Origin of the sequence: Nocardiopsis sp. NPDC006832 (genome assembly GCF_040635885.1) — a bacterium.
Classification (GTDB): Bacteria; Actinomycetota; Actinomycetes; order Streptosporangiales; family Streptosporangiaceae; genus Nocardiopsis.
In genome coordinates, this window is record NZ_JBEYLC010000029.1 from 1 (window position 1) to 57,671 (window position 57,671).

General features: G+C 69.3%; 49 protein-coding genes (1 of these 49 running past the window's edge). 26 read left to right on the plus strand and 23 right to left on the minus strand.

All coding sequences use genetic code 11. The features are described from left to right. Positions 1–18 precede the first annotated feature (18 nt). Positions 19–168, plus strand: coding sequence for a hypothetical protein (locus ABZ717_RS15320; RefSeq protein ID WP_358510256.1), 150 nt, complete (start codon positions 19–21; stop codon positions 166–168). Positions 169–220: 52 nt separating this feature from the next. On the opposite strand, the gene ABZ717_RS15325 is transcribed toward ABZ717_RS15320, so the two are convergent. The 4 genes from ABZ717_RS15325 to ABZ717_RS15340 form a co-directional block, all read right to left on the minus strand. Then, a complete protein-coding gene (locus ABZ717_RS15325) occupies positions 221–1,888 on the minus strand; it encodes an ABC transporter ATP-binding protein (protein WP_358510106.1) in 1,668 nt (555 codons plus the stop codon). Then, entirely contained in the window at positions 1,885–2,751 is an 867-nt protein-coding gene (locus tag ABZ717_RS15330) for an ABC transporter permease (RefSeq protein WP_358510109.1), read from the minus strand. The genes ABZ717_RS15325 and ABZ717_RS15330 overlap by 4 nt, the downstream gene beginning before the upstream one ends. Before the next feature lie 11 nt (positions 2,752–2,762). Continuing rightward, complete coding sequence (locus ABZ717_RS15335; RefSeq protein ID WP_358510112.1) at positions 2,763–3,698, minus strand: ABC transporter permease; 936 nt, start codon at positions 3,696–3,698, stop codon at positions 2,763–2,765. Between the two features lie 93 nt (positions 3,699–3,791). Beyond that, entirely contained in the window at positions 3,792–5,396 is a 1,605-nt protein-coding gene (locus ABZ717_RS15340; protein ID WP_358510115.1) for an ABC transporter substrate-binding protein, read from the minus strand. A 683-nt stretch (positions 5,397–6,079) separates the two neighbouring features. Here ABZ717_RS15340 and ABZ717_RS15345 point away from each other — a divergent pair. After that, entirely contained in the window at positions 6,080–6,604 is a 525-nt protein-coding gene (locus tag ABZ717_RS15345) for an ATP-binding protein (RefSeq protein WP_358510118.1), read from the plus strand. A 5-nt stretch (positions 6,605–6,609) separates the two neighbouring features. On the opposite strand, the gene ABZ717_RS15350 is transcribed toward ABZ717_RS15345, so the two are convergent. The 4 genes from ABZ717_RS15350 to hisS all read right to left on the minus strand — a co-directional run bounded on the left by ABZ717_RS15350 (position 6,610) and on the right by hisS (position 14,599). Beyond that, positions 6,610–7,452: an AMP-binding protein gene (locus ABZ717_RS15350; protein ID WP_358510121.1), complete on the minus strand. Its 843-nt coding sequence runs from the start codon at positions 7,450–7,452 to the stop codon at positions 6,610–6,612. 414 nt (positions 7,453–7,866) lie between these two features. Continuing rightward, complete coding sequence (locus ABZ717_RS15355; protein WP_358510259.1) at positions 7,867–10,431, minus strand: LuxR C-terminal-related transcriptional regulator; 2,565 nt, start codon at positions 10,429–10,431, stop codon at positions 7,867–7,869. Between the two features lie 153 nt (positions 10,432–10,584). Further along, positions 10,585–13,041, minus strand: coding sequence for a tetratricopeptide repeat protein (locus tag ABZ717_RS15360; protein ID WP_358510124.1), 2,457 nt, complete (start codon positions 13,039–13,041; stop codon positions 10,585–10,587). 238 nt (positions 13,042–13,279) lie between these two features. Next, complete coding sequence (gene hisS / locus ABZ717_RS15365) at positions 13,280–14,599, minus strand: histidine--tRNA ligase (RefSeq protein WP_358510126.1); 1,320 nt, start codon at positions 14,597–14,599, stop codon at positions 13,280–13,282. Positions 14,600–15,360: 761 nt separating this feature from the next. On the opposite strand from hisS, the gene ABZ717_RS15370 reads away from it, so the two are divergent. The 4 genes from ABZ717_RS15370 to ABZ717_RS15385 all read left to right on the plus strand — a co-directional run bounded on the left by ABZ717_RS15370 (position 15,361) and on the right by ABZ717_RS15385 (position 19,659). Continuing rightward, on the plus strand, positions 15,361–15,996 hold the full coding sequence (locus ABZ717_RS15370) for an ATP/GTP-binding protein (protein WP_358510129.1): 636 nt from the start codon (positions 15,361–15,363) through the stop codon (positions 15,994–15,996). Between the two features lie 145 nt (positions 15,997–16,141). Beyond that, positions 16,142–18,442, plus strand: a complete 2,301-nt coding sequence (gene secA2, locus ABZ717_RS15375) for an accessory Sec system translocase SecA2 (protein ID WP_358510132.1) — start codon at positions 16,142–16,144, stop codon at positions 18,440–18,442. Between the two features lie 182 nt (positions 18,443–18,624). Next, positions 18,625–18,894 carry a DUF6406 domain-containing protein gene (locus ABZ717_RS15380; RefSeq protein WP_067606468.1) on the plus strand — a complete coding sequence of 90 codons (270 nt, stop codon included), beginning with the start codon at positions 18,625–18,627 and terminating at the stop codon, positions 18,892–18,894. 471 nt (positions 18,895–19,365) lie between these two features. Continuing rightward, positions 19,366–19,659 (plus strand): Dabb family protein, encoded by a 294-nt coding sequence (locus ABZ717_RS15385; protein ID WP_358510135.1) that lies wholly within the window; start codon positions 19,366–19,368, stop codon positions 19,657–19,659. A 254-nt stretch (positions 19,660–19,913) separates the two neighbouring features. Here ABZ717_RS15385 and ABZ717_RS15390 read toward each other — a convergent pair whose 3' ends face one another. From ABZ717_RS15390 to ABZ717_RS15420, 7 genes are all read right to left on the minus strand, one after another. After that, the gene (locus ABZ717_RS15390; RefSeq protein ID WP_358510138.1) at positions 19,914–20,186 is read right to left on the minus strand and encodes a hypothetical protein; all 273 of its coding nucleotides are present in this window, start codon (positions 20,184–20,186) and stop codon (positions 19,914–19,916) included. Positions 20,187–20,747: 561 nt separating this feature from the next. Continuing rightward, on the minus strand, positions 20,748–21,686 hold the full coding sequence (locus tag ABZ717_RS15395) for a cytochrome d ubiquinol oxidase subunit II (RefSeq protein ID WP_358510262.1): 939 nt from the start codon (positions 21,684–21,686) through the stop codon (positions 20,748–20,750). Positions 21,687–21,709: 23 nt separating this feature from the next. Next, a complete protein-coding gene (locus tag ABZ717_RS15400) occupies positions 21,710–23,026 on the minus strand; it encodes a cytochrome ubiquinol oxidase subunit I (RefSeq protein ID WP_358510141.1) in 1,317 nt (438 codons plus the stop codon). Positions 23,027–23,187: 161 nt separating this feature from the next. Beyond that, positions 23,188–23,862: a response regulator transcription factor gene (locus tag ABZ717_RS15405; protein ID WP_358510144.1), complete on the minus strand. Its 675-nt coding sequence runs from the start codon at positions 23,860–23,862 to the stop codon at positions 23,188–23,190. Next, the gene (locus ABZ717_RS15410) at positions 23,859–25,040 is read right to left on the minus strand and encodes a sensor histidine kinase (RefSeq protein WP_358510147.1); all 1,182 of its coding nucleotides are present in this window, start codon (positions 25,038–25,040) and stop codon (positions 23,859–23,861) included. Before ABZ717_RS15410 ends, ABZ717_RS15405 begins: the two co-directional genes overlap by 4 nt. 287 nt (positions 25,041–25,327) lie before the next feature. Further along, positions 25,328–26,491 (minus strand): pentapeptide repeat-containing protein, encoded by a 1,164-nt coding sequence (locus ABZ717_RS15415; protein WP_358510150.1) that lies wholly within the window; start codon positions 26,489–26,491, stop codon positions 25,328–25,330. Between the two features lie 63 nt (positions 26,492–26,554). After that, entirely contained in the window at positions 26,555–27,406 is an 852-nt protein-coding gene (locus ABZ717_RS15420; RefSeq protein ID WP_358510265.1) for a fused MFS/spermidine synthase, read from the minus strand. A 177-nt stretch (positions 27,407–27,583) separates the two neighbouring features. Here ABZ717_RS15420 and ABZ717_RS15425 point away from each other — a divergent pair, with 177 nt between their 5' ends. Beyond that, a complete protein-coding gene (locus ABZ717_RS15425; protein WP_358510268.1) occupies positions 27,584–29,317 on the plus strand; it encodes a proline--tRNA ligase in 1,734 nt (577 codons plus the stop codon). Positions 29,318–29,399: 82 nt separating this feature from the next. Here ABZ717_RS15425 and ABZ717_RS15430 read toward each other — a convergent pair whose 3' ends face one another. Next, on the minus strand, positions 29,400–29,846 hold the full coding sequence (locus ABZ717_RS15430) for a ferritin-like domain-containing protein (RefSeq protein ID WP_358510153.1): 447 nt from the start codon (positions 29,844–29,846) through the stop codon (positions 29,400–29,402). A 29-nt stretch (positions 29,847–29,875) separates the two neighbouring features. Beyond that, the gene (locus tag ABZ717_RS15435) at positions 29,876–30,385 is read right to left on the minus strand and encodes a hypothetical protein (protein WP_358510156.1); all 510 of its coding nucleotides are present in this window, start codon (positions 30,383–30,385) and stop codon (positions 29,876–29,878) included. Positions 30,386–30,740: 355 nt separating this feature from the next. Here ABZ717_RS15435 and rimP point away from each other — a divergent pair, with 355 nt between their 5' ends. The 7 genes from rimP to truB all read left to right on the plus strand — a co-directional run bounded on the left by rimP (position 30,741) and on the right by truB (position 37,664). Beyond that, positions 30,741–31,223, plus strand: coding sequence for a ribosome maturation factor RimP (gene rimP, locus ABZ717_RS15440; protein WP_358510159.1), 483 nt, complete (start codon positions 30,741–30,743; stop codon positions 31,221–31,223). Between the two features lie 24 nt (positions 31,224–31,247). Beyond that, the gene (gene nusA, locus ABZ717_RS15445) at positions 31,248–32,270 is read left to right on the plus strand and encodes a transcription termination factor NusA (protein ID WP_358510162.1); all 1,023 of its coding nucleotides are present in this window, start codon (positions 31,248–31,250) and stop codon (positions 32,268–32,270) included. Between the two features lie 28 nt (positions 32,271–32,298). After that, entirely contained in the window at positions 32,299–32,592 is a 294-nt protein-coding gene (locus ABZ717_RS15450) for a YlxR family protein (RefSeq protein WP_358510271.1), read from the plus strand. 232 nt (positions 32,593–32,824) lie between these two features. Next, on the plus strand, positions 32,825–35,893 hold the full coding sequence (gene infB / locus ABZ717_RS15455; RefSeq protein WP_358510165.1) for a translation initiation factor IF-2: 3,069 nt from the start codon (positions 32,825–32,827) through the stop codon (positions 35,891–35,893). An 86-nt stretch (positions 35,894–35,979) separates the two neighbouring features. After that, positions 35,980–36,276 (plus strand): DUF503 domain-containing protein, encoded by a 297-nt coding sequence (locus ABZ717_RS15460; protein ID WP_358510168.1) that lies wholly within the window; start codon positions 35,980–35,982, stop codon positions 36,274–36,276. A gap of 2 nt (positions 36,277–36,278) precedes the next feature. Further along, the gene (rbfA, locus tag ABZ717_RS15465; RefSeq protein ID WP_358510170.1) at positions 36,279–36,716 is read left to right on the plus strand and encodes a 30S ribosome-binding factor RbfA; all 438 of its coding nucleotides are present in this window, start codon (positions 36,279–36,281) and stop codon (positions 36,714–36,716) included. A gap of 60 nt (positions 36,717–36,776) precedes the next feature. Beyond that, positions 36,777–37,664 (plus strand): tRNA pseudouridine(55) synthase TruB, encoded by an 888-nt coding sequence (truB, locus tag ABZ717_RS15470; RefSeq protein WP_358510173.1) that lies wholly within the window; start codon positions 36,777–36,779, stop codon positions 37,662–37,664. 18 nt (positions 37,665–37,682) lie between these two features. On the opposite strand, the gene ABZ717_RS15475 is transcribed toward truB, so the two are convergent. Beyond that, positions 37,683–37,949, minus strand: a complete 267-nt coding sequence (locus tag ABZ717_RS15475) for a hypothetical protein (RefSeq protein ID WP_358510176.1) — start codon at positions 37,947–37,949, stop codon at positions 37,683–37,685. A 275-nt stretch (positions 37,950–38,224) separates the two neighbouring features. Here ABZ717_RS15475 and ABZ717_RS15480 point away from each other — a divergent pair, with 275 nt between their 5' ends. From ABZ717_RS15480 to ABZ717_RS15495, 4 genes are all read left to right on the plus strand, one after another. Beyond that, positions 38,225–39,187: a bifunctional riboflavin kinase/FAD synthetase gene (locus ABZ717_RS15480; protein ID WP_358510178.1), complete on the plus strand. Its 963-nt coding sequence runs from the start codon at positions 38,225–38,227 to the stop codon at positions 39,185–39,187. A 276-nt stretch (positions 39,188–39,463) separates the two neighbouring features. Next, positions 39,464–39,733: a 30S ribosomal protein S15 gene (rpsO, locus tag ABZ717_RS15485; RefSeq protein WP_358510181.1), complete on the plus strand. Its 270-nt coding sequence runs from the start codon at positions 39,464–39,466 to the stop codon at positions 39,731–39,733. A 296-nt stretch (positions 39,734–40,029) separates the two neighbouring features. Next, positions 40,030–42,330 (plus strand): polyribonucleotide nucleotidyltransferase, encoded by a 2,301-nt coding sequence (locus ABZ717_RS15490; RefSeq protein WP_358510184.1) that lies wholly within the window; start codon positions 40,030–40,032, stop codon positions 42,328–42,330. A gap of 104 nt (positions 42,331–42,434) precedes the next feature. After that, the gene (locus ABZ717_RS15495) at positions 42,435–43,769 is read left to right on the plus strand and encodes a pitrilysin family protein (protein ID WP_358510187.1); all 1,335 of its coding nucleotides are present in this window, start codon (positions 42,435–42,437) and stop codon (positions 43,767–43,769) included. A gap of 82 nt (positions 43,770–43,851) precedes the next feature. Here the strand turns inward: ABZ717_RS15495 and ABZ717_RS15500 are convergent, their stop codons facing one another. The 3 genes from ABZ717_RS15500 to ABZ717_RS15510 form a co-directional block, all read right to left on the minus strand. Further along, complete coding sequence (locus tag ABZ717_RS15500) at positions 43,852–44,319, minus strand: Hsp20/alpha crystallin family protein (RefSeq protein WP_358510190.1); 468 nt, start codon at positions 44,317–44,319, stop codon at positions 43,852–43,854. After that, on the minus strand, positions 44,316–46,004 hold the full coding sequence (locus ABZ717_RS15505; RefSeq protein ID WP_358510274.1) for a BCCT family transporter: 1,689 nt from the start codon (positions 46,002–46,004) through the stop codon (positions 44,316–44,318). The genes ABZ717_RS15500 and ABZ717_RS15505 overlap by 4 nt, the downstream gene beginning before the upstream one ends. Before the next feature lie 249 nt (positions 46,005–46,253). Then, entirely contained in the window at positions 46,254–46,733 is a 480-nt protein-coding gene (locus tag ABZ717_RS15510) for a MarR family transcriptional regulator (RefSeq protein WP_358510277.1), read from the minus strand. Between the two features lie 288 nt (positions 46,734–47,021). On the opposite strand from ABZ717_RS15510, the gene ABZ717_RS15515 reads away from it, so the two are divergent. The 4 genes from ABZ717_RS15515 (at position 47,022) to ABZ717_RS15530 (ending at position 51,597) form a co-directional block, all read left to right on the plus strand. Then, the gene (locus ABZ717_RS15515; RefSeq protein WP_358510280.1) at positions 47,022–48,083 is read left to right on the plus strand and encodes a polyprenyl synthetase family protein; all 1,062 of its coding nucleotides are present in this window, start codon (positions 47,022–47,024) and stop codon (positions 48,081–48,083) included. Between the two features lie 93 nt (positions 48,084–48,176). Beyond that, positions 48,177–49,643: a phytoene desaturase family protein gene (gene crtI / locus ABZ717_RS15520; protein ID WP_358510283.1), complete on the plus strand. Its 1,467-nt coding sequence runs from the start codon at positions 48,177–48,179 to the stop codon at positions 49,641–49,643. Then, a complete protein-coding gene (locus tag ABZ717_RS15525; RefSeq protein ID WP_358510193.1) occupies positions 49,640–50,578 on the plus strand; it encodes a phytoene/squalene synthase family protein in 939 nt (312 codons plus the stop codon). The genes crtI and ABZ717_RS15525 overlap by 4 nt, the downstream gene beginning before the upstream one ends. A gap of 11 nt (positions 50,579–50,589) precedes the next feature. Next, the gene (locus ABZ717_RS15530) at positions 50,590–51,597 is read left to right on the plus strand and encodes a DUF5914 domain-containing protein (protein WP_358510196.1); all 1,008 of its coding nucleotides are present in this window, start codon (positions 50,590–50,592) and stop codon (positions 51,595–51,597) included. Here the strand turns inward: ABZ717_RS15530 and ABZ717_RS15535 are convergent. Next, positions 51,561–53,081 carry an FAD-dependent oxidoreductase gene (locus ABZ717_RS15535; RefSeq protein WP_358510286.1) on the minus strand — a complete coding sequence of 507 codons (1,521 nt, stop codon included), beginning with the start codon at positions 53,079–53,081 and terminating at the stop codon, positions 51,561–51,563. The two genes, ABZ717_RS15530 and ABZ717_RS15535, sit on opposite strands and share 37 nt — an antisense overlap. A 50-nt stretch (positions 53,082–53,131) precedes the next feature. After that, positions 53,132–53,878, minus strand: a complete 747-nt coding sequence (locus ABZ717_RS15540; RefSeq protein WP_358510199.1) for a class I SAM-dependent methyltransferase — start codon at positions 53,876–53,878, stop codon at positions 53,132–53,134. A gap of 64 nt (positions 53,879–53,942) precedes the next feature. Between ABZ717_RS15540 and ABZ717_RS15545 the strand changes: the two genes are divergently transcribed. The 4 genes from ABZ717_RS15545 to ABZ717_RS15560 form a co-directional block, all read left to right on the plus strand. Beyond that, positions 53,943–55,160: a lycopene cyclase family protein gene (locus ABZ717_RS15545; RefSeq protein ID WP_358510202.1), complete on the plus strand. Its 1,218-nt coding sequence runs from the start codon at positions 53,943–53,945 to the stop codon at positions 55,158–55,160. A gap of 187 nt (positions 55,161–55,347) precedes the next feature. Then, positions 55,348–56,046 (plus strand): DUF4383 domain-containing protein, encoded by a 699-nt coding sequence (locus ABZ717_RS15550; protein ID WP_358510205.1) that lies wholly within the window; start codon positions 55,348–55,350, stop codon positions 56,044–56,046. Positions 56,047–56,051: 5 nt separating this feature from the next. Then, on the plus strand, positions 56,052–57,524 hold the full coding sequence (locus ABZ717_RS15555; RefSeq protein ID WP_358510208.1) for an SDR family oxidoreductase: 1,473 nt from the start codon (positions 56,052–56,054) through the stop codon (positions 57,522–57,524). Between the two features lie 121 nt (positions 57,525–57,645). Next, on the plus strand, positions 57,646–57,671 hold the 5' end (the start) of the coding sequence (locus tag ABZ717_RS15560) for an MMPL family transporter (RefSeq protein ID WP_358510211.1). The gene runs 2,134 nt beyond the window's last position; only the first 26 of its 2,160 coding nucleotides appear in the window; it begins with the start codon at positions 57,646–57,648; its stop codon lies off the right edge, out of view.

The window sequence follows — 57,671 nt, forward strand, 5'->3', positions numbered from 1 at the left end:
GCCCTGGACGTCCCGGTACTGGCCGAGGGGCGCGTCCACCGGCCCGAACAGGTCACCGAGGCCTTGCGTCGCGGCGCCTTCGCCGTGGTCGTGGGCACGGCCATCACCCACCCGAGCACGCTGACGAGCTGGTTCGTGGCCGCCGCGCACGCCGACGGCGGCGAATGAACGGTGAGGGGCCGAGGACACGTCACGTGTCCCCGGCCCCTCACCGTTGCGTTCAGCCGTCGGTGACCCGGCCCTCGGATTCCATGCCCAGGCGCTCCGGAGCGCCCGGGAACGACAGTTCGAAGTCGGGGGTGTCGGCGATCAACGCCCGCGTGTACTCGTGTTCGGGGGTCGACATCACCTGTCCCACCGGCCCGTACTCCACGATCTTCCCTCCGTTGAGGATCGCGACCCGGTCGGCGATGTTGGACACCAGCGCGATGTTGTGCGTGACGAACAGCAGCGCCATCCCGTCGTCCTGCAACGACCGCAGGAGCTTCACGATCTCCGCCTGCACCGACACGTCCAGGGCCGACGTGATCTCGTCGCACACCAGCAGGTCCGGCCGGGTCGCCACCGCGCGGGCGATGCACACCCGCTGACGCTCACCACCACTGAGCTGCTCGGGGAACCGCTCCCCGTAGGAGGCGGGCAGCGCCGCCCGTTCCAAGGCCTGGGCCACCACCGAATCCGCGTCGGCGGGACGACCCACCAGGTGCCGGTAGGGGCCCAGGATCTGGTCGCGCACCCGCTTGCGCGGGTTCAGCGCCTCGTACGGGTTCTGGAACACGTACTGGATCCGGCGACGCTGCTCGGCGGTGCGCCGATAGCCGTTCGTGGCCAGGGCCTGCCCGTCGAAGGACATCTCGCCGGAGAACTGGTGGTGCAATCCCACCACCGAACGCGACAGGGTCGTCTTGCCCGATCCCGACTCGCCCAGCAGGGCCACGCACTCGCCGGGGGAGACCGACAGATCGATCCCCTCCAACACCCGCGTGCGCCCGTACCCGGCGGACAGCCCGGAGATCCGCAGCAGCGGCTCCTCGTCCCGCTCCGGAGGGTCCTCGTGCCCGGAGGTGCGCAGCAGCGGCACCGCCATCAGCAGCCGCCGTGTGTACTCGTGCCGGGGGTTGGACAGCACCTCGTCGGCGCGCCCGTGCTCGACCAACTCACCGCGGTACATGACCGCGATGTCGTCGGCCAGGTCCGCGACGACCGCCATGTCGTGGCTGATGTACACACCCGCGGTCCCGTACTCGCGGGTCATCGACCGGATGGTCCCCAACACGTGCGCCTGGGTGGTCACGTCCAGACCGGTGGTCGGCTCGTCCAGCACGATCAGGTCGGGGCGTCCCACGAACGCCATCGCGATCGCGACCCGCTGCTGCTGGCCACCGGACAACTGGTGCGGGTATCGGCGTAGGAACGCGGGGTCGTCGGGCAGCGCCACCTCGCGTAGGACCTCGCTCACCCGCTCCGCGACCTGCCCTGGCGTCGCGTCCGTGTCGTGCACGGCCTCGGTCAGCTGGGTGCCCAGACGCAACGCCGGATTGAGCGCCGACGCGGGCGACTGCGGGATGTAGGCCACCGCGCGGCCGCGCAGCTCCCGTACCTGCCGCTCGTTCAGTGACGCGAGTTCGCGTTCGCCGACCCACACCCGACCGTCGGTGATCTCCGTGGCCCGCTTGAGGTGGCGCAGCAGCGAGAGCCCCAGTGTGGTCTTGCCGGAGCCGGACTCGCCGACCAGGCCGAGGATCTCTCCTCGGTTCACGGTCACGGACACGTCGCTGATGATCTCGACGTCCGAGGGACGACCGATCACCGTCAGGCCGTCGACCCTCAACACGGTCTCGTCGCCGGTGGGCTCGTCGGCCCCCGTCGGTTCCGGATGCTCGGTCACTTCTCGACCCCCCGATCGATACCGATCGCCGCGCGGGACAGCCCGTCGGTGATGAGGTTGGCGCCCACCGTCAGGATCGCGATCGCCGTCACGGGGAGGGCCACCGCCCACGGCTGCACGGCCATCCCCTGTCGGTTCTCGTTGATCATCAGGCCCCAATCGGCGGTGGGCGGCTGCATACCCATGCCGAGGAAGCCCAGCACGGCCACCACCCCGATCGAGTAGGTCAGGCGCAGGCCCAGTTCGACCAACAGCGGGCTGGTCACGTTCGGCAGGATCTCCACCGCCATGATCCGCCAACGAGGCAGCCCGATCGCCTCGGCGGCCTTCACGTAGTCCTGTTCGATCACCTTGCGGGTGGCCTCACGGATCACCCGGGCCACGCGTGGCATGTGCGACACCGCGATCACGGTGACGATCAGCCACACCTTCGGGCCGATGATCGACATCACCAGCAGCGCCGCGATGAGCTGTGGGAACGCCAGTAGGACGTCGTTGACCCGCATGAGGACGTCGTCCACCCAGCCTCGGCGGTAACCGGCGATGATGCCGATCACGGTGCCCGCGGCCACGCCGATACCGGCGGCGGAGCCGGCCAGCAGCAACAGCGTCCATCCGCCCCACAGGAACCGGGTGAGCACGTCGCGGCCTCGGTTGTCACCGCCGAACAGCACATCGTCCACACCCGATTCGAACGGCTTGGCCACGAACTCGGTGGGTGTGTAGGGGGCCACGAAGGGGCCCACCACGGCGACCAGTACGACGAGGCCGGTCAGGGCCACACCGATCCTGGTACGCCCGAACCGCCACGCGGTCCGGAACAGCCCCGGACGCCGGACCGGCGTCTTGGGGGTGGTGCTCATCGAAGGTCCACTCATCGGTTCGCGACCCTCACCTTCGGGTTGGCCGCCAGCCCGACCACGTCGGCGATCAGGTTGACCAGGATGTAGATCCCCGCGATGAGCAGGACCACGGCCTGGATCAACGGCACGTCACGGTCTTCGATGGCGTCCATGAGGACCTTGCCGACGCCGGGGAAGTTGAACAGGAACTCGATGGCCACCACACCGCCGGCCAACCAGGCCAACTGCAGGGCGACCACCTGGGCCACGGGGCCGATCGCGTTGGGCGCGGCGTGCCGCCACAACACAACGCGTTCGGACACGCCCTTGAGGCGTGCCTGTTGCACGTACTCGCTCTCCAGGACCTCGATCATCGTCGCCCGCATCATGCGGACGATCGGTGGGGCGACGGCCAGGGAGAGCGTGAGCACCGGCAGCACCCACTGTTCCGGTCCACCCTCACGGGCGTAGACCGACGGGAACAGATCGAGACCGCCCGGGCCCAGGAGCAGGATCAACAGGATGCCGACCACGAACTCCGGGACGGAGGCCAGGACCAGGGTGCCCATGGAGGCGGAGTGGTCGAAGCCGCGGTCCCGGCGCAGCGCGCTGAACGCGCCGACGAACAGCGCGATGGGGGTGGCGACCAGCGCGGACAGACCCATGAGGGTCATCGAGTTCTGGACGGGGGAGGCCAGGTACTCGGAGACGGGTTGCCGATTGGAGAAGGAGGTGCCGAGGTCGCCTTGGACGATCCCCTGCAGCCACTGCGCGTACTGGACGGCCACCGGCTCGTGCAGGTCGAGCTGGTCGCGCAGTGCCGCCAAACGCTCCGGGGTGGCGTCGCGGCCCAGGATGAGTTGGGCCGCGTCGCCCGGTAGCGCCTGCGTGGCCGCGAAGACCACGAGGGACACCGCCCAGAGCGTCAGCGCGCCGAAGAAGAGGCGTACGACGATGAGTCGAGTCATGGTGAGCTTTCGATAGCGGGACTACGGAAATCCGGGGAGGTCCGGTGGCGCCAGGGGTCTGCTCCGTGAACCACGGGGGCGCCAGAACACCGCTTAGTCCTGCTCCATCCACATGGTGTGGAAGGCGTACGAGCCCAAGGGGTGGCCGGAGACGGCGGGCTCCAGCCCGTGCACCCGGTTGGAGTGGGCGTCGATCAGGTTCACGAAGCCCCACACGATGTAGCCGCCCTCCTCGTACTCGATCTCCTGCGCCTTGCGGATGAGCTCGTTGCGCTCGTCGTCGTCGGCGGTCTGGCGCGCCTGCGTCAGGTGGTCGAGCCACTCCTCGTGCTCGCCCCACATGGTCTCGTTGTAGGGGGCGCCCACGACGGAGCCCTGCGCGGTCTGGGTGATGTAGTTGCGGGCGCTCCAGAAGTCCTGGCCCAGGGGGTAGGGGAAACCCTCCTCGGGGTTCCAGTAGTCGCTGGGGTTGACCCGGCGCAGGCTCACGTTCACCCCGGCCTCACGGGCCTGCTCCTGGAAGACCTCGGCGGCGGCGACCACACCGGCGCTGATGTCGGAGGTGACCAGCTCGACGTCCAGGCCGTCCTCGTACCCGGCGTCGTCCAGCAGCCGCTTGGCCTCGTCGATGTCCTGCTCACGCTGCGGGAAGTCCTCGGGGTAGGAGGGGTCCATCCGCGCGTACATGTCGTTGCCGACCTGACCGTAGCCGGCGAGGGCCTGGTCGATCATCTCCTGGCGGTCCACGATGAGCCGGAAGGCCTGACGGACGCGTACGTCGTCGAACGGCTTCTCCTCGATGTTCATCGTGAACGGCAGCCACATGCCGGTCTCGGACTCCATGAGTTCCAGGTTCGGGTCGGCCTCGATGATGGTGACCTGGGCGTGCGGCACCTGGCTGATGATCTCGACGCTGCCGCTGTTGAGCGCGTTGACGCGGGCGTCGTCGTCGGGGAAGTCGATGATCTCCAGTTCGTCCACGTACGGCTGTCCCTCGACGTGGAAGCCCTCATGGCGTTCGAAGAGGCTGTACTCGCCCACGACGAACTCGGAGTACTTGAACGGTCCGGCGCCGATCGGGTTCTCCGGGTCGTAGTCGACCGGGACGACGCAGTTGTAGTACTCGGCGAGTGCCTCGGGCAGGGTCACCAGCGGTTCGTCGACGGGGATGAGGACGGTCAGGTCGTCGACGATCTCCAGCTTCTCGGGGTCGACTCCGGGCATGTCGCCCGCGCCGCGCATGGGGTTCTCAGGGTCGAGGATGCGCCGCAGCGAGTAGACGACCGCCTCGGCGTCGACGGGGGAGTCGTCGTGGAAGGTCAGTCCTTCCTTGAGGACCAGGGTCCATTCGGTCCCGTCCTCGTTGGCCTCCAGCGACTCGGCCAGGTACGGCTCGATGGTGCCGTCGTTGGCGAAGCGCATCAACGCCGCGTAGAGCGCGTAGTTGCGCGCGATGTCGACGTTGTCGGTGGGGTCGTGCGCGTCGAGGGTGTCACCGGAGCCACCGCCGGCCACCCCGACCCGCAGTCGGCCACCCCGCTGGGGGTCCCCTTCGGCCCCACCGCCGGAATCGGAGTCACCACCGCCGCACGCGGCGAGTACCGGGGCGACGGCTGCGCCGGCGGCGGAGACCTTGAGGAGGCTGCGGCGACTGGTGAGGCGCTGAACGGGGGTGGAGTCTTCGGGCAGGGTCGGCACGTGACACCTCGGTTGGGGATACGGACGGGGTTCGACCGACAGGGCACCGGCACTCGGAGAGTGGGGGCGTGTCCCCGGGTGACGTGGAAGAGTCGGTCCCAAAGATCCTTGTTGTCCCTGCATAGGGCGTCAAGCGGGGTAGAAACCGGGGCGGGTGTGAACCATCGGTTTCCAGCGAGTGACGGAGAGGGAGGTCTCTGGACCGGCGGAAACCCCACGTGGAGCGGGCCGTTCCGTGCGAAACCGTGGTGGTGTGACATGTGCGCTTTCGTGTGACCCGTGAGTGCCGGCGGGGCGTTTCCACGCTCGGTGTTGTGTCCCCATCGTTGTCACCGGGACGCGAAACCGTGGTGTTTAGGCGAGACTTTTCTCGCTTTACCGGATGCCCGGTGACGCACGGTGACCGATATCTTGGTGGAGGTGGGCCCGCGGCAGGTGGTCGCGGATCGCCCCCGATGCCGGTTTCGGCAGGGTATTGCCAACGTGTTGCACCTCACATGGGCGCCGCTGGGGTCCCGAGCTGTTTCCTTTGTCCATATTGGGGAGGACACGGGAAGGGGTTTTGTGGCCAATCGCCGGCGCCACGAACGTGGGTGTGCTGTTCTGTACCCGGTGCACCCTTGTCTAAGGTGAGTGCAGGCGGCGCGACCCGCGCGCCCGACGCGGGTGATTGGAGTGACCGGATGGCTGAGGCGAGGCAACTCCGGGACTACGTGCCCCCGCGGGCCCCGGACGCCGCGACGTCGGCCGCGCCGGCGATCGACGTGGCGGATATGACCGGTGGGGTCACCGACCACACCGTGTGGAGCTGCGCGGGGAACCTGACCGCGGTGCGTTCCATCCGTGCCCGAGTGCGCGAGTTCCTTTCCCGGACCGGTCACTCCGAGGGGGCCTTGGACGACGCCGAACTCTCCGTCAGCGAACTGGCCACCAACGCCCTGCTGCACTCCCGCTCCGGTCAGAGCGGCGGGGTCATGACACTGTTCATCCGCTCGGACGAGGGACGCCTGCGGGTGGCCGTCGCCGACCAGGGAGAACGCGAACCCGAGGGCTCCGCGGACGAGCACAGCCGCGAGGACGGCGGCGACTTCGGCCGCGGGAAGTTCATCGTGGAGAACTGCGCGACGCGCAGCGGTGAGTACTGCAGCGAGGCCACCCACGTCGCCTGGTTCGAGATCGACGACGAGGCGGCCTCCAGCGGGTCCTGAGCGGTTCAGTCGGCTCCGGGCGGGGTGCCGACCCGGATCGGGTCGGGTGCGCACTCCACCGTTGTCCCACGCCCTTCCGGGGGCGGGCATCCCTCTCCGGCGACCACGCACGCGCCCGTCCACAGTGCGAGCGCCACCAACGCCAGCCGGGTGGCCTCGTCCCCTCGTCGATCCACCGCCACGACGTCGTCGGGCGTCAGGTTCAGGGTCTGACGCAGCTCCGCGAACCTCGCTAACAGGTCGTGGTGGGTGTGCAGCGTGGTCAGGATGCCGTCGCCGGTGCTCTCGTATCCCAGCAGCCCGTTGTCGAAGAGCCCGCGAGCGGGGCTGTAACCGTTGCCGTCGGGGCTGGGCAGGAGCAGTTCGTCGAAGGGCGTGGTGCCCGGAGCCGAACCGAAGGTGATGATCTGGCGGACCCGCGATCGTTCGGCCAGTTCCAGGCCGCGCGCGGCGAGGTCCTCGCTGACCAACAACAGTCGGGCGTCGGTCTCGGCGAGCGCCGCGCACTGGGTGTCGGCGTCGGACTCGGGCAGGACGGTCAGGGCACGGCCGCCGACCGCCATCACCGTGTAGGAGGCCAGGAACCGGTTGGGTGAGACGGGCGCGAGAACGCCCACCACGTCACCCAGACACAGGCCGCGCCGGCTCAGCCCGGCCGCCGCCTGTTCGACCGTGGCCGCGAAGGTGAGTCCGTCGGTGCGACCGGATCTACCCCTGATCGATCCGCCGAGCCCGGGACGCAGCCGAAGCCGCTCGCGCAGGCCGCCGGTGAGCGAGCCGATCGGATCGTCCCGACGCGGCAGATGCCTACCTGGTCGTCCGGTTCCAGAAGACAGCCCTACCCCCATACGTTCCCCCAGTCGACCGAAGCGGTGGTGGGTTCGCCTTCCGGTCTCGTCACGCCCCCTCCACGTGACGAGACCGAAAGGCGCCGTGTCGGCTACTCGTCGCGAGCGGGTCCCTCCCCGGTTCCCCACTCGCACCGACACGGGTGCCCACCGGTCCCGAGGGCCACCTCGGGACCGAAGGCGCGACGGGCGACCGGTGCTCGACCAGGCCCCCCGACGGCCATTTCCGGGACGTGATCGGGCTCGGATCCATGGCGTCGCGAGCCTGATGTCCCATGGCTTGAAGCCTAGCTTGTTCACAGCCAAATGCACATGCATCTTGCCATGCATGTGCATATGTAGATTCGGGGCATGGTATTTCTACACAGCCCCCGAACAGGGACGCACGCGACCCGGGGGGTGTCTCCCGGGCCCTCAACCGGCCCTGTGGTGCTCCACCCACGCGGTGATCTGTGCGCGCGAGTGGAAACCCATCTTGCGGTTGATGTTGGCGACGTGTCGGGCGGCCGTCGACGGGCTGATGAACAGGTCCCGCGCGATCTCCGGGTTGCTCAGACCGGTGCTGACCAGGAGGGCGATCTCCAACTCACGCTTGGTCAGACCGTCCTGTGGCCTGGTGGCGTCGGGGGAGTACGTCGCGGCGGGGGCGCGTCGACGCCCCGTTCCGTGGCGTTCCGACGAGCGGGCCCGCTTCTTCTCCGGTGCCTTCCCTCCCTCCCCGACCGGGGAGGAGGCCCGGGAGCGCTTCTCCGGGGGGCGGCGCGCCTCGGCCACCACCCACTCGGCCTCCTGGACCGCCTCGGCCTGCCCCATGCGGTACCCCCGCTCCCACCAGGCCACCAGATGGCGGCGGCGCCGGCGGACCGGTTCCACGTCCACGAACGGCCACGGGGCGCCTTGGGTGGGAAGTCCGACCCGTTCGCGCAGGGCGACGGCCGCTCCGGCCAACCGGCAGGCGGGTTCGCGCAGGTCGTCCTCGAAGGCGGCCCGGGCGATCGACGTCAGGATCCGGGCGGCCTCGGCGCGCTGTCCGCTCTGGTGACTGAGCAGCAGCCCCTCGCTCAGGTAGTCGTAGGCCTGCCCGGGTGAGCCCTGGGCGTGGGCCACCCGACCGATGCCGGCCAGGCAACGAGCCTCCTCGGCCGTCGTCCCGATCATCCGCTGGGTGTCCAGGGCCTCCCGATAGCAACGGTCGGCGGTCATCAGGTCCCCACCGATCTCCGCGGCGCGGGCCTGACCGATGAGGACCACACCCACGCCCCAACGGTGGTCGATCCCGCGGAGCAGGGTCAACGCCGCGTTGTAGTGGTGGTCGGCGGTGGGGTGGTCCCCCTGCTGGGCCACCAGGGCCGCTCGGGTGCTCAGGGCGATCGCCTCACCCCACATGTCCCCGGCGTCACGGCACAGCCGCAGCGCCTCCTCCACCAGCATCGAGGCGCGTTCGACGCAGCGGTCGCGCACCTCCACCAGGGCCAACAGGTTGAAGGCGGTGCGCACGAAGAGGTCGTCCCCGGCATCCCGGCACAGCCGCAACCCCTCTTCGCCCGCGCTGCGGGCCAGGTCGTGGTCGCGTCGGACACGTGCCAACTGGGCGCGGCCGACCAGGGCCCGGGCCCTGGAGGGAGCCTTGGCGGCCTCCTCCAGGTCGAGCAGCCGGTCCATCCAGTGGGCACCCTCGGAATAGTTGTGGTGACTCACCCAGTGCGCGGAGAGGCTCACACACAGTCGAAGCCCCGATTCGGCCGCGGCCCTGTGGTGGGACCTGCGCAGCAGCGAGCGGAGCGTGTCGTACTCGGCGAGCACCCGACGCCGTCCGGCGTCTCGCTCGGACCAGGGCATCGAACGAGATGACTCCAGCTTGCCGCTGAGGTCCTCCACCAGCACGAGCATCCGGTCCAGGAGGCGGTCCTGGAAGAGGAGGTCCTCGCCCTCGGCGACCAGACGATCCTCGGCGAACCTGCGCACGGCCTCGGGCAGCCGGTAACGCACACGTCCCTCGAACTCGCCGGTCACCGTGGCCAGGGAACGGTTCAGCAGGGAGGTGAGCAGGTCCAGGATGGAGGACTCGGGTAGACCCTCGTCGGAGCACACCTGTTCGGCCAGTTCCAGGTCCCACCCCCGGAACACCGACAGCCGGCGCAACAGCACCCGCTCGGGTTCGGGCAGGTTCCGGTACACGTAGTCCAGCACCACGGGCAGTACCTGGCTGCGCGAGACCGCCTGCCCCGGGCCGGGCCGCAGCTCGGGGGAGGCCAGGTGGTCGCGCAACCCCTGGAGCAGGGGCCGCACACCGGACTCCGGGGCCTCCGCGCCGAGCAGTTCGATACCGAGCGGCATGCCGCCGGCCAGGTCGCACAGGGCCGAGATCGCGTCCAGTTCCTCGGGGGAGGCCTCGAAGCGGGGGTCACGAGTACGCGCGCGGTCGAGGAACAACCGCACCGGTTCGGTGCCCGAGGGGTCGGGCGGCGGGGCGTTGCGCGCCACCACCGGCTGGGACATCGGCGGGACCATCCACACCGTGCCGCCGGACAGCCGCACCGCCTGCTCGCTGGTGAGCATCAACGACACCGAGGGGCAGGACGCCAACAGGGCGTCGCCGATCTCGGTGACCTCCTCGGCAACGTGCTCACACGAGTCCAGGACCAGCAGCAGCCGACGGTCGCGCAGTGCCTCGGTCACGGTGGTGGCCAGGGGTTGCCCGGCCTCCTCGACCACGCCGACGGCCTCGGCGATCCGCGCGTACACCTCCAAGCGGGTGCACACGTCGGTGAGATCGGCGAACCACACCCCGTCCGGAAAGGACACGGTGGACTGTTCGGCCACGTGGAGGGCCAGTCGCGTCTTGCCGATCCCATCGGCGCCACGAATGGTCACCGACCGGCTGGAGCCGAGCAGACGGAGCAGATCGCTCAGATCCGGCTCCCGGCCCACGAAGCTGGTGCCCGGCCGGGGGAGGTTGTGCCGCGCGGGCGCGGTCAAAGGTGCCATGGCCTTCACAATTAGGGGCTGGTCGGGGGTGTGTTCACCGCCGCGAGGCAGGGGTCACAGGGGTTCGGGGTGGTCGAGGGCGGACTTCCTGGTTTAGCGGGTGCACGCGCACTGTGCAAGTGTCGTCGCGCGTACGGGGGACGTTCAGCCAGGTTCTCGGGGAGAGGTCCAGCCGGTCAACTGCGTCCGGGACGAAATCGAGAGTTTTCTGAAGATGTTCGCGATATGACGCGCGGCTGTGGCCTGACTGATGATCAACTCCTCGGCGATCTCACGATTGGACAAACCCTTCTCGGCCAGTATGGCGATCTCCCGCTCACGAGGGGTGAGCGAGTCGGGGCCACCGGCGCGGGCTCCCTGAGGTCTGGGAAAGGCCAGGGCGCGGTCACGTACCTGCTCCAACGGCAGCGAGCGCCACGCGTTCCACGCCTGGGCGGCCTGGGCCGCGCCCACCCTACGCTCCACCGCCGAGCGTAGCCGGACGGTCTCGGCCGACGGTTGTTCCAGGGATTTGCGAAGGTCGGTGGCGACACCGGCCAACGCGGCGGCCCGGGTGGCCTCCTCCTCGGCCAGAGCCAGCTCCGCCAGGGCCTCCAACGCCCGGGCAACCGAGATCCTGCGACCCGAGGTGAAGCTCACCTGCAGGCAGCGGGCCAGGGGAGCGCGTGCCGACAGGGGGTCGCGCCAGGCCAGGTGCAACCGGCCCAGGTCGGCGGCGCACCGCGCCACCGCCGGATCGGAGGGCAGTTCACCGAAGACGTCCAGCGCCTCCGAGAGCATCTCGCGAGCGGCCTCGTGCTCTCCGGCCTCCGCCGCGATCGACCCCAGACCATGCAGGGATCGGGCCTCGATCCATCGGTCGCCCAGGGTGCGCGCCGTGGACAGGCTCACCTCCATGTGGGCGACCGCCTCCTTCGGAGCGCCGCGGTGCCGGGCCGCGCGGGCCAAGACTTCGCGCGCGTCGGCCTCGGTGATCGGGTCCCCGGCGATCATGGCCCATCCCATGGCCTTGCCCGCCTGACGTTCGGCCTCCTCCACCGAACCGGTGCGCAGGGAGAGGGTGGCCAGGGTCGTCAGGGCGGAGGCGGCGGCGCGGGGCTCCCGGCAGGCCCGTGCCGACTCCAAGGCGCACATGGCCAGGTTGGACACCCGCGTGGCGGGGTCGACCTCCAAAAGCAGTTCGGCGTGCAGGGCCAGGGCACGGGCCCGGAGCGGGGGCGACTGGTCGTCGGGGGACACGGCCAGGGCGAGTTCCAGGAGACGACCTCCCTCGGCGGACAGGTCCCGCATCAGCCAGTACGAACGCAGCGCCACGCACACGCGCAGGGCCTCGTCCACCCGCCCCGTGGACAGCGCCCAGGCCACCACCCGGGTGTGGTTCTCCCGGTTGTGGTCGTGTTCGCGCAACCGGCCCAACCGCTCGGGCCAGTCGTTGGGCGAGCAGCCGCGTTCGGCCGCGTCCTCCAACCGCTGGACGGCGAAGGAGAGGAAACGTGACCAGCGTTCGTCGACGTCCGCCTCCTCCTCCAACCGTTCGACGGCGTAGGCGCGCACGGTCTCGGTGAGCCGGTAGTGCGCGGTGCCGTTGATCTCGGCGTCCACCACGATCAGCGACTTGTCCAGCAGGGAGAAGTGCAACGGCAGGATGTCGGTGGGCTCGACCCCTTCGCCGGAGCACACCTCCTCGGCCATCTCCAGGTACCAGGTGGAGAACACGGACAGTCGGTGCAGGAGCGCGCGCTCGGCGTCGGAGAGCATGCCGTGGCTCCACTCCAACACAGCGCGCAGGGTGCGTTGGCGGGCCGGCAGGTTCTCCGTGCCGTCGCTGGTCAGCAACTGGAAACGGTCGTCGAGCCTGCGCAGGATCTGTTGGACCGACAGGACCCGGACCCGGGCGGCGGCCAGTTCGATGGCCAGCGGAAGGCCGTCGAGCATGCGGCAGATCTCCGCGATGTAGCCGGAGTTCTCCCGTGTCATCTCGAAGCCGGCGCGGGCGGCGTGCGCGCGGGTCAGGAAGAGCCGCACCGACTCGTAGCGCTGGGCGTCCCGTCGCGGAATCGGCACCGGCATCGCGGCGTAGGGGTCGGTGGGGGTCGGCCGCGAGGGCAGGGAGAGCGGCGGCACCCGCCAGACGCTCTCCTCGGGTACGTGGAGCGGCTGACGGCTGGTGGCCAGGATGCGCACCCGCGGACAGTCGCGAAGTACGGCCTCGCACAGCTCGGCCATCGGACCCACCGCGTGCTCACAGGTGTCCAGGAGCAGTAGCAGGTGCTGGGTGCGCAGCGCCGTGATGATGCCGTCCATCAGGGCGGTGGAGTCGCCCTGGGCGGCCTGCAACCCGGCGGCGACGGTGCGCAGCGCCTCCTCGTGGGTGGAGGCCTCGCTCAGGTCGATGAAGCGCACCCCGTCGGGGAATTGACGCAGCACGCGTTCGGCCAGGTGGAGGGCGAGTCTGGTCTTGCCGATTCCACCGGTGCCGGTCAGCGTGATCATCCTGGCGGTCCCGAGCAGGCGACCCAGGTCGACGATGTCGCGTTCACGTCCGACGAACCGGATGAACTCGCCGGCGGACAGGGGCAGGTTGTGGCGGGGAGGAGACATGGCCTCGTTTACTAGGACACCGATGTCGACCGCCCCGTGTCCATGACGCCCACGAAGCGGCCGGTCCCAGTCTGGCACCGGGTGTCCGCGGCTGTCTCGTGAATGGCCGGTTCCGGCAGAAGGGGGCGGAAACCGCCCATGCCGGGCCGTGATTTGCTAGGGGCCCACCGTGAACCTCGCGAATCGAGGCCGGGACGGCCCGGGGGAAGAGACGTTCCCCCGGGCCCGAAAGCGAGGATCAACCCCTCGGGTCCCAGTCCGTGGGGTCGGCGGTTGCCTGCTCGCCGCGCTCCATGTCCTTGACCTCGTGGTCGCCGCCCTCCTCGAAGGGCGGGAACCAGACGAAGGGGACGCCCTTCTTGGACGCGTACTGGATCTGCTTGCCGACCTTGGCGGTGGAGTGGAACACCTCGGTGTTGAACCCGCGTGCGCGCAGCAGTTCGCCGGTGCGCAGCGCCTCGGCGCGTCGCTCGGCGTTGGGCACGACCACCATCACGTCGGTGGGACACACCCGGCCGCCCTCGATGAGTCCTTCCGCGACGAGCTTGGCGAAGATGCGGGTCAGACCGATGGAGATGCCCACCCCGGGCAGCTTCCGCCGGATGAACTGGCCGGCGAGGTCCTCGTAGCGTCCACCCGCGCAGATGCTGCCGTACCCCGGGTCGTCGTCGAAGGAGGCCTCGTAGACGGTGCCGGTGTAGTAGTCCAGGCCACGGGCGATGGACAGGTCCGCCACCACGTCGCCCTCGGGCAGGTCGGCCAGGTCGTTCATGACGAACGCCAACTCCTCCAGACCCTCGTCCAGCAGTTCGGAGACGACCCCCAGCTCGCGGACGGCCGTGACGACGGTCGCGCCGTCGCCCTTGATCCGGGCCAGCGCCAGGCAGGGGTCGATCTGCTCCGTGGTCAGGCCCTCGGAGGTCAGGATCTCCCGCACGCCCTCGTCCCCGATCTTGTGGAGCTTGTCCACGGCGCGGATGACCGCGATCGGGTCCTTGATGCCCAGACCCTCGTAGAGGCCCTGCAGCACCTTGCGGTTGTTGACGTTCAGGGTCCAGGCGGGGATGTCCAGTCCGCTGAGCACCCGGTGCGCGATGCGGGGGAGTTCGGCGTCGAAGTGCAGCGGTACCGAGTCCACGTTGATGACGTCGATGTCGCACTGGGTGAACTCGCGGTACCGGCCCTCCTGCGGGCGCTCACCACGCCAGACGCGCTGCATCTGGTAGCGCTTGAACGGGAAGGTCAGCTCGTTGAAGTGCTGGGCGACGTAACGGGCGAAGGGCACCGTCAGGTCGAAGTGCAGCCCGAGCCTGGCGTCGGAGTCGTCCTTGGCGTCGGCCTGGAGACGGTGCAGGGTGTAGACCTCCTGGGAGGTCTCGCCCTTGGCCATCAGCACGTCCAGGTTCTCCACCGAGGGTGTCTCCACGGACGCGAAGCCGAAGGACTCGAACCCGGCGCGGATATGGTCCAGCCAACGCTGCTCCACGGCCCGGACCTGAGGGGTCCACTCGGGGAAACCGCTGATGGGAGTGGGGCGGACGACGCGCTGATCGGACATGTGGGGTTCTCGGCTCCCTTGGGAGTGTTCTCTGCCTGTGGATTCACCGTCCCCGCCGGGAACACGCGGGCACACGGGTGCGCGCTGTTCGGGGTAGGGGCGTGCGGTCCATCCTACGCACCGGGCGAGGCCTGAGCATCGTGAGCGGCGACAGCGGGCGGGGGTGGGCCACCACCGGCCCACGTGGACGGTTGTGGGCCGGTGGGGCTCGGGAACGCCCGAACGGGGTGGTACGGCCGGTTCGACATCGAAGAGCGAGACGTCGGTGGCGGTCGTGCGCCCCAAGGCGCCGCCGGGGCCCCGTGGGTCGCGTGCTCGTGCCAGGAGTCGACGGCGACCTCACTCAACTGGGTGCCCTGCTTTCCACCGTAGATGCAGGGAGCGGCGCCGGACAGGGATCCACGCGGCCGAAAGCGGCCGAAAATGGCCGCTCACAATGTCGTAAAGTGCCACGACCGGGGTACGGGAATGTGCTTTCCTGGCTACTGTCCGTGCCCGAACTCGGACTCCGGGCTACGAGTCGGACATCCGGCGCCAGGGTGTCCACGGTCACGTTCCGACCGGAACCCCCCTCACCTCGACGTCGTTCCGACCGGCCCGACCACTCTGCCCAAACCTCGGAATCCAGTGTCCTTCCGGTGTTAGGTTCCAGGTGCGGATCCTCCCGTGGAGGTTCGGACCCGAGCGGATCCGCGCCCCTCCAGACCGGGTCGAGTGAGCCAATCGTCCGTCCAGACCCGGCACTCTCGCTAGGACAAACTGTGATCCACTCAGCTAACAGTACGAACAACGTCCACGCACCCACCGAACTGTCCACCAAGATCATCATCGCCGGGGGCTTCGGAGTCGGTAAGACCACGTTCGTCGGGGCTGTCTCTGAGATCCCCCCGGTCCGCACCGAGGCGGCCGTCACGTCGGCGAGCGTCGGCGTGGACGACCTCTCGCACACCCCGGACAAGACCAGCACCACGGTCGCCATGGACTTCGGTCGCATCTCGCTCGAAACCGACCTCACCCTGTTCCTGTTCGGTACGCCCGGCCAGCAACGCTTCTGGTTCATGTGGGACGACCTGGTCCGAGGCGCCCTCGGCTCGGTGATCCTCGCCGACACCCGACGCCTGGAGGACACCTTCCAGGCCCTCGACTACTTCGAACGTCAGTACCGGCTCCCGTTCGTCGTGGCCGTCAACGAGTTCGACCCCGAGGCGGGCTACACCGCGGACGAACTGCGCGACGCCCTGGACCTGGCCCCCGACGTGCCCGTCGTCCGCTGTGACGCCCGCGACCGCAAGTCGGTGGTCAAGGTCCTGCTCACCCTCGTCAAGCACGCCATGGCCCTGGAGGCCCGACAGCGCTCTGGGGGCGGTCGATCGAGCCAGAGCCAGCTGGTCAACTAGACACGAGACCCGACGGGTGCACGGTCCCGTCGCTGTCCGAACGAGTTCCCTTTGGGTGGTTTCGCGGCATTGTTGTGCACATGCGATCACCCAGGGGGAACCAATGGGTTGTGTCCGGCGTTACCCTGGCGTGGTGTTCGGACGAATGGCGGAAAGCGTCCGCCGCCTACTGGGCAAGCCCGGTGCGGTGGACCTGCGGCCCTATACCAAGCTCCTGCCGGCGATCGAGGCCGAAGAGGAGGGTCTGCGTGAACTCAGTGACGACGAGCTGAAGGAGAAGGCTATCGAGCTCGGTTACGCCGAGCTGCCCTACTCCACGGCCGATCTGGTCAACCTGTGCGCCGTGGGCCGAGAGGCCGCACGCCGTACCCTCGACGAACGACCCTTCGACGTCCAGCTCCTGGGCGTCATGGCGCTGCTCGACGGTCACGTGGCCGAGATGGCCACCGGTGAGGGCAAGACCCTCGCCGGAGCCCTCGCCGCCGCCGGGTTCGCCCTGCGCGGCAAGCGTGTCCACCTGCTCAGTGTGAACGACTACCTCGCTCGACGCGACGCCGAGTGGATGCAGCCCCTCTACGGCATGCTCGGCGTCACCGTCGGCTGGATCAACGAGGACTCCGAGACCGAGGAGCGCAAGGCCGCCTACGGCTGCGACGTCACCTACGCGGCCGTCAGCGAACTCGGTTTCGACGTCCTGCGCGACCGCATGGTCACCGACGTCGAGGACCGGGTGGTCCCCGAACCCCACGTCGCCATCATCGACGAGGCCGACTCCGTGCTCGTCGACGAGGCCCGCGTGCCGCTGGTCCTGGCCGGCGCCGCGGAGGCCGTGCCCGCCGACATCGAGATGGCCGACGTGGTGCGCGACCTCAAGCCGCGCACGCACTACGAGATCGACGGTGAGGGACGCAACGTCCAGCTCACCGACGCCGGTATCGACGCGGTCGAGAAGGCCCTGGACGGAGTCGAGCTCTACTCCGAGGACGACTCCTCACTCCTGCCGCAGGTCAACCTGGCCCTGCACGCGCACGTGCTGTTGCAACGCGACGTCCACTACGTCGTGCGCGACGGCGAGGTGCGCATCATCAACGAGTCCCGTGGTCGCATCGCGCTGCTCCAGCGCTGGCCCGACGGCCTGCAGGCCGCGGTCGAGGCCAAGGAGAAGGTGGCGATCAGCGAGACCGGAGAGGTCCTGGACTCCATCACCGTCCAGGCCCTGGTCATGCGCTACCCCACGCTCGCCGGCATGACCGGTACGGCGATGTCCGTGGCCGAGCAGCTGCGCGAGTTCTACGAGCTCGAAGTGGCGGTCATCCCCTCCAACAAGCCCAACGTCCGCGAGGACCAGGGCACGCGCCTGTACGCCACGCGCGAGGAGAAGGAGGACGCCCTCATCGAGAAGGTGGAGGAGGTCCACAAGGGCGGCCGCCCCATCCTCATCGGCACCCAGGACGTCGCCGAGTCCGAACTGCTCGCCGGCCGGCTGCGCGAGGCCGGGCTGGAGTGCGTGGTCCTCAACGCCAAGAACGACGCGGACGAGGCGTCCATCATCGCCGAGGCCGGCACCTACGGGGCCGTCACCGTCTCCACCCAGATGGCCGGCCGCGGTACCGACATCCGACTCGGCGGCAGCGACATGTCCGACCGTGAACGGGTGGTGGAGACCGGCGGCCTGTTCGTGATGGGCTTCGGCCGCTACCCCAGTAGCCGTCTGGACGGCCAGCTTCGCGGCCGTGCGGGCCGACAGGGCGACCCGGGTGACTCCATCTTCTTCGTGAGCATGGACGACGACCTGATCGTCAACAACGCCTCCGAGAGCACCGGCTACAAGACCACCTCCGAGGGCGAGATCACCGACGAGGCGTGGTTGGACATGGTCGACCACGCCCAGCGGGTCTCCGAGGGCCAGTTGTTGGAGGTGCACCGCAACACCTGGCGCTACAACAAGCTCATCGACGTGCAGCGCGAGGTGGTCTTGGAGCACCGCGAACTGGTCCTGACCGGGGACCAGGGCGACCGGCACATCGCCAAGGACCAGAAGGAACGACACGAGGAACTCGTGGAGGAGTTGGACGCCGAGCGCGTCGGCGACGCCTCCCGGATGATCACCCTCTACCACCTGGACCGTGGCTGGACCGACCACAACGCGTTCCTGTCGGAGCTGCGGGAGGGCATCCACCTGCGCTACCTGGGTCGTCGCGACCCTCTGGACGAGTTCAACCGTGAGGCCGTCCCGGTCTTCAAGGGTTTCCTGGACGAGGCCCGCGCCCGCGCCGCCGAGAGCTTCGCCGAGTTGGAGGTCGTCGACGGTGAGCTGGACGTGAGCGGGGTCGGGGTGAAGCGTCCCTCGATGACGTGGACGTACATGGTGCACGACCATCCGTTCAGCTCCGCCCTGGAGACCCTGGTGGGTCGCCTCAAGGGCAACCGGGGATCCGACGACTAGCCGTCACCCTCCGCAGATCCCATGCGCGGGTCAGGACCAAGGTCCCGGCCCGCTCATTACCTTTGTCGGCTATTCTTCTCAAAACGCTGGGACGCTCCCTCTGCCCCCTGTGTAATGACCGGGAGAGGGTTAATATGGAAGCGTTTTCAATAGAACCCGAGACGGTTGGGATTGCATCCACGGTGGCTCACGAGATCGGTGCGCAAGAGAAGATCAGTTACGGTCGAAACGACCGCTTCGCCGGGGGTCCCGTTGGTGGCGGGAGTTTCTGGATCGACGACGAGGGCCGCCCTGTGGCCAAGATCGGTGGGCCGAAGGAGTGGCGTCCCACTCCCATGATCGATGTCCGGGTGGGTGACGTGTTCAGCGTCGGGGGTCAGGTCTGGCGGGTCGGCGAAATAGTCGACGCCGATTCTCCGAGCGCGTATCTACTGGCGACCAGGATTAGTTGACTCGCGGGTCGACTTCTCGTCGCCCTCTTCTTTGTTCGCCCCCCGTTGGAATTGCAACCCTCTGCAACTGTTTCACTGATCGTTGCGGAGGGTATTGTCTTGCGGTTTCCGGCGGGGGGTTTTGTGTGCCGACCATATTCCGGGAGTTCGTGAGGTGCGGTCCCCCCGTCTCTTCGGGGTGGACGCATACCGCGGTGACGTTCCGTCGTCGCAGGTCGGCGCGGTGTCGCCGGCATCATCTTTCGGTCAATCGAGACGTTCCGGTTATCCAACAGGGGTGTTCGTGTCGCCGATGCTTCGTTAACGTCGAAGTTGCACGGCACGCCCCGCAGGTGACCGGTGGGAGAGTCCTCGTTTCGATGGGGGGACGGTCATCACGCCTGCCGACCAAGGTCGGTCCCAGGGGCTGTCCCCCGCCCCTGGGCCTGGCCACCCCCGCGCCGGATCGCGGCTCCCGATAGGTTCGGCGGCATGGCACTTCGACACATCGCTCTGTTCCGCTGGCAGGACGGCACCACCCCCGAGCAGGTCGCACGGGTGGAGGAGGCGCTGGGGATCCTGCCCGACGTGATCTCCGCGCTCGACGCGTACACCTTCGGCCCGGACCTGGGAATCGGTTCCGACACCTTCGACTTCGCCGTGGTGGCCGACGTCGCCGACGAGGCGGGATTCGTCGCCTACCGGGACCACCCCGACCACCAGGCCGCGCTCGCGGTGATCCGCCCGCTGCTCGCCGAGCGCGCCGCCGTCCAGTACCAGGTGTGAGCTTGGAATAGATCCTGTTCCAGAAAAGCTGACGCCCGTATTTCACTGGGATGTCAGCATGTTCCGAATCTGGTTCGGGTCTTGCGGTAGAACGAGTTTCAGTTTATTCTCTGGGTATGTCCCGCCCGGTGAGGGCACCTCGACTGTTCGGTCGTGGGTGGTCGTCGACGGCGGGCAGAGAGAAGACCGTCGCCCGTCGAAGTCGGATCGCGCCCCGACTTCGGCGGGCGACGTCCGTTGTGCGGGGCGGGGGCTCAGCCCAGGAGGCGGGAGATCTCACCGAAGCTCGGGCAGGGCCAGGGGAGCCGACAGCCCTGACACCGGGATCCGTCGTCCCCGTCGGGGCTGTGCAGGAGGAGCAGGTGCGCGCACACGCCGGCCAGGTTGGTGACCTCCTCGCGCGCGTTCGCGTAGAAGGCGACGTCGTTGATGCGGGCCAGCGCGCTGTCGGAGTGGGCGTCGGGGAGCCCGACGGTATCCGGATCCCAGGGCACGGCCCGATCGGAGCGTTCCAGTATCTCCTGCACACACTGGAGCAGGCGCGCGTGTTCGGAGGGTCGTCCCCTCCGGTTCGCTGGACTGGTGAACGGCGGCATCGCTGATCTCCCCCAACGGGTGGGTACCCGGCGTCTCTCCCTACAGGGAAACGCTGTGACTCACAGTACACATATCATTGCCCATTGTCGCGAGTCGGTGCGTGCGAAACCGCCGGGAACGTTCGGTACCCGTTAGGTCGGAGGGGCTGCCCCCAAGGGGAGGGGCAGCCCACTGGTAGGGGGCGGGAGACCGGTGGCCGCCGGACGTCTCCCGAGGGTCAACCGCAGTTTCCGCCGCAGTTGCAGGAACCACCGCTCTGGCAGCCGCAGCCGCAGCCGGAACCACAGCTGCACCCTGCCTGTCGCGGGGTCGTGATCAGGGAGTGGGTCACGGTCCCTCCTCAAGGGCTCGGAGCTTTCCCGAAGGTTGAACTTCCCACCGCGAGTCTTTCCCAACCGGAGACCGACCCTCGACGCCGACCCGACCTTGGGATCGCGTGGGGCCCAGAGCCCGGCCCCGCGTCGCTGAACTGGGTCATCACACTCGGAAGGTCAGGCGAAGAAGGTGGGTTCGGCGGCCGGTCGGCGCGTCATTCGGTACAGCCAAACCTGTCCCAGGAGCATGACCGGAATCGTGGGCAGCAGCACCGACCACACGAACACCCCGGTCATGCCCGGGAGCGGGGTGACCGACAGGTCCGCGGACAACGCCACGATCAGCCCCGGAACCGCGATGGCCACCGCGGAGGTGTGCCGCGAGAGCATCGGCCCCGCCAACCCCGCGGTCGCGGCCAGGGCCGCCACCGCCACCACCGTCAGCACCAGTGCCGCCTCCACACGCACCATGGGGGCCACGCCCGGACCCACCGCCACGGCGGCCGTCACCAGGACCGCGGCCAGCGCGACCCGGGACAGGGTCCGGGTGGCACGCGCGGCCACGTCCGCGCTCTCGGCCTCGGCGGAGCCCACCAACCGTTCGGCGCCGAAGGCGGCCCCGCGCAGCGCGAACAACGACACCACCGTGGCGGCGCAGACCACCGTGAAGGGCGACAAGGCGAGCTCGCCCGCGAGCAGGCCCGCCAGTGCCACACCCCACGAGCCGGCCAGCAGCCAACTGCCCGTCACGATCGCGGTGTCGCAGGTGGACCGCCAGCCGGGGGAGTCGACCCGGGCACGGAACCACAACCCCGCGTCGCGCAGCACCCACGCCGCGAGAAGGAGCAGCAGAACCGGCCACAGGGTGGCGACCACCCGGTGTTCCACGTCCGGGAGCATTCCCGCCATCACCCCCACGGCGGCCACCAACCAGACCTCGGAGGCCAGGAAGTAGGGCGCGATCGCGGACACCACCCGGCGCCGCTGCTCGGGTGTACGGGCCAGGTGCGGCATCAGCATGCCCAGGCCCACGTCGGCCCCGGCCAGGACGAGGTAGCCCACGACGAACAGGCCGAGGAGTGATGCGGTCAGGAGCGGAGAAGCGAAGAGTTCCATGGGTGTCATCCCTGCAGGCTCGGTCAGAAAGTGTGGATGGGGGGAGCGGACTCCACGGGTTCCACCTCGCGGCGCTCGGCGAGGGGACCGCCCTCCGGGCCGCGCCGGCCATAGCGGATCAGGAGCCAGTACGTGACCGTGGCCAGGACGGCGAAGGCGACGGTGAAGAGCGTGAACGAGACCACGGCGGTACCGGGGGACATGGGCGTCACCGCGTCGGCGGTCGTCAGGTGGTGCACCACCACCCAGGGCTGACGGTTGGTCTCTCGGAACACCCAGCCGCCCACGCTCGCCAGGTACGGCAGGACGGGTGCGACCAGGAGGGGCGCCAGGGACCAGCGGATCCACCAGGCGGGGCGGCCGGCGAACAGTTGTGACCCGGGTGCCAACCGCAGCATCCGGCCCAGGGCGCCGCGCCGCTCCGAGAACAGGGGGAACACCAGCACCATGAGCGGGCCGCCGAAGAACATGAGCGCCCAGGAGGTCATCATGACGACGTCCCCGGCCGTGTTGACGGCCGAGACGAAGGAGCTCTGTCCGGCGGTCTCGATCGTCTCGATCTGTTCGGAGGTGTAGGTCAGCCCACTGGTGGGCGGGTCCACGTCGAAGATCTGGAACTGCATGCCACCGAAGGTCACCACCAGGAACGGCATGACGCACATCATGATCGCCGAGTAACCGATCCCCCGACGGAAGACACCCTCGTCGTCCCGGCCGCGCATCAGGTGGTGGGCGCAGACCGCGCCCACCACCAGGGCGCCGAGGGTCAACGCTCCGGTGACGACGTGCGCGAAGGCGAAGAGCGCGGCCGGGTTGGTGAGCATCGCGACCGGATCGCTCATGTGCGCGATCCCGTCCACCATCTCGAACCCGACCGGGTGGCGCAGGAATCCGTTGGAGACCAGCACCCACCAGGCGGACGAGAACGCGGTGGCGGTGACCACCAGGAAGCAGAACAGGTGCGCCCAACGGCCCATCCGGTCCCAGCCGAAGATCCACAGCCCCAGGAAGGTCGACTCGACGAAGAACGCCGTCATCGTCTCGATCGCCAACGGGGCCGCGAAGCTGTAGCCGAACGTCTCCTGCAGCCCGCTCCAGTTCAACGCCAGCTGTAGTTCCATCACGAGGCCGGAGAGCACGCCCATGCCGTAGTTGACCACGTACAGGCCGCCCCAGAACCGCACGGCGGTCATCCGGGAACGGTCACCGCGCAGCGTCGCGACCAACTGGGTGAAGAGGATGTAGGGGGCCAGACCGAGGGTCAGGGCCACGAACATGTAGTGCGTCGCGGCGGTGAGTCCGAACTGTAGTCGCATCAGGATGAGGGGATCTTCGAACACGGTCGCGACCTTCTGCTCTCGTCGGTGGGGACAGCAGAAGCATCCGTCGCGGGTCCGGTCCCGCACATCGTCCCGGGGGCGTCATCCGCCCCGTTTCCGGGGGTGTATCGGACGTCCCCCCGCTACATCCGCGGGCGTACGGGACATCCCCGAGCCGACCCTCAGGACTCCCGGGGTCGGCCGGGGACGACCAGGGCGGTCTCGTAGGCCACCACCACCAGCTGGGCGCGGTCGCGCACCCCGAGCTTGACCATGGTGCGACTGACGTGGGTCTTGGCGGTGGCCGGACTCAGCACCAGCTCCCGGGCGATCTCGTCGTTGGAGAGCCCCTGCCCGACCAGGGCCAACACCTCTCGTTCGCGGGCGGTGAGCCCGTTGAGGCGGGTCGAGGAGGCCGGGGTCTTCGACGGGCGGCTCGCGAAGTCCGCGATCAGTCTGCGCGTGATGCCGGGGGACAGCAGCGCCTCCCCCTCGTGCACCACCCGGACCGCCTGTAGCAGGTCGCGCGGTTCGGTGTCCTTGACCAGGAACCCACCGGCCCCGGCGCGCAGCGCGTCGAAGATGTACTCGTCCAGGTCGAACGTGGTGAGGATGACAACGCGGGTCTCGCTCAGTGCCGGTTCGCCGAGGATGCGCTCGGTGGCGGCCAGACCGTCCATCCCCGGCATCCTGATGTCCATCAGGATCACGTCGGGGCGCTCTGTCAGTGCCAGCCGGACCGCCTCCTCCCCGTCGGCGGCCTCCGCGACCACCTCGATGTCGTCCGCGCTGTCGAGCAGCGCCCTGAAACCGGCCCGGACCAGCGCCTGGTCATCGGCGAGCAGAACCCGGATCACTCTTGTCCACCCCGTTTCCCAACGGGCCCGGCGTCCACCGGTAGTCGCACCCGCACCCGGAATCCTCCACCCTCCAGCGGATCGGCGTCCACCGAACCACCCACGAGGGCGGCGCGTTCGCGCATTCCCGTGATCCCGTTGCCGGTGGCCGGTGGTCCCACCGTCCCACGCCCGTCGTCGGTGATCTCCAGTGACAGTTCCGTCGACCCGTAGCCGATCCGCACCACGGCCTTCTCGGCGTGCGCGTGCCGGACGACGTTGGTGAGGGATTCCTGCAGGGCCCTGTAGGCGACACCCTCGACCCCTTGGGGGAGCCGCCGTTCGTCGCCCTCGGTCTCCACCAAGACCTCCAGGCCCGTGCCCCTCGCGCCCTCGACGAGGTCCGACACCCGGTCCAGGCCGGGGGTGGGCGAGCGCGGGGCCGCCTCGTCCACGGCCCGCAGCACCCCGAGCATGGCGCGCAGCTCGGTGAGGGTGTCCTTGCTGGTCTGCTTGATGGTGGTGAGCGCGTCGGCGGCGCGCTCGGGCCGGCTCTCCATCAGGTACAGGGCGGTGCCGGCCTGCACGTTGATGAGGGAGATGTTGTGGGCGACGGTGTCGTGCACGTCGCGGGCCAACCGGAGGCGTTCCTCGGAGGCGCGGCGCAGCAGTTCCTCCTCACGGGTGCGGCTCGCCTCCTGTTCCCGTTCCCGGTCGGCCCTTTGGTACTCGGCTCGCCAACGCAGGACCTCGGCCACGCACAGCAGGACCAGGACCCAGGCCACGATTCCGACGGCCTCCGGGCGGAAGGTGCCGGTCAGGACGAGTTCGTAGATGTTGACCGCGAGGAACTGGCCGATGCCCAGGATCCAACCGAAGGCACGGTGGCCCCACCGCACCACGCTGTAGAGCATGACCGCGGTGCACAACATGACCAGGCCGTCGGGGTAGCCCAACGGGTAGTAGATCGTGGCGGCCACCACCGAGACGACGGCGACCAGGCGAGGGAAGGCCGTGCGCCACAGCAGCGGCAGACAGGCCACCAGGATCAGCGCGTAACCCCAGGGCCAGGCGGGCCGGTCACCGGGGACCGGGTCGAAGGCCTCGATGCCCGCGGGACTGATCACGGACAGGGCCAACAGGATGGCCGTGATCCACAGATCGGTGCGGGTGGGACGGGGAAGGGTTCGTGCTGCCACGATCCCGACGGTACGGTGCGCCCCTCCGGGATCGCGTCATCCCGGGGGAGGGACCTCGGGGGTCGGAACTACGCCCGGGGGAGTAGCGGCCTGGAACCGAAGACGGCCGCCCGGTCCCCGGGTGTGAACGGGGACCGGACGACCGGAAGTCCTCCGGGCGGGACAAGGGGGGTGTGTCCACGGCCCGGAGGGCGCTGGGGAAAAGGCGCGCTCCGCACAAAGTTAGGGGTTCGCCGGACCGGAAGGGGCCGGATGTCCGCTTCCGGTCATTTTCTGGAACAGATTCCTCACCGGGCGTGAAGGGAGGCGTCCTCTCCGGCCGCCGGTCCTTGGGAGCCGGTGGGCCGCCCCGCAGTCGGTCCGGTCCAGGGCTCCGGTAGGCGCACCACCCCGGGTGCCCCCGCGGCCACGGCGTCGAGCAGCCCGTTCGGTGGGTCCCCGAGCGCGGGTTCCCCGCCCTCGCCCTCCGATCGGAACTCCACCCGTCCACCGGTGAAGCCGGCCCTGGTGAACGTCATCGTCTCCGGAGCGATCCGCGTGTTGTGGAGCAGGACCCGCGCGCCCGAGAACTCGGCCTTGTGGAAGTCGGTGAGGGGACCCTCGAAGCGCACGTGCCGGAAGTTGACCGTGCCGCCGGTGAACCGTGCCCCACGGAAGGTCACCCGGGCTCCGGAGACTCGTGAGTAGCGGAAGTCCATCTCCCCTTCGCCGAACACCGAACGATCGAAGATCAGCTTGCCGCCGATGAGGTGCACCCCGCGCAGGCTGCCGCCGTCGAAGACCACGTTGGAGAGGTCGAAGCGGTGACCCTGCCAGGAGGAGTGCTCGTCGCGCAGTCGGTCTCCGATGACCCGGATGATGCTGAACCGCACCTCTCGGAACGCCTCGTACTCCTGGCGCGCGGCCGTGCCGACCTCGTCTCCCTCCGGCACGGGGGCGTGCGGCATGCGCAGGTAGGAGCACAGCACGTTGATGCACATCTGGCGCAGTTCGGGGGTGGGCGCGTCGTCGGCCAGGTGCGCCAGCGCGTGCACCGCGCCGAGCCGCGCCGCGGCCTGCTCGTTGCCCAGTTCGGTGTAGGCGCCGGTGAACCGGTCGTTGAACAGCTTGACCCCGTCGCGCTCTGCTGCTCGGAGCGCCCGCAGGTTCTCCAGGTTGTTGTTGCGCTGCCGGTGGTAGGCGATCACCAGCAACGCGATACCGCTGAGCCCGGCCATGATGGCGAACGCGCGGATCACCACGCCCTCGAAGGCGCGCAACGACAGTGTGTCCGGTCGGGCTATCTCGGGGAAGCCGAGGAACCACAGTGCGCCCAGAATGAGCACTCCCACGCAAAGAGCGGTGACCGTCCAGGTCACGGCGATGTGCAGCCACAACCGGGGCGGGCGGCCCTCCCAGGTGTGGTCGGGTTCGCTCTCTTGGGCGCCCTTGACGGGGCGGGGGATGGGCATGCCGAAGACACTAGGAGATCCTCGGTACGTCTGCGGGATTATGTCCGTGTTCGGTCAGGGTGGTCAGAACAGGTCCACGGGCGGGGCGGGGGAGTCCACCGCGTCGGTGTCGTGGACCGAGGCGTACCCGGAGGTGAACCGGTCCAGGTCCTCGCCGGCGACCAGCCGCGCCATCTCGGGATCACGGTGCGCCGCGCGACCCAACTCCTCCTCTGGCAGGGGACGATGGCCCGCCACCAGCACCAGGTTGCCGAACCTTCGGCCGCGCAACACCCCCGGCTCCGCGGACATCACCACGTGCGGCAACACCGAACGCACCGTCGCCACCTGCGCCCGGGTGTGCTTCAGCGCGTAACCGTCACCGACGTTGACCACCAGGAATCCGTCGGGTCGCAGCACGCGGGCCGCCTCGGCGTAGAACTCCGCGGACGTCAACCGCGCCGGGGTCCGCGCTCCCGCGAACACGTCCGCCACCACCAGGTCGGCGCTGGAGTCGTGCCGGGCGCCGATCCACTCGCGCGCGTCACCGATGCCCACCCGTAGCCGCGCGCGCCGGTCCCAGGGCAGCCGGCGCCGCACCATTTCCACCAGGGCCGCGTCCACGTCCACCGCGCGTTGGTTGGAACCCGAGCGGGTGTGCGCCACGTACCGGGCCACGGTGAGCGCGCCGGCGCCCAAGTGCAGCGCGTCGACGGCCTCGCCCTCGGGCGCCACCAGGTCGACCGCGTGCGCGATCCGTCGCACGTACGAGAAGTCCAGATAGGCGGGGTCGGACAGGTCCACGTGCGACTGTGGGGTGCCCTCCACCAGGAGGAACCACGAGTTCGGTCGGTCCGCGTCGGCGAGCAGGTCCACCCCGGGAACGACGGAGACCTCCTCTTCGGCCTCGACCCTGTCACGCACACGTCGGCCCATGTCCTCGTCCTGTTCTGCCGTGGAGATCACTCCAAGGTAGGCGTACCGCGGGCCCCTTCGGAACCGACGCGCGAATCCCCTCTTCGGGGCGCTAGCCTGGGTCCCCCCAACGTTTTTCCGATCATCGCGCCCGGACTCTCCGGGCGCGTTCACCGAGGAGTGGCCGTGCTACTGCGGATGTCGAACCTGTTCCTGCGCACCCTGCGTGAGGACCCGGCGGACGCCGAGGTGCCGAGCCACAAGCTGCTCGTGCGCGCCGGCTACGTTCGTCGGGCCGCCCCCGGCGTCTACAGCTGGCTGCCCTTGGGCAAGCTCGTCCTGGAGAACGTCTCCCGCGTGGTCCGCGAGGAGATGAACGCCATGGGCGGCCAGGAGGTCCTGCTCCCCGCCCTGCTGCCCAGGGAGTACTACGAGGCCACCGGCCGCTGGGAGGAGTACGGCGACACCCTCTTCCGGCTCAAGGACCGCAAGGGCGCCGACTACCTGCTCGGTCCCACCCACGAGGAGCTCTTCACCCTCCTGGTCAAGGGCGAGTACTCCTCCTACAAGGACTTCCCGGTCGTCCTGTACCAGATCCAGGAGAAGTTCCGCGACGAGGCGCGTCCCCGCGCCGGTGTCCTGCGCGGCCGCGAGTTCCACATGAAGGACTCCTACTCCTTCGACATCGACGACGAGGGACTCCAGGAGTCCTACGACAAGCACCGCGCCGCCTACATCCGGATCTTCGAACGGCTCGGCCTGGAGTACGTCATCGTCTCGGCGACCTCCGGCGCCATGGGCGGCTCCGCCTCCGAGGAGTTCCTGGCGGTCGCGCCCACCGGCGAGGACACCTTCGTGCGCAGCACCGGGTCCGACTACGCCGCCAACGTCGAGGCCGTGAGGGTCCCCGCCCCCGAGGCGCTGCCCCTGGACGGGCTGCCCGAGGCGAAGGTCCACCACACCCCCGCGACCGCCACCATCCAGACCCTGGTGGACTTCCTGAACGAGGCGGGCCTGGGCCGCGACTTCAGCGAGGCCGACACCCTCAAGAACGTCCTGGTCAAGACTCGTGTCCCCGGTGCCAAGGAGTGGGAGCTGCTGGCCGTCGGCGTTCCCGGTGACCGTGAGGTCGATTTCAAGCGGCTGGAAGCGGCGCTGGAGCCCGCCGAGGTGGAGATCCTCGACGAGGCCGACTTCGCCGCCAACCCGTTCCTGGTCAAGGGCTACATCGGCCCCAAGGCCCTGATCGACAACAAGGTCCGTTACCTGGTCGACCCGCGCGTGGCCACCGGTACCGCCTGGGTGACCGGCGCCGACGAGGCCGACCACCACGTCGTCGACCTGGTGGCGGGGCGCGACTTCACCCCGGACGGCACCATCGACGTCGCCGACGTGCGCGACGGCGACCCCTCCCCGGACGGGAAGGGCACGCTGTACACCGCGCGCGGCATCGAGATCGGCCACATCTTCCAGTTGGGCCGCAAGTACGCCGACGCCTTCCAGGTGGACGCCCTGGGCCCGGACGGCAAGCCCAAGCGCATCACGATGGGCTCCTACGGCATCGGTGTCTCCCGCGCGGTGGCCTCCATCGTCGAGCAGTCCCACGACGACAAGGGCATCGTGTGGCCGCGTGAGATCGCCCCCGCCGACGTGCACGTCGTCGGCACCGGCAAGGGCGATGAGGTCCCCGAGGCGCTGCGCATCGGTCGGGAACTGCAGGCCAAGGGCCTGCGCGTGCTCGTGGACGACCGCAAGGCCGCCCCGGGTGTGAAGTTCACCGACGCCGAGCTGGTGGGCATCCCCACCACGATCATCGTGGGCCGTGGACTCAAGGACGGTGTGGTCGAGCTGCGCGACCGCAAGAGCGGTGAGCGTTCCGACGTCCCGATCGAGGAGATCGTCGACCGCACCGTCGCCGCCTGCGCCGAGTAGGACGTCGACACGGGGAATCGAACACGAAGAGGGGCTCCCGCGGCTGCGCACGGGAGCCCCTCTCACCTGTGTCCACGCGGTACTAGGGTCTCTCGAAGCCGGGGAAGGCGTCGGGTTCGGCGCCCCATTGCAGTGAGCGCAGCGTCGCCTCCTGCAGGGCCCGCGCGGCGGTGACGCGCAGGTCGGTGTCACCGGAGGAGGTCAACCACAGGTACGCCTCCATCGTGGCCCCCTCCAGTCCGGCCGCGAACGTGTCCATGCCGTCCCCGTCGCGCCCTTCCGGGATCGGGTACGAGGGCAGGGCGGGCGGCGCCTCCAGGTCGCGTTCGACGGCGGCGTCGCGCAGCGCGTCCCGCAGCGCCTTGTGCTCCATGGCGGCCGTGGACGCTCGCTCGCGCCGTCCCTCGTCACCGGCGGCACCGCCGACGAACTCGAACCCGTACACCGCCGCGTGCTCGGCGCGCAGCGCCTCCGCCAGGGCTTCGGCCGTGGGGTCGGTGCCCTCGCTCGGGGTGGGGGTCTCGCTCACCTGACTACCTCGCCTATGTCGATGGGCCCTCAGGCCTCGTCCAGCAGATGGGCGTGCACGGCCTCACAGGCGCCGATCGCGCTCACCAGCTGGGCCAGCCCCGGGTCGGTCACGGCCGCCGCCTGGTCCAGACGCGACGACGAGGCCGCGACCTCGACCAGCCGTAGCCCCGCGGTGTCCAGGGACGGACCGGGATCGGTCTCCGTCCCGCCCGACCCCTCGGGCTCCTCCGGTTCCGCGGACGGGCCCACCCCCTCGGGCAGGGCCTCCAACAACGCGTCCAGGTGGGCCAGGTGGTGTTTCCGGAACCCCTCCAACAGGTCACCGGGGCCCACACCGTCGGCCAACGCCTGTTCGTACCGGGCCACCGTCCGCTCCTTCTCCCGGATCAGGGAGCGCAGGACGGACACGTCCGGGGTCACGTCGTAGGGATACCAGTCGGCCGTGCCGCACCCGCTCAGACCGGCCACGGCGCCCGCCGCCACGACACCTGTCGCCGTGACGCCCAGCACAGTGCGGCGGCTGACGTTCCCCTGCACGCGGTCTCCTCCCCCTGCCCCGCGTCCGGGGCGGTGTCGACGGCCCCCGCCGTCGAGCGGCGGTCGGGACCCATCTTTCCACGCCGGTCGAGGCACCGAGGCCGGGTCGCTCCCCCTCGCGGGAAAGGGGCGAGGGGCCCCCGTTCACACCCGAAGGCACGCCCCGAGGAGCGAGGCGACCTGGAGGAGGCCCGGGAGTGGATACCCTTGCACGACAACCGCCGTCGTGCGCGACGTGCGGCGCTTTCGCGTCCGACGCGAAAGTGGAAGAAGACTACGTACAGAGCTGGACCGCCCCGTTCAACGGCTCACGGCCGAGCGGGCGGGATTTCGCCGTTTTGAGGGGCTGACACGCATGGGAGCGCAGGCGCGGGAAGAGCGCATCGCCGAGCTGCTGGAACCGGTCCTGGCCAAGGCCGGACTGGATCTGGAGGCCGTCGAGCTGACACCGGCGGGCAAACGTCGAGTGCTGCGCGTGGTCGTGGACTCCGACAACGGGGTCGACCTGGACCTGGTCGGCGAGATCAGCCAGGACGTCAACGAGGCGCTGGACGCCTCCGACGTCATGGGTGAGACGCCCTACGTCCTGGAGGTCACCTCGCCAGGGGTCGACCGTCCGCTGACGATGCCCCGCCACTGGCGCCGCTCTCGCGGTCGCCTGGTGAAGGTGAACCTCGTCGAGGGCGGGGACCTCACCGGACGCGTGACCGAGTCCGACGACCAGGGCGTGACCCTGGACGTCAAGGGTCGGTCCCGCACTCTGGCCTACGACAAGATCGCCAAGGCCAAGGTCCAGGTGGAATTCCGTCGCGAAGCCGACACCGACGCGGCGGACTAGAGGGGGAGCCCCGTGGACATTGACATGAGCGTCCTTCGCAGCCTGGAGCGCGAGAAGGACATCGCCGTCGAACTGGTCGCCAAGGCGATCGAAGACGCACTCCTGATCGCGTACCACCGCGAGGAGGGCCCTGAGAAGAAGGCACGAGTGGAACTGAACCGTTCCACCGGCCACGTCATCGTTTGGGTGACCGAGACCGACGAGGAGGGTGTGGTCGTCGGCGAGTTCGACGGGACCCCCACCGGGTTCGGTCGCATCGCCACCTCCACCGCCAAGCAGGTGATCCTGCAGCGGCTGCGCGACGCCGAGGACGAACTGACCCTGGGCGAATTCGCCGGCCGCGAGCACGACATCGTGTCGGGCATCATCCAGCAGGGCAAGGACCCGCGCAACGTCCTGGTCGACCTCGGCAAGATCGAGGCGATCCTGCCCCCGCAGGAGCAGGTCCCCACCGAGAACTACACCCACGGTGAGCGCCTGCGCGCCTACGTGGTCCAGGTCCGCAAGGGCCTGCGCGGTCCCTCGGTGACCCTGTCGCGTACCCACCCCAACCTGGTGCGCAAGCTCTTCGAGTTGGAGGTGCCCGAGATCGCCGACGGCACCGTCGAGATCGCGGCCATCGCCCGTGAGGCCGGTCACCGTACCAAGATGGCGGTCAGCTCCAACCGGGGCGGCGTCAACGCCAAGGGTGCCTGCATCGGTCCGCTGGGCAGCCGCGTTCGCAACGTCATGGCCGAACTCCACGGGGAGAAGATCGACATCGTCGACTACTCCGAGGACCCCGCCGTGTTCGTCGCCAACGCGCTGTCCCCGGCACGGGTCAACTCGGTGGAGATCCTCGACATGGCCGCGCGTGTGGCACGCGTCGTCGTTCCCGACTACCAGCAGTCGCTCGCCATCGGCAAGGAGGGCCAGAACGCCCGACTGGCCGCGCGTTTGACCGGATGGCGCATCGACATCCGCTCCGACGCGGAGCCCGCCCGACCCCTCGAAGAAGAGGCCGGTGACCCCGTCGAGGACACCGACGACACCGCTTCGACCGGCTGAACGGGTCGCGACCATGCCTCGACACGATATGGTGGCCGAAGACGGTCCTGACCGTCCCGTGCGAACGTGCGTGGGTTGTCGGTCGCGGACAGTCCAGTCCGACCTCGTGCGGCTGGTGGCCGAGGGCACGGCCATCACGCCCGACACCCGAGGTCGACGTCCGGGGCGCGGAGCCTATCTGCACCACGACCGCAGGTGCTTCGAACTAGCGGAGCGCCGAAGGGCGTGGTCACGCGCCTTCCGGAACCGGAGCGGAGGAGGTCCCACTCGGTGGGACGTCTCACGTGTGGCGTCGTTGTTCGACGACGCCCCACGTGGCTGAGCGCGCCGCTATCCGGATAGGGTTGGAATGTCTGGGCCGACCTCGAGGTTGTAGGGACCGAGGTCGGCGTGCTGTGCCGTGTCGGCACGCATGAGCCGGCCCATTGTTGTGTAGCGATGAGGAAGCAGGTCGAGATTGCGATGAGCGCCTGATGAGTACGCAGCGATGAGTAACTCAAGCTAACGACGGTCCGGCACAAGCCCCTGTCCCGGACCGAAGCTGAAGGAGAGTAGTGGCGAAGGTCCGGGTATACGAACTCGCTAAGGAGTTCGGTGTAGAGAGCAAGGCCGTGCTGGCCAAGCTCAACGAGATGGGCGAATTCGTTCGTTCGGCGTCCTCCACGATAGAGGCCCCCGTCGTTCGACGCCTTCAAGAAGCTTTCAACGATGGCTCCGACGGTGGCAAGAAGGGTGGATCGGCTCCCAAGCCGGCCCCCAAGCCCTCCGCCGGTGCCTCCGCGCGCCCCGCGGCTCCCAAGCCGGGGCCCGCGCCCAAGCCGGGTCCGAAGCCGGCTCCGGCTCCGGCCGCCAAGCCCGCGGCTCCGGTCGCCAAGGCGGAGACGGACAAGCCGGTCGCCGAGAAGCCGTCCGCCCCGGTCGACAAGCCCGCGGCGCCGACTTTCGAGGCCGCGCCCAAGCCCGGCCCCAAGCCGGCGCCCAAGACCCCGCGCGGCGACGCGCCGAAGCCGGGTCCGAAGCCGGCCGCGGGCTCTCAGCAGCGTGGCGGCGACCGGCCGCAGCGCGGCGGTGAGCGTGGTGGCGAGCGCGGCGGTGAGCGTGGTGGCCGTGACGGCGGCCGCGCTCCGCGTCCGGGCGGTCCCCGTCCGGGCCCGCGTCCGGGCAACAACCCGTTCGCGTCCAACGCCTCCGGCATGGGCTCCAAGCCGGCCCCGCGTCCCGGTGGCGGCGGCGCTCCGCGTCCGGGTCCGCGTCCCGGCCCGCAGGGTGGCGGCGGCGCTCCGCGTCCGGGCGGTCCCCGTCCGGGCCCGCGTCCCGGCCCGCAGGGCGACCGTGCCCCGCGCCCCGGCCCGCAGGGTGATCGTGCCCCGCGTCCCGGTGGCGGCGACCGTGCTCCGCGTCCCGGTGGCGCTCCCGGCGCCCCGCGTCCGGGTGGTGCCGCGGGTGCTCCGCGCCCCGGTGGCGGCGGTGGCGCTCCGCGTCCCGGTGGCCCGCGTCCCAGCCCGATGAACATGCCCTCGTCCCGTCCGGCCGCGCCCGCGGGCGGCGGTCGTGGTGGCGGCGGTGGTCGTCCCGGTGGCGGCGGTCGCGGTCGGGGCGGCGCCCCGGCGGGCGCGCGTCCCGGTGGCGGCGGCGGTCCGCGTCCCGGTGGTTTCGGTGGTCGTCCCGGTGGCGGCGGCCGTGGCCGCGGTGGCGGAACGGCCGGTGCGTTCGGTCGTCCGGGCGGTCGTCCCGGGCGTGCGCGCAAGTCCAAGAAGCAGCGGCGTCAGGAGTTCCACGACCTTGCGGCACCGTCCTTCGGTGGCGTCAAGATCCCGAGCGGCAACGGTCAGTCGATCCGACTGTCCCGTGGCGCCTCGCTGTCGGACTTCGGCGACAAGATCGACGTCAACCCGGCGTCGCTCGTCCAGGTCATGATGCACCTGGGTGAGATGGTCACCGCGACCCAGTCGCTGCCCGACGAGACCCTGCAGTTGCTCGGTGAAGAGCTCAACTACAAGGTCGAGGTCGTCAGCCCCGAGGACGAGGACCGCGAGCTCCTGGAGTCCTTCTCCATCGAGTTCGGCGAGAACGAGGGCGGCACCGCCGAACTTCGTCCGCGCCCGCCGGTGGTCACCGTCATGGGTCACGTCGACCACGGTAAGACCCGACTGCTGGACACCATCCGCAAGACCAACGTCTCCAGTGGCGAGGCCGGCGGAATCACCCAGCACATCGGTGCCTACCAGGTCTCCACCCACGTGGACGGTGAGGAGCGCAAGCTCACCTTCATCGACACCCCTGGTCACGAGGCGTTCACCGCCATGCGTGCCCGTGGTGCGAAGGTCACCGACATCGCGGTGCTGGTCGTGGCGGCCGACGACGGCGTCAAGCCGCAGACGGCCGAGGCCATCGACCACGCCAAGGCGGCCGAGGTCCCGATCGTCGTCGCGGTCAACAAGATCGACGTCGAGGGCGCAGACCCGCAGCGGGTGCGTGCCCAGATGACCGAGTACGGCCTGGTGGCCGAGGAGTACGGCGGCGACGTCCAGTTCGTGGACATCTCCGCGCTCAAGGGCGAGAACATCGACACGCTGCTCGAATCGATCGTCCTGACCTCCGACGCCGCGCTCGACCTGCAGGCGAACCCGGACATGGACGCTCAGGGTCTGGCCATCGAGGCCTACCTGGACCGCGGTCGCGGTTCCATGGCCACGGTGCTGGTCCAGCGAGGCACGCTCAACGTCGGTGACTCCATCGTCTGTGGTGACGCCTACGGCCGCGTTCGCGCCATGCTCGACGAGCACGGCAAGAGCGTGGAGACGGCCGAGCCGTCGCGTCCGGTCCAGGTCCTGGGTCTGACCAACGTGCCCAGCGCCGGTGACAACTTCCTGGTCGTCAAGGACGACCGGGTGGCGCGGCAGATCGCCCAGCAGCGTGAGGCGCGCGAGCGCTTCGCCCAGCAGGCGAAGTCGGCCCGTCGGGTCACCCTCGACAACTGGCAGTCCGCCATCAAGGAGGGCGAGCGCTCCGAGCTGCTCCTCCTCATCAAGGGCGACATGTCCGGTTCCGTCGAGGCGCTGGAGGAGTCGCTGCTCAAGATCGACGCCGGTGGCGACGAGGTCGGCATCCGGATCATCGGTCGCGGTGTCGGTGCGATCACCCAGAACGACATCAACCTGGCGTCGTCCGCGGACGCGATCATCGTCGGCTTCAACGTTCGGCCCGAGGGCAAGAACAGCGAGCTGGCGGACCGCATGGGTGTCGACATCCGGTACTACTCGGTCATCTACCAGGCCATCGACGAGGTCGAAGCCGCGGTCAAGGGTCTCCTCAAGCCCATCTACGAGGAGGTCCAGCTCGGCAGCGCCGAGATCCGCGAGGTCTTCAAGGTGCCCAAGATCGGCAACATCGCCGGTTCGATCGTCCGCAGCGGTCTCATCCGCCGCAACGGCAAGGCGCGTCTCATCCGCGATGGGGTCGTCATCTCCGACAACCTCAACGTCGATTCGCTCCGACGCTTCAAGGACGACGCGACCGAGGTCCGTGAGGGCTTCGAGTGCGGTATCGGTGTCGGTTACAGCGACATCCGGGTCGGGGACGTCATCGAGACCTACGAGATGAAGGAGAAGCCCCGCGACTAGTCGTGTGGACTGATCCGCCTGGGGCCCCGGACCATCGTGTCCGGGGCCCCGCCTTTGCCGGCTCACACAACACCACAGGTGATCACTTGTACGTTGGGGCGTTGACGCTGGACGTGCTCCTTGGAGACGTCCACTCGCTCAAACAGAAGCGTTCGATGGTCCGGCCGGTCATCGCCGAGCTGCGCCGAAAGTTCTCGGTGTCGGTGTCGGAGGTGGGCGATCAAGACCTCTACCGTCGGGCGAAGATCGGTGTCGCGGTGGTCGCTCCCACGGCCGCCCATGCCAGGGACCAGATGGACACCTGCGAGCGTTTCGTCGCGGGCCGTCCCGAACTGGAGCTGCTGTCCGCCAGGCAGCGGCTCTTCAACGAAGAGGAAGACTGACGATGGTCGACGCAGCACGCGCGCGCAAGATCGCCGACCGGATCCAGCGCATCGTCGCCGAGATGCTGGACCGGCGGATCAAGGACCCGCGCCTGGGATTCGTGACCGTGACCGACGCCCGCATCACCGCTGACCTGCGGGACGCCACGGTGTACTACACGGTGTTCGGTTCCCCCGAGGAAAAGGCGGCCAGCGCGGCCGCACTGGAGAGCGCCAAGGGCGTGATCCGTAGCGAGGTCGGCAAACAGACCGGTATCCGGCACACGCCGAGCCTGGCCTTCGTCCTCGACGACGTGCAGGAGAACGCCCAGCACATCGAGGAACTGCTGGTCAAGGCGCGTCAGTCCGACGAGGAGGTGGCCCAGCGGGCCACCGAAGCCAAGCCCGCGGGCGAGGCCGACCCGTACAAGGTCCCTCGTGAGGACGACGAGGACGAGTGACCACCCGGGACGGCGGCGTCGGTCGCCGTCCCGCCCCCTTTCTTCCCTCGAAGGAGCACCATGGCCGAGAGCGGCGTCGTGGTCGTTGACAAGCCCGCGGACTGGACTTCGCACGACGTGGTCGCCAAGACCCGTGGTCTGGCGCGCACCCGCCGTGTGGGGCACGCGGGCACCCTGGACCCGATGGCCACCGGGGTGCTGGTGCTGGGGATCGAGAAGGGCACCAAACTTCTCGGCCACCTGACCCTGACCGAGAAGACCTACGAGGCGACCATCCGGTTGGGCCTGGTCACCAACACCGACGACGCCGAGGGCGAGCCCGGTGCGCGCATCGACGCCTCCGCCGTCACCGACGACGCGATCCGAGCGGCCGTCGCGAAGCTGACCGGCGTCATCTCACAGGTTCCACCACAGGTCAGTGCGATCAAGGTGGACGGTAAGCGCGCCTACAAGTCGGCTCGCGAGGGCAAGGAAGTGGCCCTCAAGGCTCGCGAGGTCACCGTGTCCGAGTTCCAGGTGACCGACATCCGTCGCGTGGCGGATCCCGATGGCGGGTTCGTCGACGTGGACGCGGTCGTCACCTGCTCCAGCGGCACCTACATCCGCTCGCTGGCCCGCGACATGGGTGTGGACCTGGGAGTGGGCGGCCACCTCTGCGCCCTGCGCCGTACTCGCGTGGGTCCCTACGACCTGTCCCAGGCCCGCACCCTGGACGAACTCGCCAAGGAGTTCACCCAGGTTCCGCTGGCCCGGGCGGTGGCGGCGGCGTTCCCGGTGCGCACCCTGGACGAGGCCGAGACCCGCGCGATCCGGCACGGCAACCGCATCGGTGAGAGCACTCTGGGAGAGGGCCCCGTGGGCCTGTTCGCCCCGGACGGCACAGTGGTGGCACTGGGCGAGAACCGCCCCGGCCACATGAAGCCGATCGTCGTCTTCGCACCGGCCTGACCGGTCTTCAGGATTGCCTCAGATCTTGATGACGGTTGCTCTGTCCCCACAGAGCTTCCGTAGGTCGTCAGGATCCGAAGTGAGGATGGTGACCGGTCCGGGAGACGCCAACGCCGTGGCACACAGCATCTCTTCGATGAGGTCGTTGAGATTGTCCCGTTCAAGCTGCCTGGCCACAGCCGCGGCAACGTAAGAGGACAGACCGGATGGTCCACTCCGGGAGCGTGCCCGCTCGGCGATGTCTCTGGGCATGGTGATCGAATACTTCTGAGTAGCATCACTCATGCCACTTATGCTGCCCGGCATGCCACCGTCGTGTTCGGTGCGCGACCAGGTGGTTTCTCCGTCGAGGGTCGATGTCGATGTATTGCTCACATGGGTGAAGATAGTGATCCGTCACGCACTGTGTGCGGATTATTCGAAAGTTCCGCGTCGAATTTCGGGGAACGCGTGGGGCAGAGCCGGTGTGGTGGCCCACACCGACCGCGTGGCGGAACACGCCCCGGCTCCATGGCACGCTTGAGACCGGATCACATCTCGACGAGCAAGGGGAGCCGAACGTGCGGAGATGGGACGGGCTGGGCGACATTCCCACCGATCGGGGACGCTCCGTGGTGGCGATCGGTGTCTTCGACGGTGTGCATCGCGGCCACCAGGCCATCTTGGCCTCCGCCGTCGCCCATGGGCGCGATCTGGGCCTACCGGTGGTCGTGGTCACCTTCGATCCGCACCCCGAACACGTGCTGCGCGGCCGTACCCCCGCGGTGCTCACCCCGGTGGACCGCCGCGTCGAACTGTTGGGGGAGCGGGGCGCCGACGCGGTGTGCGTGCTGCCCTTCACCAAGGAACTCTCCGCGCTGAGCCCCGAGGAGTTCGTCCGCCGGATCCTCGTCGACCGTCTCGGAGCGGTCGCCGTGGTGGTGGGGGAGGACTTCCGGTTCGGGCATCGGGCCGCCGGCGACGTGGCCGCCCTGGCCCGTCTGGGCGAGGAGTTCGGGTTCGGCGCGGACGGGGTGAAGCTGGTGGCCGAGGGCGAGACGATCACCTCCACCCGGATCCGCGAGCTCCTCGCCGAGGGCGACGTGGCCGGCGCCGCGGCGCTCCTGGGCCGCCCGCACCGGGTCATCGGAGAGATCGTGCACGGAGCGGCCCGCGGGCGGGAGCTCCTGGGCTTCCCCACGGCCAACATGGACCTGCCACCGGACACCGCGGTGCCCGGTGACGGTGTCTACGCGGGGTGGCTCGGCCGCCTGGAACCCGCCACCGGTCACGAGACGCGTTGGCCCGCCGCCATCTCGGTGGGCACCAACCCCACCTTCGACGGGGCCGAACGTACGGTGGAGGCCTACGCGCTGGACCGCGACGACCTGGAGCTGTACGGGCTGACGATGGTCGTGGACTTCACCGCGCGTATCCGTGGGCAGGAACGGTTCGACGACATCGACGAGTTGATCGTGGCGATGCGGCGGGACGTGGACCGCTGTCGTGAGGTCCTCACCGCCGAGGTCGACCACACCCCTTGACCCGGACCCCTGACCTCCGGAGAGTCCGGTATCACCGCCGACGCGGGCCGATCGCCCTCTGAACTGCGGTAAGCTGAAAACGTTCACGTGTGCCCGTGGCCGGTCCGTCCCCAAAGGGGCGATGGAACCGACGGGAACGCGGCAGGGTCACGCCATCGGCGCCCTGCCGCGCACAGCACACGCGACGGTGACTGTTCGTACGCGCGGTCACCGTGTCCGACCCCTGTCACGTGCCGGGGTTCGCCCCGCGTACCGAACCATGAGCGAAGGAGCGTCGTGTCGATCGACACCGACAGCAAGAAGAGGATCATCGCGGAGTACGGCACCAAGGAAGGTGACACCGGCTCCCCCGAGGTGCAGATCGCGCTGCTCACGCACCGCATCACCGAGCTCACCGAGCACCTCAAGACCCACAAGCACGACCACCACAGCCGTCGTGGTCTGCTGCTGATGGTCGGCCGTCGTCGCGGTCTCCTGAAGTACCTCGCCAAGGAGGACATCACCCGCTACCGCTCGCTGATCGAGCGCCTGGGTCTCCGCCGCTAGGTGAATCGGGAGGGAGTGGCCTCGGCCGCTCCCTCTTTGTTAGTAAGGTGTAACCGGAGTGGCGGTCGATCGCGACCGCCGCACCATGAACCACACCCGTGCCGTTCCCCCGGTCCAACAGGGGTCGGTCCTCGGTAGTGGCCTTCGGGCCCTGTCTGTACGACGGGCCGCGGGCTTCGATCGATGACCGGCCGGCATCACCTCCGGGGCACGACGCGGGAGAGAACGTAGGCGTCGATTCCTCTGGGCATCGCCCGGATGACGACGCGTCCCGACCGTGTATCAGGAGGTCGCCCATGGAGGGCGTTTACTCTGCCGAAGCCGTGATCGACAACGGCAAGTTCGGCTCGCGCACCATCCGCTTCGAGACCGGCCGTCTGGCCCGTCAGGCCGCCGGTTCGTCCACGGTCTACCTGGACGACGAGACCGTCATCCTGTCGGCCACCACCGCCTCGAAGCGCCCCAAGGAGAACCTCGACTTCTTCCCGCTGACGGTGGACGTCGAGGAGCGGATGTACGCCGCCGGACGTATCCCCGGCTCGTTCTTCCGTCGTGAGGGACGTCCCTCCGAGGACGCCATCCTCACCTGCCGTCTCATCGACCGGCCGCTGCGTCCGTCCTTCAAGAAGGGCCTGCGCAACGAGATCCAGATCGTCGAGACGATCCTGGCCCTGCACCCCGAGCACCTGTACGACGTCGTCGCCATCAACGCGGCCTCGATGTCCACGCAGATCGCCGGGCTGCCCTTCTCCGGCCCGATCGGCGGCGTGCGCGTCGCCCTGATCGATGGCCAGTGGGTCGGTTTCCCCACCCACTCCGAGCTGGAGAACGCCACCTTCGACATGGTCGTCGCCGGCCGTGTGATGGAGGACGGTGACGTCGCGATCATGATGGTCGAGGCCGAGTCCACCACCCGCACCCTGAAGCTGGTCGCCGAAGGGGCCGTCGGCCCCAACGAGCAGACCATCGCCGAGGGCCTCGAAGCCGCCAAGCCCTTCATCAAGGTGCTGTGCAAGGCCCAGCAGGCCGTCGCCGACCAGGCCAGCCGTGAGCAGGGCGACTTCCCGATCTTCCTCGACTACGAGGACGACGTCTACGCCGCCGTCGAGGGCGCGGTCCGCGAGGACCTGGCCAAGGCGCTCACCATCGCCGACAAGCAGGAGCGCGAGGGCGAGCTCGACAAGGTCAAGGAATCGGCCGTCGCGAAGCTGGCCGAGACCTTCGAGGGTCGTGAGAAGGAGCTCGGCGCCGCCTTCCGCAGCCTGAGCAAGCAGCTCATGCGCGAGCGCGTGCTGCGCGACCAGGTCCGCATCGACGGTCGTGGCCCCAAGGACATCCGTCAGCTGAGCGCCGAGGTGGGCATCCTGCCGCGCGTGCACGGCTCGGCCCTCTTCGAGCGCGGTGAGACCCAGATCATGGGTGTGACCACGCTGAACATGCTGCGCATGGAACAGACGGTTGACACGCTCAACCCGGACAAGACCAAGCGCTACATGCACAACTACAACTTCCCGCCCTACTCCACCGGTGAGACCGGTCGGGTGGGCTCGCCCAAGCGGCGCGAGATCGGGCACGGCGCCCTGGCCGAGCGGGCCCTGCTGCCGGTTCTGCCCTCCCGCGAGGAGTTCCCGTACGCGATCCGTCAGGTCTCCGAGGCCCTCGGCTCCAACGGTTCCACCTCGATGGGTTCGGTCTGCGCCTCCACCATGTCCCTGATGGCGGCCGGCGTGCCCCTCAAGGAGATGGTGTCGGGCATCGCCATGGGTCTGATCAGTGAGGGCGACCAGTTCGTCACGCTGACCGACATTCTCGGTGCCGAGGACGCCTTCGGCGACATGGACTTCAAGGTCGCCGGTACCCGTGACCTCATCACCGCCCTGCAGCTGGACACCAAGCTCGACGGTATCCCCGCCGAGCAGTTGGCCCTGGCCCTGCAGCAGGCCCGCGGTGCCCGTCTGGCCATCCTGGACGTCATGCAGGAGGCCATCGAGAGCCCGGCGGAGATGAGCCCGAACGCTCCGCGGATCCTCACGGTGAGGGTCCCGGTGGAGAAGATCGGCGAGGTCATCGGCCCGAAGGGCAAGATGATCAACTCGATCCAGGACGACACCGGCGCCGACATCACGATCGAGGACGACGGCACCATCTACATCGGTGCCGTCGACGGCCCCTCCGCCGAGGCGGCCCGGGACACGATCAACCAGATCGCCAACCCGACCATGCCCGAGGTCGGCGACCGCTACCTGGGTACCGTCGTCAAGACGACCGCCTTCGGTGCGTTCGTGTCGCTGCTGCCCGGCAAGGACGGTCTGCTGCACATCTCGCAGATCCGTAAGCTGCACGGTGGCCAGCGGATCGAGAACCTCGACGACGTGATCAGCATCGGCGAGAAGATCCAGGTCGAGATCCGCGAGATCGACGACCGTGGCAAGCTGTCCCTGGTCCCGGTCGAGGTGGTCGAGGCCGAGGCCGCCAAGAACGAGGGTCCCTCCGAGGACTCCGCCCCGGACGACGACAAGTCCGACGAGGACAAGGGCGAGGGCGCCCCGCGTCGTCGCCGTCGTCGTAGCTCGGGCGGGCGTTCCGAGAACACCTGATCGAGTCTCACCCCTCCGCGGGGCGGTCGCGTCTTCGATGATGCGGCCGCCCCGCGGTCGTACGTATGCTCATCCGGACGTTTCGACGCGAAGAAGAAGGTTGCATGAGTTCTGTCCCCACCGCCGCGGAGCAGGAGCCGGGCACGACCGTCACGCTGCTGGAGCCCGATGGCGGTTCCGGTCTGGCGCGTCGGACGGTGTTGCCCGGTGGTCTGCGTGTGGTCACCGAGCACATCCCCGGGGGCCGTTCCGCGGCCTTCGGCATCTCCGCCAGCACCGGGTCCCGTGACGAGGACTCCGCGCACGCGGGTTCGGCGCACTTCCTGGAGCACCTGCTGTTCAAGGGAACCCACACCCGTTCGGCGCTGGAGATCTCCGCGCTGTTGGACGGGGTGGGTGCCGACCACAACGCCTACACCACCAAGGAACACACCTGCTACTACGCGAAGGTGCTCGACCGTGACCTGCCGCTGGCGGTGGACGTGGTCGGGGACATGGTCGCGAACTCGGTGCTGGACGAGGGCGAGGTGGAGACCGAGCGCGGCGTGATCCTCGAAGAGATCGCCATGTACGAGGACGAGCCCTCCGACCTGGTGGACGACGTCTTCGCCGAGCACTTCTTCGGTGACAGCCCGCTGGGTCGTCCCATTCTGGGCACCATCGACACGATCAACGCCCTTCCGCGCGATCGCATCGTCGAGCAGTACCGCGACTCCTACGTGCCCTCCGAGCTCATCGTGACGGCCGCGGGCAGCCTCGACCACGACGCGGTCGTGGAGCAGGTCAGGTCCATCTTCGCCGAGCGTCTGGCCGCGGCCGGGGACGCTCGTCCGTCGAGCCCGCGCGGTGTCGGCGGCCCGGTCCGCACCTACGACGGAACCGTCGTGCAGTCGCGGGAGACCGAACAGGCGCACATCATCCTGGGGTCGGAGGGCATCACCCGTACCGACTCGCGCTGGCACGCGCTGCGCCTGCTCAGCGCCGCGCTGGGCGGCGGCATGTCCTCGCGACTCTTCCAGGAGGTGCGGGAGAAGCGCGGCCTGGCCTACGCCGTGCACGCCTACCACATCGCCTACGCCGACACCGGCGCCTTCCAGCTCTACGCGGGCTGCCTGCCGGAGAAGGCCGACGAGGTCATCGGTGTGTGCCGCGAGGAGCTCGCGAAGGTCGCCGCCGGCGGTATCACGCCGGAGGAGCTGACCCGCGCCAAGGGCCAGATCCAGGGCGCCATGGTGCTCGGCAGTGAGGGCACCAACGCGCGCATGGGCCGCCTGCTCTCCCACGAACTGGTGCAGCCGCGCCACTTCTCCATCGACGAGGACCTGGCCCGGTACGACGCCGTCACCCTGGACGACGTCGCCGCGGTCGCCGCGGAGTTGTTCGACCGCCCGCGCGCCCTCGCGGTCATCGGCCCCTACGAGAAGGACCGGGTCTTCTAAGTAGCGTTCGATGGGGCGGGCCCCGCCGGAGGTGGTCCTCCGACGGGGCCCGCCGCCCGCGTCGCACGTGCGCGGTCCGGTCTCAGCCGCGCCTGCGGCGGGAGACCTTGATCGTCTTGGCCTTGCGCTGGTTGGCCGCCCCGTGCACGACGATCTCCAACAGTCCCTCGCCGTAGCTGGCCTCGATGTCCTCCTCACGGATGCCCTCCGGGAGGCTGATCTCCCGTCGGAACGTGCCCATGAAGCGTTCCGAGGAGTAGTAGACGACGTCCTCCTCGTCTCGCATGCGTTCACCGCTGATGGTGAGGACCCCGTGTTCGAAGGTGACCGCCGCGTCCTCCTCGAACACCCCCGGGACCTCGCAACGGATCACCAGGTCCCGGCCGCGGGCCAGGATGTCGGTGGGCGGGCTCCAAGCGTCGGCGAAGCCGCGTTCGCGTTCCCCGGCCTGGCTGGTCTCGATCGACGACATGGTGTCGGAGATGCGGTTCATCTCCGTGATCATGTCGATGACCCCGTGGAAGGGGTTGTTGAACCTCTTGGGGCTCACGTGGCCTCACCTTCCTCTGGATTGTTCTCGTCACCGCGGTGTTCGGTCCGGCCGTGGTCGCGGTGGCCCACGGGGATGTTCCCGGAGCGTCCTCGTTGTTCGGGTGGGGGCCGATCCTCGGCACGCATCCTCTTGGGTGCCCCCGGTTTGGGTTCCTGGGACAGTGCCTTGAACAGGCCCCACACCATGAAGATCAGGATCACCGCGAACGGCAGACCGGTGACGACCGATGCCGCTTGGAGCGCGTCGAGGGCGCTGGCCCCACCTAGGACCAACAGGATGAGCGTGACCGCACCCTCGCTGATGGCCCAGAAGGCGCGCTGGACCTTGAGCGGTTTGGTGCTGCCTCCGTTGGTGAGCATGTCCACCACCAGCGACCCGGAGTCGGAGGAGGTGATGAAGAAGATCGCCACCACGATGATGAGGAACAGTGACAGGATCACTGCGACGATCGGGCCCAGCGGCAACGCGTCCAGTAGGTGGTAGGCGGCGTCGGACTCGTCGCCGTCCATGAAGCCGCCGTCGCCGAACAACTCGTAGTACATGCCCGAGCCGCCGAACACCCCGAACCACAGGATGGAGACCAGTACCGGTCCGAACAGCGCGCCGAGCACGAACTCACGGATGGTGCGTCCGTAGGAGATACGGGCCAGGAAGACGCCGACGAAGGGCGCCCAGGAGATCCACCATCCCCAGTAGAAGACGCTCCAGGCGGTGGTGAAGTCGGCGGCGGTCTCGTCGGCCATCGGGCTCGGGAAGGACATGCTCCAGGGGATCAGGTTGCCCAGGTATTCGCCCGCCCCGGTGACCATGGTGCTGATGATCCACAGCTTGGGCCCCACGGCGAAGATGATCGCCAGGAGGATGAACGCCAGCCACAGGTTGAGCACCGACAGCCGGCGCATGCCCTTGTCGATCCCGGAGACGACGCTGTACAGGGCGATCCCGGTGATGACCACGATGATGATCGACTGGGTGAGCGAGTTGTTGGCGATGCCGAACACCTCGGACAGACCACTGTTGATCTGTAGGGTGCCCAGACCCAGTGAGGTCGCCAAACCGAAGATGGTCCCGAACACCGCCAGGATGTCCACCAGGTTGCCGGGCCAGCCGAAGGCCTTGTCGCCCAGCAGCGGGTACAGCGCCGATGCGGGGCGTAGCGGCAGGCCCTTGCGGAAGGCGAAGTAGCCCAGGGACAACCCCAACGCGATGTAGATCGCCCACGGGTGGAAGCTCCAGTGGAAGAAGCTGGAGGCGAGCGCGGTGCTGGCTGCGTCGGCCTGGGGCACCGCCTCACCGCCGCCCTCGGGTACGACGGGCGCCAGCGCCGAGTCACGCGGCTCGTGCATGTGGGTGACCGGTTCGGCCACACCCCAAAAGACCAGACCGATACCCATACCGGTGGTGAAGAGCATCGCGAACCAGGCGATGGTGCCGAACTCCGGCCTGGAGTCGTCCGGACCGAGCCGGATGCTCCCGAAACGGCTCAGCATCAGGAAGATCGCCGCGCCCAGGAAGAAGGTCGTGGACAGGACGTAGAACCAGCCCAGCTGTGAGCCGATCCAGTCACGTGCCGTACCCGCGGCGTCCAGGAGGGGATCGGTGAGGGCGATCCCCAGAACCACGAAGACGACGACCACGATCCCGGAGATCGCGAAGACCGGTGGGTTCGTATGTTCTCGGATGTATCTGCGCAGGGTTGAGATGGTTGCTCCTTCCCAGCCCCGTCGGTCGGGGGTCGGGGGTGCCGGTTCCTGCCTCCGGCCATGAATGGGTCCCGTGGGATGGTAGAGGCTTTCTTCCCTAGGAGTAAAGCAACCGTCACAACACGGAGAGTTCCGACAAAGCGGGTGATGTGGTAGTTGCCGGGTTCCAGACAGGAGGGGAGGCAGGGGAGAGGAAGGAGCCGGCGGGGGTGGAGCGGCCGGGAGGGGTCAGCCCGAGCGGCGTGGGGAGCGCTGGGCGATGAGGCCCTCCAGGGTGTCGTTCACCCTGTTCACCCAGCCCACGATCACCTTCAGTTCGTCCACGGAGTAGTCCTCGTGCATGGCGGTCATGGTGTCGCGCATCCCCACGGCGGTGCTCGTGGCCAGCTGTTCGGCCCCCGTCACCAGGCGCACCGCCACCTTGCGCCGGTCCAGTGGATGAGGGGTGCGCTCGACCAGGCCGTGCGCCTCCATCCGGTCGATCACGCCCGTCACCGAACCCGTGGACAGGCACAGGCTGTCCGCGATCTCTCCGGGGGTCATGGAACCGGCCACGCGCAGCAGCGTGTAGCACTGGAAGTCGGTGGGGTTCATGCCCGAGCGTTCCGACATCCGGTGCAGCAACCGCACCAGCTGTACCGCCAGCTGTTGGCCATCGGTCTGTAGGGACGAGTACAGGTCCGCGCGGGGATCGGCCGTTTCCGTCATGGGCGCCTCCACCTCGGTGGCCTCGGACCCCTCGGGCCCGGTGAAGCGGATTCTGGGCGCGGTGTTCATCCATCTCCCAGCGTCACGATGATCGGGCCTTCCGGTCACTGCCATCGAGTTTACGGGGGCTCGAAGTGTTGGGTGGCCCAGAGTCTATGCGATGTGTAATAGTTCGTTTTATGAGAATCACTTAAAACGAGACAAAGCGTCCAAGTGGCCTTCCCAGAGGAGAGTGTCATCGTCGACTTCAAGACGGAAGCACCACGAACGGAGTGGCGACCACCGCCGATGGACTTGGGCGGGGTCCGCGCGGCCGTCGGCGACCTCCTGCACCGACACCTGGAGCCGCGAGTCCGGGAGGTGGGCCTCCTCGATCCGGACTGCGCCCGTGATCTGGCCGACCGAATCGTCTCCTTCACCCTGGGCGGCAAACGACTCAGGTCCACACTGGCCTGGTGGGGCTGGCTCGCCGGTGGTGGTCCGTCCCATGGGCCCCGGGCACGCGCGGCGCTGTCCGCGGCCTCCGCTCTGGAGTTGCTCCAGACCTTCGCCCTGATCCACGACGACGTGATGGACTCCGCCCCCACCAGGCGGGGAGACCCCTCCCAGCACGCCGTCCACACCGCCGACCACCGATCACGGTCCTACCGGGGCGAACCGGCGCGTTACGGCGAGTCCATGGCGATCCTCACCGGAGACCTCGCCCTGGTCTGGGCCGACGACCTGCTCCACGAGTCCATCGACGACCTCCCCACAAGGAGCGAGGCCCATCGGGTGTGGCGCGACATGCGCACCGAGGTGATGGTCGGTCAGTACCTCGACCTGCGTTCCCAAGCGCGCGCGGAACGTTCGGTGGGCGTCGCCCTGCGGACCGACCGACTCAAGACCGCCTCCTACACCGTCGAGCGTCCCCTGCACCTGGGCGCCGTCATGGCGGGAGCCCCGTCCACGACCAGGTCGGCGCTGCGCGACTACGGCGCCGACGTGGGCGTGGCCTTCCAACTCCGCGACGACCTCATGGACATCTACGGTGATCCGTCCCGAACCGGGAAGGCGCCGGGGGAGGACCTCGAACAGGGCACGAACACCATGCTCCTCGCGACCGGCGTCGACCTGGCGCGGGAACACGGCGACAGTGCCGCTCTGGAGCTGCTGGAACGCGTCGGCGCCGGCCCGGTGGACACGGTAGAGGTCGCACACGTCCTCGACCGTCTGGGCGCACGCGACCTGGTACGACGACGCTGCCGTGCCCTGGCCGACCGGGGCGTGGGCCACATCGCCCACCTCGACCTCGACCCGGCCGTGCGCGAAGGCCTGACCGGCTTCGCCGACACCGCGGCGCGTACTTGAGCCCGAACCCGAACACGCTCATAGGTGGAACCCGTGAACCCTGACGCGACTCCGACCCGGCCTTCGGGCCCTGCGCGAACCGGCCGCGCCCCCGTGGTCGTCGTGGGCGCCGGCCTGTCCGGCCTTTCATGCGCCCTGCACCTGCTGGGCGCCGGTCGCGACGTGGTGATCGTCGAACGTGAGGAGTACCCGGGCGGACGCGCGGGCCGCCTCGACATGGACGGCTTCCGGGTGGACACCGGACCCACCGTCCTGACCATGCCCGAACTCCTCGACGAGGCCTTCGCCGCGGTCGGGGAGGGCCTGCGCGACCGTCTCGACCTCATGCCGCTGGCACCCGCCTACCGGGCGAACTTCGCCGACGGCACCACCATCGACGTGCACACCGACCGCCGTCGCATGACCACCGAGGTGGCCCGGGTCGCCGGAACCCGCGAAGCCGTGGGCTACCTGCGCCTGCGCGAGTGGCTCACCCGCCTCTACGAGGTGGAGATGCGCTCGTTCATCGACGCCGACTTCGATTCGCCCCTGGACCTGCTCGGCCCCGACCTGGTCCGGCTGGCCGCCCTGGGCGGTTTCGGCCGTCTGGCGCCCGCGGTCGGCAGGCACATCAAGGACGAGCGCCTGCGCCGCGTCTTCTCGTTCCAGTCCCTCTACGCGGGGGTGGCACCCGAACGCGCCCTGGCCGCCTACGCCGTCATCGCCTACATGGACACCATCGCGGGCGTCCACTTCCCGCGAGGTGGGATGCGTGCGATCGGTGAGGCCATGGCGGGGGCGGCGGCCAAGGCCGGGGCGCGTCTGCGCTACGGGGAGTCCGTGACACGCCTGGAACGATCGAGGGATCGGGTCACCGCGGTGGTGACCGACCAGGGCGAACGCGTGGCCTGCGACCAGGTCGTGCTGACCGTGGACCTGCCCACCGCCCACCGTCTCCTGGGACGCCGGCCCCAACGCCTGGTCCCGCACCGCTTCTCGCCCTCGGCGGTCGTGCTCCATCTGGGCACCGACCGCACGTGGGAGCACCTGTCCCACCACACCATCTCGTTCGGCCACCAGTGGGAACGCACCTTCACCGAGATCATCGACCGAGGCCGCACGATGAGCGATCCCTCGCTGCTGGTCACCCAACCCACGCTCACCGACCCCTCCCTGGCCCCGGACGGCCACCACCTGCTCTACGTCCTGGCGCCCGCACCCAACCTCGACGCGGGCGACATCGATTGGGACCGGGAGGGTCCGCGTTACCGGGACGAACTCATCGGAACCCTCGAAGAACGCGGGCTGACCGGTCTCGACGCCTCGATCCGAGCCGAGCGGATGGTCACCCCCGCCGACTGGGCCCGCCAGGGCATGGCTCGCGGCACCCCGTTCTCCCTGGCGCACACCTTCGCCCAGACCGGCCCGTTCCGGCCCCGCAACGTCCTGGCCGGCACCACCAACGCCGTCCTCGCCGGTTGCGGCACCACCCCGGGCGTGGGGCTGCCCACGGTGCTGATCTCGGGAAAACTGGCGGCCGCGCGAGTGCTGGCCGCGTCGACACGACGGGGGCGACGATGAACAGGGCCATCGCCGAACTGAACGCGGCCGGGATCACCTCGCGACGTCTGCGCGACGGCTACCTGCGCTGCCGCGACCTGCACGCCCACCATGGCCGCACCTACTACACGGCCACCCGGGTGCTGCCACCCGAACGCCGCCCCGGCATCCACGCGCTCTACGGGTTCGCCCGCTGGGTGGACGACATCGTCGACGAACCCGAGCCCGGGACCACCGTCGAGGACCGACGTTCACGTCTGGACCGCGTCGACGCCGACCTGGCCCTGGGCCTGGCGGGATCCGAACCGGACGAACCGGTGCTGCGCGCCCTGGCGCACACCGTGGACCGCTACGAACTGCCCGCCGAGCACTTCACCGCCTTCATGTCCTCCATGCGCATGGACCTGGAGACGACCGAATACCGCGACCTCGACCACCTGCGCGAGTACATGTACGGCTCGGCCGCGGTGATCGGACTCCAGGTCCTGCCGGTGCTGGGCACGGTCACGCCCCGGAGCGAGGCCGCACCGCACGCCGCCGCCCTGGGCGAGGCCTTCCAACTCACCAACTTCCTGCGTGACGTGGCCGAGGACCTCGGGCGCGGACGGGTGTACCTGCCCACCGACGTCCTCGCCGCGCACCGGGTCGATCGCGCCCTTCTCGAGCACTGCGCCCGGGCGCGAACCCCGGACCCGCGGGTGTGCCGGGCCATCGCCGAACTGGTGGAGGTCAACCAGGACCTCTATCGCCTGGCCGAACCCGGGGTGGCGATGCTCGAACCCGTCGCCCGTCCGTGTGTCGCCACCGCCTTCCGGCTCTATCGCGCCATCCTGGACGAGATCGGTGCGGCGGACTTCGACGTGTGGAGTGTCCGCCACCGGGTGTCCGACACGCGCAAGATGGCGTCGGCCCTGCCCGCCCTGGCCCGCTCACTGTGGGCGAGGGCCGTCCCCTGAGGAGATCGCAGATGACGCTGCCCGACCCCGAACCTCGGCGGATCCCACTGCGCCGTATGCCCAAGGGCACCTGGTCCCGTCAGGAACCGACCTGGCGGGAGGCGTCCCCGGGGGTGATCGGGTCCGCGCTCAAACGCGCCCTGGCCCGCCCGTCCGGCAACTGGTACGTACTGGCCGCCTCCGAGGAGGTGCGCCGTGACCGCCCCTTCGGTCGGATGGTGGCCGGCACCGAACTGGTGGCCTGGCGTACCGCGGACGGGTCCGTGCACGCCGGTCCGGGAGCCTGCCCGCACCTGGGCGCGCCCCTGTGCCGGGGCGCGGTGGACCGGGGGCGTCTGGTGTGCCGCTGGCATGGCCTGTCCCTGGGCTCCGAGGGCTTCCCCGGCTGGAGCCCCCACCCCGCCCACGACGACGGAGTGCTGGTGTGGGTACGACTGGACCAGGTGGGCGGTGAGGAACCGCTGAAGGCACCCGTGGTGCCCGAACGTCCCGATCCCGCTCGCGGCATCGCCGCGGTGGAGAGCATGGCGGGCCGGTGCGAACCCGAGGACGTGGTCGCCAACCGGCTCGACCCCTGGCACGGCTCCTGGTTCCACCCCTACTCCTTCGTGGGGTTGCGGGTCACCGAGACATCGAGCGGTCCCGACCCCGACCCCGACCGGATGGTGGTGGACGTGGGCTTCAAGGTGGCCGGTCGGTGGGGTGTGCCCGTGCGCGCGGAGTTCGTCTGCCCGGAACCGCGCACGGTGGTCATGCGCATCATCGAGGGCGAGGGGGAGGGCAGTGTGGTGGAGACCCACGCCACGCCGCTGGGCGTGGACGAACGAGGGGTACCGCGCACCGCCGTCATCGAGGCGACGGTCGCGTCCTCCGACCGCACCGGATTCGCGTTCGCGCGCAGGCTCGCCGGTGCGGTCCGGCCGGTGATGCGCATGGCCGCCCGCCGCCTGTGGCGCGACGACCTCGCCTACGCCGAACGCCGCTACCTGCTGCGCGCCTCCGGGCGGTGGCCCGGCTGACGTAGGGACCGGGCCAGGGCACGCAGCGGCGCGAACCGGCCCCGCCGGGGCACACTCCACACGGTGTGTCCCCGCAGCCCCCACCGGGCGAGCAAGGCGTTGGCGGCCAGTACGCCACTGGTGGCCGCGCGTTCCATCAACGCCACCGGAAGATCCACCCGTACGTGGTCCCCGGCCACCACCAGCCACGGATCGGGGGTGGTCACCGCGCAGCGTTGGCCGTGGCCGCCCGGTGGGAAGAGGGGACAATCCTGACGCAGTTCGTGTCGGGCGTCCACCACCCCCGCCTCGCGAAGCTCGGGATAGACCGCCAGGGCCTGTTTCCACAGCGACACCCGCTCGGCCGTCGGATCACATCCCTGCGGCAGCGCGTAGGCGTGCAGTTCCACGACCGAACCACCGGTGCGCCGTGCCCACTCGGCCGCCTGGTCCTCGTAGCGCTCCAACACGCTGACGTTGTCCAGGGTGGGGTGACCGGCGGTGCCCAGGAACGCCTGTCGATGCGCGCGCACCGGCCGGTCCAACCAGTAGCGGGAGACCAGGAACGGCGGTGCCGAGGGCAGCGCCGCCACCCGCCTCCGCCAGCTCCCGTCGCCGAGCTCCGGTGATCGGGCCACCACCTCGCGCAGGCCGCCCGGGTCGGTGGCCAGCACCACCCCGTCGAAGCGCTCGCTCCGCCCACCGGCCTGGTCGGTCCAGGTCACCGTGGCCCCGGCCGGGGCCACGGGGGCGACCCCCTCCACCCGAGCCCCGTAGCGGAAGACCACCCCGTCCGCGCACAGACGTTCGGCGAGAGGGTTCCACAACGCCTGCGGGAAGGGGGCGCGCGGCACGTCGAACACCAGCCCCTCGGAGGAACCGAGGAAGTAGATGTGGAACATCACCGCCATCTCCGCCGCCGACAGGTGTTCGGGCGGGGCGAAGAAGCTGCGGCTGAAGACCTCGAAGGCCAGGTGGCGGGCGGTACGGGGGAAGCGGGTCACCTCCAACAGGTCACGGGCGCTCAAGTGGTCCAGGCGTTCGTACACACCCGGTACGTCCACGTCCAGTAGTTGCAGGGCGGCGGGCACGTTCACCCCGGCCAACTCCCGGACCGGGAAGCTGCGGCTGGTCGCGGCCAGCACGGCCGCGTTCCAGGGCGGTGTGCTCGGAAGCCCGGAGAAACGGTCGGCCGCACCCGAGGCGTGCACCAACGGGTAGTCCGTCAACGGCACCAGGGCGGAGAGTTCGGGGTCGCCGTGACGTAGCAGTGCGCGCAGGTTGTAGTACTGCCGGAAGAAGGCGTGGAAGCCGCGGCTCATCGTCGCCGTGGAGCCGTCGGCCAGGGTGGTGTCCCAGCCGCGAAGCCGCCCGCCCAGACTTTCCTCGCGTTCGAGGACCGTCACCTCGATCCCGCGTTCGACCAGGGCACGGGCGGTGGCGAGTCCGGCGATGCCACCGCCCACCACCGCCACACGGGGAGTGTGCTCCGGGCGTGGACCCACGGGTTCGGGCGCCGGGAGCGCCTCGGCCGCGGAGTCGTGGACGTCGCCGCTCACCAGACGCCTCCCGGGCGGGAACCGACGAAGGTGTGCGTGATCCCGTATTGCCATCCCGGCAACGGCGCACTGGCCACCGACTCCAGTCCGGTGGCCCGCATGCGCGCGAGCAACTCCCGCCTGCCGTCGAACTCCAGCACACTGCGCCACAGGTAACGGAACAGGTCGGACCGCCCGGCCAGCGCCCTACCGGAGGGGATGATGATCCCCCAGCACACCGCCGTCCACACCGCCCGCGCGGACGGTGAATCGGCCACCGAGTACTCGTGCAGGGCCAACCGCCCTCCCGGGCGCAGTACCTGGAAGACCGACCGGAGGAGCGTCTCGGGGTCGGGCACGTTTCTGATCAGGTAGGCGCCGAACACCGCGTCCGCCGGCCCGCCCACCCACTCGTGCACCCGGGCGGGGGACAGTTCCTCGGCCCGGGCCCGGTGGAAGACGACGTCGCCGTCCCAGGTCTTGGCCCGTGCGGCGTCGAGCATGCCCTGGGAGGCGTCCACCCCCACGATCCGGGCCTTGGGCGCGGCGTCGAGCAACGCCGCCGTGGAGGCGCCGGTTCCGCAGCCCAGATCCAGCAGACGCATTCCCTCGCCCTGGTCCGGTAGCCGCAGCCGCCGCACCGACGCGCGCAGATCCCGGTGGTAACCCGGGTTGGCGCCGACCAGCCGGTCATAGGCGCCCGCCGCGTGATCGAACTCGTCGGTGACCGCTCCGGTCTTCATCCGGCCCGTCGTGGTGGTCATGGTGCTCCCACGTGTGATCGTCGATGTTCTCGCGTTCTCCCGAGGGCCCCGGCAAGCTGGGACCATGACCGACTACGACGTGGTGATCATCGGCGGGGGAGCCGCGGGGCTCACCCTCTCCCACCGCATGGGCATGGTCAACGAACGACGCGGGCGCCCCCTGCGCACGGCTCTGCTGGAGCCTCCCGTGGGAGAGCACACACCGCCCCCGCGCACCTGGTGCTTCTGGGAACCGGCCGGAGGGCCTTGGGACGACCTGTTGACGGCGCGGTGGCGCGACCTGACCGTGGTGGGGGCCGGTGGTACCGAGTACCGTTCCCCGGCCGATCCCTACGTGTACAAGATGCTGCGCTCGGCCGACATGGCGGCCCACGTCCGTGACCACGCCGACGAGCACCTCCGGACGCGGGCGCTGTACGTGACGGGGCTGGTCGACGGGCCCGAGCACGCCACGGTCCACGCCACCGAACCCGACGGCACCGAGGTGGCCCTGACGGCCCGTTGGGTCTTCGACTCCCGTCCCCCGGCCCTGCCCCCGGGTGGACGCACCACCCTGCTCCAGCACTTTCGGGGCTGGTTCGTGCACCTGCCACGCGAGAGCCTCGATCCGGGGTCGGCCATCCTCATGGACCTGCGCCCGGAGCAACCCCGTACCGGCGTCGCCTTCGGTTACGTGTTGCCGCTGTCCTCGCGCGAGGCGCTGGTGGAGTACACCGAGTTCGGCCGCACCGCCCTGACCACAGCGGAGTACGAGAGGGCCCTCACCGACTACTGCGCCCGGGCAGGACTGGGGGAGTTCGAGGTCACCGCCACGGAACAGGGTGTCATCCCGATGACCGACGCCCCCTTCCCGACCCGGACCGGACGGCGTCTGTTCCGCATCGGCACCGCGGGTGGCGCGACCCGTCCCTCCACCGGCTACACGTTCAGCGGAGTGGCCCGACAGACCGCGGCGGTGGCCCGGGCCCTGGCCGCCGACCGGACGCCGGTGCCCCCGGTCCCGCATCGTTCCCGCCACCTGACCATGGACGCCATCATGCTCGCGGCGTTGGACGGCGGACGGGTGGCGGGCGCCGACTTCTTCGAGCGCCTCTTCGCCGGCAACCGACTCGGCGACGTGCTGGCCTTCCTGGACGGAGCCTCCCGCCTGCCGACGGAGCTCCGTATGGGGCTGACCACCCCGGTGGCGGCCATGTCCCGGACCACCCTCGACCACCTGTGGCACACCCTGCGCACTCGTGTCGGCGGGGCCGGGTGGGTCACCGGAGGGGCCAACGGGTGATCGCGCCGCTGTGACCTGCGATTACTCGTGAGGGGCGAGTGTGCTTCCGTCCGGTTGGGAGGGATGCGTTCGGGGAATCCTGGGGTCACGCGACGGCGGAAACGGGACGGACCACCCGGGCCTTCCGGGGTCGTACCTCCCGAGTCCGGGGCCGGCCCGCTCCGGCCGAATCGAAAGGGGCGGCGACATGCGACTGCACACCGAACGACGGGCGGATCGGCGGCTCGATCTCGTCTACCGGATCGGTGCCGGGCTCACCGGTCTGGTCCTGATCGGGTTCGGTATCGCGGGGCTGATGATCAGACTTCCGCTGTTCGATACCCAGGGCGAGGTGATCGCCGGACTGTCCACCAACGGGGCGCTGAGCTTCATCTCGATCGCCATCGGCTCGTTGCTGGTGGGCGCGATGGTGTTGGGCGGAACCTTCGCCTCCACCGTGTGCGTCGTGGTCGGTGTCGCGTTCGTCGCGAGCGGCCTCGTCAACCTCTTCCTGATGAGCACCGACTTCAACATCCTGGCCTTCTCGATGCCCAACGTCATCTTCAGCTTCGTGGTGGGTCTGCTGGTGATGACCTTCGGCATGTACGGCCGGTTCAGTGGCGGCCTGGACGAGGACAACCCCTTCCATCGGCATCGGGAGGCCCGTCACGGGGACCGGGAGGCCCGGCGTCGGGACCGGGAGACACACGACCAGAGACGGGTGCCGGCTCCGCGAGCCGAGGACGAGGGCGCGTCGGCCCGAGATGAGGACGGTGCGCCGCGTGCCAGGGAGGGCGACGACCTCGTTTACCGGGCCGGACACGAGGCCGGACGCCAGGGCGGGCCCGACGGCGCGAGCGCGCTGAAGTCACCCGGTCGCCACCGCCGTAGCCGGCCCGACGAATGAGCACCGTGGTCGAGAGGCGGCGTCTGGCACTGGTCACCGGCGCCAGCGGGTACATCGGTGGCCGACTGGTCCCCGAACTGCTGGAGGCCGGATACCGGGTGCGCTGCCTGGCTCGAAGCCCGGAGAAACTCCGTGACCACCCCTGGCGGGAACGGGTCGAGGTGGCGCGCGGCGACGTGGTCTCGGGGGAGGGGCTCGACGAGGCCCTGAACGGAGTCGACGTCGCCTACTACCTGGTGCACTCCATGGGCAAGGGAGGCGACTTCGAGAGCGTCGACGCGCAGGGGGCCCGCGTCTTCGCCCGTGCGGCGGGAGAGGCGGGTGTCGGCCGGGTGGTCTACCTGGGCGGACTCGCCCCACGAGGACAGGAGTTGTCCGCGCACATGGCCTCGCGCAAGGAGGTCGCCGACCTCCTTCGGGCCGGGCCGGTGCCCACCGTGGTGTTGCGCGCCGCGGTGATCCTCGGTTCGGGGTCGGCCTCCTTCGAGATGCTGCGGCACCTCACCGAGCGGTTGCCTGTCATGACCACGCCTCGGTGGGTGCGCAGCCGGGTGCAGCCGATCGCCGTCCGCGACGTGCTGCGACTGTTGGTTCTGGCCGACACGCTGCCGGCCGGCACCGATCGGGCCTTCGACATCGGTGGACCCGAGGTGCTCGACTACGTGGAGATGATCGAGCGTTTCGCCGCCGAGGCGGGTCTGGCCCGTCGGCTGATCCTTCCGGTGCCGGTCCTGTCGCCCGGGCTTTCGAGTCTGTGGGTGGGTCTGGTCACGCCGGTTCCACCCGCTGTGGCGCGTCCCCTGGTGGAGTCGCTACGCCATGACGCGGTGGTCGAACGGGACGAACTGTCCGACCTGGTGGACGACCACGAACGGATCGGGTTCGATCGGGCGGTGGCGTTGGCCTTGCGCAGGATCGACGAGGACAGGGTGGACACCCGCTGGTCGTCGGCGGCCTGGCCCAGCGCCCCCTCGGACCCGCTGCCCACCGATCCCGACTGGTCCGGGGGCAGCCTGTACATCGATCGCCGAGCCCGGGTCGTGGACGCTTCGGCCCAGGACGTGTGGCGGGTGATCGAGGGGATCGGTGGGGACCGGGGTTGGTACTCGTGGCCGTTCGCCTGGGCGGCCCGAGGATGGATCGACCTGGCCGTGGGAGGGGTGGGGCCGCGTCGCGGTCGCCGGGATCCTCGACGTCTGCGGGTGGGGGACTCACTGGACTTCTGGCGCGTGGAGGAGATCGTCCCCGGCGCGTTGCTGCGGTTGCGTGCGGAGATGCGGTTGCCCGGTCCGGCCTGGTTGGAACTGGGTGTGGCCCGGGTGCGGGGGAGAACGGTGTATCACCAACGGGCCGTCTTCCATCCCCGTGGGCTGACGGGACACCTGTACTGGCGGGCGGTGCAGCCTTTCCACGGGGTGGTGTTCGGATCGATGGCCGCCAACATCGCGGCCCGGGCCGAACGCGACTCCGCGAAGTAGGCGAGGAGCCCACGGTGAAGAGCATTGGTCAGGGTGCGGTAGCGTAATGCCAGAATTTGCTAGTAATCCAAGAAGCTCTGTTTTCTAGTCAAGCTTCTCGATCGTGGAAGGACATCCGACCGTGAGTACACGACCGGAACAGTCGCC

Excerpts from the sequence above, each read along its gene's own strand:
- ABZ717_RS15330 (WP_358510109.1), bottom strand. The coding sequence starts at position 2,751 with ATGAGCACCACCCCCAAGACGCCGGTCCGGCGTCCGGGGCTGTTCCGG.
- ABZ717_RS15335 (WP_358510112.1), bottom strand. The coding sequence starts at position 3,698 with ATGACTCGACTCATCGTCGTACGCCTCTTCTTCGGCGCGCTGACGCTC.
- ABZ717_RS15345 (WP_358510118.1), top strand. The coding sequence starts at position 6,080 with ATGGCTGAGGCGAGGCAACTCCGGGACTACGTGCCCCCGCGGGCCCCG.
- ABZ717_RS15350 (WP_358510121.1), bottom strand. The coding sequence starts at position 7,452 with ATGGGGGTAGGGCTGTCTTCTGGAACCGGACGACCAGGTAGGCATCTG.
- ABZ717_RS15360 (WP_358510124.1), bottom strand. The coding sequence starts at position 13,041 with ATGTCTCCTCCCCGCCACAACCTGCCCCTGTCCGCCGGCGAGTTCATC.
- hisS (WP_358510126.1), bottom strand. The coding sequence starts at position 14,599 with ATGTCCGATCAGCGCGTCGTCCGCCCCACTCCCATCAGCGGTTTCCCC.
- secA2 (WP_358510132.1), top strand. The coding sequence starts at position 16,142 with ATGGCGGAAAGCGTCCGCCGCCTACTGGGCAAGCCCGGTGCGGTGGAC.
- ABZ717_RS15385 (WP_358510135.1), top strand. The coding sequence starts at position 19,366 with ATGGCACTTCGACACATCGCTCTGTTCCGCTGGCAGGACGGCACCACC.
- ABZ717_RS15395 (WP_358510262.1), bottom strand. The coding sequence starts at position 21,686 with ATGGAACTCTTCGCTTCTCCGCTCCTGACCGCATCACTCCTCGGCCTG.
- ABZ717_RS15415 (WP_358510150.1), bottom strand. The coding sequence starts at position 26,491 with ATGCCCATCCCCCGCCCCGTCAAGGGCGCCCAAGAGAGCGAACCCGAC.
- ABZ717_RS15420 (WP_358510265.1), bottom strand. The coding sequence starts at position 27,406 with ATGGGCCGACGTGTGCGTGACAGGGTCGAGGCCGAAGAGGAGGTCTCC.
- ABZ717_RS15425 (WP_358510268.1), top strand. The coding sequence starts at position 27,584 with ATGTCGAACCTGTTCCTGCGCACCCTGCGTGAGGACCCGGCGGACGCC.
- rimP (WP_358510159.1), top strand. The coding sequence starts at position 30,741 with ATGGGAGCGCAGGCGCGGGAAGAGCGCATCGCCGAGCTGCTGGAACCG.
- nusA (WP_358510162.1), top strand. The coding sequence starts at position 31,248 with ATGAGCGTCCTTCGCAGCCTGGAGCGCGAGAAGGACATCGCCGTCGAA.
- ABZ717_RS15450 (WP_358510271.1), top strand. The coding sequence starts at position 32,299 with ATGGTGGCCGAAGACGGTCCTGACCGTCCCGTGCGAACGTGCGTGGGT.
- rbfA (WP_358510170.1), top strand. The coding sequence starts at position 36,279 with ATGGTCGACGCAGCACGCGCGCGCAAGATCGCCGACCGGATCCAGCGC.
- truB (WP_358510173.1), top strand. The coding sequence starts at position 36,777 with ATGGCCGAGAGCGGCGTCGTGGTCGTTGACAAGCCCGCGGACTGGACT.
- ABZ717_RS15475 (WP_358510176.1), bottom strand. The coding sequence starts at position 37,949 with ATGAGTGATGCTACTCAGAAGTATTCGATCACCATGCCCAGAGACATC.
- ABZ717_RS15490 (WP_358510184.1), top strand. The coding sequence starts at position 40,030 with ATGGAGGGCGTTTACTCTGCCGAAGCCGTGATCGACAACGGCAAGTTC.
- ABZ717_RS15495 (WP_358510187.1), top strand. The coding sequence starts at position 42,435 with ATGAGTTCTGTCCCCACCGCCGCGGAGCAGGAGCCGGGCACGACCGTC.
- ABZ717_RS15510 (WP_358510277.1), bottom strand. The coding sequence starts at position 46,733 with ATGACGGAAACGGCCGATCCCCGCGCGGACCTGTACTCGTCCCTACAG.
- ABZ717_RS15515 (WP_358510280.1), top strand. The coding sequence starts at position 47,022 with ATGGACTTGGGCGGGGTCCGCGCGGCCGTCGGCGACCTCCTGCACCGA.
- ABZ717_RS15525 (WP_358510193.1), top strand. The coding sequence starts at position 49,640 with ATGAACAGGGCCATCGCCGAACTGAACGCGGCCGGGATCACCTCGCGA.
- ABZ717_RS15530 (WP_358510196.1), top strand. The coding sequence starts at position 50,590 with ATGACGCTGCCCGACCCCGAACCTCGGCGGATCCCACTGCGCCGTATG.
- ABZ717_RS15540 (WP_358510199.1), bottom strand. The coding sequence starts at position 53,878 with ATGACCACCACGACGGGCCGGATGAAGACCGGAGCGGTCACCGACGAG.
- ABZ717_RS15545 (WP_358510202.1), top strand. The coding sequence starts at position 53,943 with ATGACCGACTACGACGTGGTGATCATCGGCGGGGGAGCCGCGGGGCTC.
- ABZ717_RS15550 (WP_358510205.1), top strand. The coding sequence starts at position 55,348 with ATGCGACTGCACACCGAACGACGGGCGGATCGGCGGCTCGATCTCGTC.